Annotated in this window: 54 protein-coding genes (1 of these 54 only partly in view); 48 read left to right on the top strand and 6 right to left on the bottom strand. The window is 37.4% G+C overall.

Going from position 1 to position 57,671, the window contains the following annotated elements:
- From gpr to lepA, 5 genes are all read left to right on the top strand, one after another.
- Positions 1-676 carry the 3' portion of a GPR endopeptidase gene (gene gpr / locus ACIP9G_RS05150; RefSeq protein ID WP_340823549.1) on the top strand. 341 nt of this gene lie to the left of the window's left edge, so the window shows 676 of its 1,017 coding nt (coding positions 342-1,017); its start codon lies beyond the left edge, outside the window; its stop codon occupies positions 674-676.
- A gap of 51 nt (positions 677-727) precedes the next feature.
- A complete protein-coding gene (gene spoIIP / locus ACIP9G_RS05145; RefSeq protein ID WP_340823550.1) occupies positions 728-1,570 on the top strand; it encodes a stage II sporulation protein P in 843 nt (280 codons plus the stop codon).
- A gap of 602 nt (positions 1,571-2,172) precedes the next feature.
- Positions 2,173-4,056, top strand: a complete 1,884-nt coding sequence (locus ACIP9G_RS05140; RefSeq protein WP_340823552.1) for an acyltransferase family protein — start codon at positions 2,173-2,175, stop codon at positions 4,054-4,056.
- A gap of 348 nt (positions 4,057-4,404) precedes the next feature.
- Positions 4,405-5,262: an excalibur calcium-binding domain-containing protein gene (locus ACIP9G_RS05135; RefSeq protein ID WP_401017911.1), complete on the top strand. Its 858-nt coding sequence runs from the start codon at positions 4,405-4,407 to the stop codon at positions 5,260-5,262.
- Between the two features lie 417 nt (positions 5,263-5,679).
- A complete protein-coding gene (gene lepA, locus ACIP9G_RS05130) occupies positions 5,680-7,506 on the top strand; it encodes a translation elongation factor 4 (protein WP_340823553.1) in 1,827 nt (608 codons plus the stop codon).
- Between the two features lie 286 nt (positions 7,507-7,792).
- Here lepA and ACIP9G_RS05125 read toward each other — a convergent pair whose 3' ends face one another.
- The gene (locus ACIP9G_RS05125; RefSeq protein ID WP_401017908.1) at positions 7,793-7,948 is read right to left on the bottom strand and encodes a hypothetical protein; all 156 of its coding nucleotides are present in this window, start codon (positions 7,946-7,948) and stop codon (positions 7,793-7,795) included.
- Positions 7,949-8,205: 257 nt separating this feature from the next.
- Between ACIP9G_RS05125 and ACIP9G_RS05120 the strand changes: the two genes are divergently transcribed.
- The 10 genes from ACIP9G_RS05120 (at position 8,206) to ACIP9G_RS05075 (ending at position 15,327) form a co-directional block, all read left to right on the top strand.
- Positions 8,206-8,835, top strand: a complete 630-nt coding sequence (locus tag ACIP9G_RS05120; protein WP_401017906.1) for a hypothetical protein — start codon at positions 8,206-8,208, stop codon at positions 8,833-8,835.
- Positions 8,836-9,395: 560 nt separating this feature from the next.
- Positions 9,396-10,265: an alpha/beta fold hydrolase gene (locus tag ACIP9G_RS05115; RefSeq protein WP_401017904.1), complete on the top strand. Its 870-nt coding sequence runs from the start codon at positions 9,396-9,398 to the stop codon at positions 10,263-10,265.
- A 279-nt stretch (positions 10,266-10,544) separates the two neighbouring features.
- Positions 10,545-11,183 (top strand): DUF2306 domain-containing protein, encoded by a 639-nt coding sequence (locus ACIP9G_RS05110; RefSeq protein WP_401017901.1) that lies wholly within the window; start codon positions 10,545-10,547, stop codon positions 11,181-11,183.
- Positions 11,184-11,649: 466 nt separating this feature from the next.
- Positions 11,650-11,826 carry a hypothetical protein gene (locus ACIP9G_RS05105; protein WP_401017899.1) on the top strand — a complete coding sequence of 59 codons (177 nt, stop codon included), beginning with the start codon at positions 11,650-11,652 and terminating at the stop codon, positions 11,824-11,826.
- Positions 11,827-12,201: 375 nt separating this feature from the next.
- Positions 12,202-12,855, top strand: a complete 654-nt coding sequence (locus ACIP9G_RS05100; protein ID WP_401017896.1) for an SMI1/KNR4 family protein — start codon at positions 12,202-12,204, stop codon at positions 12,853-12,855.
- A 58-nt stretch (positions 12,856-12,913) separates the two neighbouring features.
- A complete protein-coding gene (locus ACIP9G_RS05095; protein WP_401017893.1) occupies positions 12,914-13,402 on the top strand; it encodes a tetratricopeptide repeat protein in 489 nt (162 codons plus the stop codon).
- Between the two features lie 43 nt (positions 13,403-13,445).
- A complete protein-coding gene (locus tag ACIP9G_RS05090; protein ID WP_340823564.1) occupies positions 13,446-13,655 on the top strand; it encodes a hypothetical protein in 210 nt (69 codons plus the stop codon).
- A 34-nt stretch (positions 13,656-13,689) separates the two neighbouring features.
- Entirely contained in the window at positions 13,690-14,028 is a 339-nt protein-coding gene (locus ACIP9G_RS05085; protein ID WP_340823565.1) for a cupin domain-containing protein, read from the top strand.
- 117 nt (positions 14,029-14,145) lie between these two features.
- Entirely contained in the window at positions 14,146-14,829 is a 684-nt protein-coding gene (locus tag ACIP9G_RS05080) for a VOC family protein (RefSeq protein WP_401017889.1), read from the top strand.
- Positions 14,830-14,916: 87 nt separating this feature from the next.
- Positions 14,917-15,327, top strand: a complete 411-nt coding sequence (locus ACIP9G_RS05075; protein WP_401017887.1) for a GNAT family N-acetyltransferase — start codon at positions 14,917-14,919, stop codon at positions 15,325-15,327.
- Positions 15,328-15,412: 85 nt separating this feature from the next.
- Here ACIP9G_RS05075 and ACIP9G_RS05070 read toward each other — a convergent pair whose 3' ends face one another.
- A complete protein-coding gene (locus ACIP9G_RS05070; RefSeq protein WP_401017884.1) occupies positions 15,413-16,408 on the bottom strand; it encodes a PLP-dependent cysteine synthase family protein in 996 nt (331 codons plus the stop codon).
- 280 nt (positions 16,409-16,688) lie between these two features.
- On the opposite strand from ACIP9G_RS05070, the gene ACIP9G_RS05065 reads away from it, so the two are divergent.
- The 4 genes from ACIP9G_RS05065 (at position 16,689) to ACIP9G_RS05050 (ending at position 19,633) form a co-directional block, all read left to right on the top strand.
- Positions 16,689-17,450, top strand: a complete 762-nt coding sequence (locus ACIP9G_RS05065) for a formate/nitrite transporter family protein (protein ID WP_401017881.1) — start codon at positions 16,689-16,691, stop codon at positions 17,448-17,450.
- Positions 17,451-17,484: 34 nt separating this feature from the next.
- Complete coding sequence (locus ACIP9G_RS05060) at positions 17,485-18,516, top strand: DUF1835 domain-containing protein (RefSeq protein WP_401017878.1); 1,032 nt, start codon at positions 17,485-17,487, stop codon at positions 18,514-18,516.
- Between the two features lie 131 nt (positions 18,517-18,647).
- Complete coding sequence (locus ACIP9G_RS05055; protein WP_401017875.1) at positions 18,648-19,139, top strand: hypothetical protein; 492 nt, start codon at positions 18,648-18,650, stop codon at positions 19,137-19,139.
- Positions 19,140-19,207: 68 nt separating this feature from the next.
- A complete protein-coding gene (locus ACIP9G_RS05050; protein WP_401017872.1) occupies positions 19,208-19,633 on the top strand; it encodes a GatB/YqeY domain-containing protein in 426 nt (141 codons plus the stop codon).
- A 134-nt stretch (positions 19,634-19,767) separates the two neighbouring features.
- Here ACIP9G_RS05050 and ACIP9G_RS05045 read toward each other — a convergent pair whose 3' ends face one another.
- Both ACIP9G_RS05045 and ACIP9G_RS05040 read right to left on the bottom strand, forming a co-directional pair.
- Positions 19,768-21,465, bottom strand: coding sequence for a methyl-accepting chemotaxis protein (locus ACIP9G_RS05045; RefSeq protein WP_401017870.1), 1,698 nt, complete (start codon positions 21,463-21,465; stop codon positions 19,768-19,770).
- Complete coding sequence (locus ACIP9G_RS05040; protein ID WP_401017868.1) at positions 21,449-23,092, bottom strand: pyridoxal phosphate-dependent decarboxylase family protein; 1,644 nt, start codon at positions 23,090-23,092, stop codon at positions 21,449-21,451. Before ACIP9G_RS05040 ends, ACIP9G_RS05045 begins: the two co-directional genes overlap by 17 nt.
- Positions 23,093-23,588: 496 nt before the next feature.
- On the opposite strand from ACIP9G_RS05040, the gene ACIP9G_RS05035 reads away from it, so the two are divergent.
- Positions 23,589-24,455: a DUF5643 domain-containing protein gene (locus ACIP9G_RS05035; protein ID WP_401017866.1), complete on the top strand. Its 867-nt coding sequence runs from the start codon at positions 23,589-23,591 to the stop codon at positions 24,453-24,455.
- Between the two features lie 329 nt (positions 24,456-24,784).
- Here ACIP9G_RS05035 and ACIP9G_RS05030 read toward each other — a convergent pair whose 3' ends face one another.
- Positions 24,785-26,467, bottom strand: a complete 1,683-nt coding sequence (locus ACIP9G_RS05030) for a sigma-54 interaction domain-containing protein (RefSeq protein ID WP_401017863.1) — start codon at positions 26,465-26,467, stop codon at positions 24,785-24,787.
- A 292-nt stretch (positions 26,468-26,759) separates the two neighbouring features.
- On the opposite strand from ACIP9G_RS05030, the gene hutU reads away from it, so the two are divergent.
- The 8 genes from hutU (at position 26,760) to hutH (ending at position 37,621) form a co-directional block, all read left to right on the top strand.
- A complete protein-coding gene (gene hutU, locus ACIP9G_RS05025; RefSeq protein WP_401017861.1) occupies positions 26,760-28,475 on the top strand; it encodes a urocanate hydratase in 1,716 nt (571 codons plus the stop codon).
- 78 nt (positions 28,476-28,553) lie between these two features.
- On the top strand, positions 28,554-29,906 hold the full coding sequence (locus ACIP9G_RS05020; protein ID WP_401017858.1) for a YjiH family protein: 1,353 nt from the start codon (positions 28,554-28,556) through the stop codon (positions 29,904-29,906).
- A gap of 12 nt (positions 29,907-29,918) precedes the next feature.
- Positions 29,919-31,184 carry an imidazolonepropionase gene (hutI, locus tag ACIP9G_RS05015; protein ID WP_401017855.1) on the top strand — a complete coding sequence of 422 codons (1,266 nt, stop codon included), beginning with the start codon at positions 29,919-29,921 and terminating at the stop codon, positions 31,182-31,184.
- 15 nt (positions 31,185-31,199) lie between these two features.
- The gene (locus ACIP9G_RS05010) at positions 31,200-32,363 is read left to right on the top strand and encodes a M20/M25/M40 family metallo-hydrolase (protein WP_401017853.1); all 1,164 of its coding nucleotides are present in this window, start codon (positions 31,200-31,202) and stop codon (positions 32,361-32,363) included.
- A 16-nt stretch (positions 32,364-32,379) separates the two neighbouring features.
- Positions 32,380-33,558, top strand: coding sequence for a M20 metallopeptidase family protein (locus ACIP9G_RS05005; protein WP_401017851.1), 1,179 nt, complete (start codon positions 32,380-32,382; stop codon positions 33,556-33,558).
- 12 nt (positions 33,559-33,570) lie between these two features.
- Entirely contained in the window at positions 33,571-34,740 is a 1,170-nt protein-coding gene (locus ACIP9G_RS05000) for a hypothetical protein (RefSeq protein ID WP_401017848.1), read from the top strand.
- A 20-nt stretch (positions 34,741-34,760) separates the two neighbouring features.
- Positions 34,761-36,077, top strand: a complete 1,317-nt coding sequence (locus tag ACIP9G_RS04995) for a Na+/H+ antiporter family protein (RefSeq protein ID WP_340823594.1) — start codon at positions 34,761-34,763, stop codon at positions 36,075-36,077.
- Positions 36,078-36,115: 38 nt separating this feature from the next.
- A complete protein-coding gene (gene hutH / locus ACIP9G_RS04990; RefSeq protein ID WP_401017845.1) occupies positions 36,116-37,621 on the top strand; it encodes a histidine ammonia-lyase in 1,506 nt (501 codons plus the stop codon).
- Positions 37,622-37,738: 117 nt separating this feature from the next.
- Here the strand turns inward: hutH and rpoN are convergent, their stop codons facing one another.
- The gene (gene rpoN / locus ACIP9G_RS04985) at positions 37,739-39,007 is read right to left on the bottom strand and encodes an RNA polymerase factor sigma-54 (RefSeq protein WP_401017843.1); all 1,269 of its coding nucleotides are present in this window, start codon (positions 39,005-39,007) and stop codon (positions 37,739-37,741) included.
- 238 nt (positions 39,008-39,245) lie between these two features.
- On the opposite strand from rpoN, the gene ACIP9G_RS04980 reads away from it, so the two are divergent.
- The 20 genes from ACIP9G_RS04980 (at position 39,246) to ACIP9G_RS04885 (ending at position 57,448) form a co-directional block, all read left to right on the top strand.
- Entirely contained in the window at positions 39,246-39,653 is a 408-nt protein-coding gene (locus tag ACIP9G_RS04980; protein ID WP_340823602.1) for a YhfM domain-containing protein, read from the top strand.
- A 249-nt stretch (positions 39,654-39,902) separates the two neighbouring features.
- Positions 39,903-41,048 carry a radical SAM family heme chaperone HemW gene (hemW, locus tag ACIP9G_RS04975; RefSeq protein ID WP_401017839.1) on the top strand — a complete coding sequence of 382 codons (1,146 nt, stop codon included), beginning with the start codon at positions 39,903-39,905 and terminating at the stop codon, positions 41,046-41,048.
- An 89-nt stretch (positions 41,049-41,137) separates the two neighbouring features.
- Positions 41,138-42,166, top strand: coding sequence for a heat-inducible transcriptional repressor HrcA (gene hrcA / locus ACIP9G_RS04970; RefSeq protein WP_340823604.1), 1,029 nt, complete (start codon positions 41,138-41,140; stop codon positions 42,164-42,166).
- A 17-nt stretch (positions 42,167-42,183) separates the two neighbouring features.
- Positions 42,184-42,750, top strand: coding sequence for a nucleotide exchange factor GrpE (gene grpE, locus ACIP9G_RS04965; protein WP_401017837.1), 567 nt, complete (start codon positions 42,184-42,186; stop codon positions 42,748-42,750).
- Between the two features lie 76 nt (positions 42,751-42,826).
- A complete protein-coding gene (dnaK, locus tag ACIP9G_RS04960; RefSeq protein WP_340823606.1) occupies positions 42,827-44,668 on the top strand; it encodes a molecular chaperone DnaK in 1,842 nt (613 codons plus the stop codon).
- Positions 44,669-44,911: 243 nt separating this feature from the next.
- Positions 44,912-46,030 carry a molecular chaperone DnaJ gene (dnaJ, locus tag ACIP9G_RS04955; RefSeq protein ID WP_340823607.1) on the top strand — a complete coding sequence of 373 codons (1,119 nt, stop codon included), beginning with the start codon at positions 44,912-44,914 and terminating at the stop codon, positions 46,028-46,030.
- A 21-nt stretch (positions 46,031-46,051) separates the two neighbouring features.
- A complete protein-coding gene (prmA, locus tag ACIP9G_RS04950) occupies positions 46,052-46,993 on the top strand; it encodes a 50S ribosomal protein L11 methyltransferase (protein WP_340823608.1) in 942 nt (313 codons plus the stop codon).
- 77 nt (positions 46,994-47,070) lie between these two features.
- Entirely contained in the window at positions 47,071-47,808 is a 738-nt protein-coding gene (locus ACIP9G_RS04945; protein ID WP_401017832.1) for a 16S rRNA (uracil(1498)-N(3))-methyltransferase, read from the top strand.
- A gap of 15 nt (positions 47,809-47,823) precedes the next feature.
- Entirely contained in the window at positions 47,824-49,158 is a 1,335-nt protein-coding gene (gene mtaB, locus ACIP9G_RS04940) for a tRNA (N(6)-L-threonylcarbamoyladenosine(37)-C(2))-methylthiotransferase MtaB (RefSeq protein WP_401017830.1), read from the top strand.
- Between the two features lie 195 nt (positions 49,159-49,353).
- Positions 49,354-50,025: a deoxyribose-phosphate aldolase gene (deoC, locus tag ACIP9G_RS04935; protein WP_401017827.1), complete on the top strand. Its 672-nt coding sequence runs from the start codon at positions 49,354-49,356 to the stop codon at positions 50,023-50,025.
- A gap of 208 nt (positions 50,026-50,233) precedes the next feature.
- Complete coding sequence (locus ACIP9G_RS04930; protein ID WP_340823613.1) at positions 50,234-50,461, top strand: spore coat associated protein CotJA; 228 nt, start codon at positions 50,234-50,236, stop codon at positions 50,459-50,461.
- Positions 50,454-50,717, top strand: a complete 264-nt coding sequence (locus tag ACIP9G_RS04925) for a spore coat protein CotJB (RefSeq protein ID WP_340823615.1) — start codon at positions 50,454-50,456, stop codon at positions 50,715-50,717. The genes ACIP9G_RS04930 and ACIP9G_RS04925 overlap by 8 nt, the downstream gene beginning before the upstream one ends.
- A gap of 27 nt (positions 50,718-50,744) precedes the next feature.
- Positions 50,745-51,314, top strand: coding sequence for a manganese catalase family protein (locus tag ACIP9G_RS04920; RefSeq protein WP_340823617.1), 570 nt, complete (start codon positions 50,745-50,747; stop codon positions 51,312-51,314).
- A 380-nt stretch (positions 51,315-51,694) separates the two neighbouring features.
- Entirely contained in the window at positions 51,695-51,868 is a 174-nt protein-coding gene (gene rpsU / locus ACIP9G_RS04915; RefSeq protein ID WP_004227078.1) for a 30S ribosomal protein S21, read from the top strand.
- A gap of 337 nt (positions 51,869-52,205) precedes the next feature.
- Positions 52,206-53,534 carry an NfeD family protein gene (locus tag ACIP9G_RS04910; protein WP_340823618.1) on the top strand — a complete coding sequence of 443 codons (1,329 nt, stop codon included), beginning with the start codon at positions 52,206-52,208 and terminating at the stop codon, positions 53,532-53,534.
- A gap of 4 nt (positions 53,535-53,538) precedes the next feature.
- Positions 53,539-54,543, top strand: a complete 1,005-nt coding sequence (gene floA / locus ACIP9G_RS04905) for a flotillin-like protein FloA (protein ID WP_340823620.1) — start codon at positions 53,539-53,541, stop codon at positions 54,541-54,543.
- A 27-nt stretch (positions 54,544-54,570) separates the two neighbouring features.
- Entirely contained in the window at positions 54,571-55,071 is a 501-nt protein-coding gene (locus ACIP9G_RS04900) for a hypothetical protein (RefSeq protein ID WP_401017824.1), read from the top strand.
- Between the two features lie 55 nt (positions 55,072-55,126).
- Positions 55,127-55,387, top strand: a complete 261-nt coding sequence (locus ACIP9G_RS04895; RefSeq protein WP_401010553.1) for a hypothetical protein — start codon at positions 55,127-55,129, stop codon at positions 55,385-55,387.
- The gene (locus tag ACIP9G_RS04890) at positions 55,377-56,489 is read left to right on the top strand and encodes a sporulation protein YqfD (RefSeq protein WP_340823623.1); all 1,113 of its coding nucleotides are present in this window, start codon (positions 55,377-55,379) and stop codon (positions 56,487-56,489) included. The genes ACIP9G_RS04895 and ACIP9G_RS04890 overlap by 11 nt, the downstream gene beginning before the upstream one ends.
- 2 nt (positions 56,490-56,491) lie before the next feature.
- On the top strand, positions 56,492-57,448 hold the full coding sequence (locus ACIP9G_RS04885; protein ID WP_172772085.1) for a PhoH family protein: 957 nt from the start codon (positions 56,492-56,494) through the stop codon (positions 57,446-57,448).
- The last annotated feature ends 223 nt before the right edge of the window (positions 57,449-57,671 follow it).

Here is a 57,671-nt window from a genome sequence, read left to right as displayed (position 1 = left end):
TCTTGGCAATAGAACAATTACGCCAGATGCCATTGGACCTTATGTTATTGATCACTTGCATAGTCTAGAGCAAATCGATGACAAATTTGTCATGTACGCACCTGGGGTAACAGGACAAACAGGATATGAAACAGGTGAATTTGTAGCAGCATTGGCAGAGCGCCTGCAACCAAAATTAATCATAGTAGTAGATGCACTTGCAACGAGAGCAAGTGATCGATTATGTAAAACCATTCAACTTACAGATACAGGTATTCATCCTGGCTCAGGTGTCGGCAATCAGCGCAAGGAAATTTCTTATGAGATGCTAGGTATCCCGGTTACTGCTATCGGAATTCCAACAGTCGTTGACGCGCCAGTTTTAATTGCTGATGCAGTAGAGGTGATGCTACGCTCTATCGCTGCACGTGTTGCGGAACGTGGAAAACCTTCATCTAAATTATCTTTATCTTCTTGGCGACCGGACATTAATAAAGAACTGGATATGTCCCTTGTGACACCGATTTTTGGTGAATGGGCAACTTGGACAAAAGAGGAGCGCCAACAGCTTTTTGAGGAGACATTTGCCGCTTCTCATGCACAGTTAATGGTGACACCAAAAGAAGCAGATTATTGGATAGATAAGTATGCAACAATCATTTCAACTATGCTTATGAATTGGGCAAACGATCTATAAAATCATCGTTCTAAAAGACACATCCCCTCCATACGATAAGGGGAGGAGGGTGTGACTTTGCTAAAAAAACTACAATGGTCAATTGGTCTATTATTGTTCTTTTTCGTATTACCAGTCATTGCTGGGCAACTTCCGTTCAACAAGCAAGCATCGACTCCGATCAAGCAACCAGAGGATAAACAAGTCGTGTTTGCCGCTACTAATTTGCCTGAACAAACAGCACTAGAGTTGACGAAAGAGCAGACGGAAGAACAGGATCCTTTTAAAGTATTATTGTTATTTACGCATTCACAAGAAGCCTACCAACCAATGGTGAAAGCGGTAAGCGGGAAAGCAGACGTTTATGATGAGAAGACAAATATTTATAATTTACAAGGTGCGATTGCCAAGCATTTTAGTATGAACGGTATACAGACAGATGTATTAGATGTTGATGTCATGAAGGTAATGAAATCTGAAGGCAAAACCTTTCCACAAGCTTACAACACGGTACGTCCATATTTAGCAAATCGTTTACAGGAACAATCTTATAATTTAGTGATTGATTTGCACCGAGATTCTGCCAAGCGTGATACGACAACTATTACACATAACAATGAAAGTTATGCACGTATTGCTATTGTTGTGGGGGCAGAACATAAAAATTACAGATGGAATACAGCTTATGCAGAAAGTCTCTCTGCTGCTATGAATGAAATTGTGCCAAAGGTTTCTAGAGGGGTTATATCGAAAAGTGGTGACAATGTAGACGGTCGTTACAATCAAGATTTAGCCAAAGAAATGATTTTAATTGAATTAGGTGGAATAGATAATACAGAAGAAGAATTAAATCGGACAATTGCGGTAATTGGAAAAGCAATTGCCAAAAGCTTTGTGACGGAATCCAAAAGTTAAAAGCTAGCGTCTTGTCATTCAATATTTTAGAAACATTCGAGATAGCTAGTTATTAATAAAATAATCATATCCATGCGATGCCTTCGTCGTTGTCACTGTTATGAAAATGAGTTGATGTAATCCATGTCGGGGAATGAATGGTAAGTGAGGGTGACTATTGAAAAAATTACCTAAAATTTTTTGTTTCAGAGGTCTTTCAATTGTTTTTACCTTGCATTATACTTTTCAAGTCAGCTCATACGCCTTATTGAATCGGGCAATTTTCGATGGTGTACATCAATGGAAAAAACCGCTTCAAAAGCATCTACCATTATGGGCAGATGCTTTTTTTATTTGGTTAATATTACGAATTTTAATGTAAAAGTAAAGTATTTTATACATACATTTGTAGTTTTTGGGGTATTTATACAAATCACAGAGGTAAAAAATTCTCAGTGAAAATTTTTTTGTTTTAGAAAATGGTTAACCTTTTTAGGTAGCTCATTCGTCTTTAATAATAGTAATGGAAATGAAGGAAAAGGAGCAGAGGCTAGGCAGTATACAAACTATTTTTAAAACTAAATAATGTTAAAAGGGTTTTACATTTTATTGGAGGAAACAGTATGTTAGGCAAGACATTAAATCATCGTTACATCCCGGGATTAGATGGGATTAGAGCATTAGCAGTACTAGCTGTAATTGCTTATCATTTTAACTTTCGATGGGCCAGTGGAGGATTCCTCGGAGTTGATATATTTTTTGTATTATCAGGTTACTTAATCACCTCAACGATTTTACCGATGCAAGGTGAGCAATTAACAATCAATTTGCGTAAATTTTGGATTGGACGCTTTCGACGCCTAGTTCCAGCTGCATATGTCATGATAATGACCACTTTCGTGTGGGTGATGTTATTTCATAAAGAGCTTTTAAATACGTTGCGAGGAGACGCCCTATCCTCCATTTTTTATTCTAGTAATTGGTGGTTTATTTATCACAAACTGTCCTATTTTGATAGTTTTGGGTCGCCTTCCCCTTTGAAAAATTTATGGTCTTTAGCAATTGAGGAACAATTTTATGTTATATGGCCAATTGTATTAATCATTGGTTTGTCTATATTTAAAAAACAAAGTAAATTTTCTAACATTATTTTCATCGGCGCAATTTGTTCAGCATTACTTATGGCTATCCTATTTCAGCCAGGAGCTGATCCAAGTCGTATTTATTATGGGACAGATACACGTTCATTTGAATTACTAATCGGTTGTTGGCTTGCCTTCGTTTGGCCGATGAAAAGACTTTCTACTAAAAAGCTTTCTGCCAAGCATGTTTATGAGCTCAATAGTATTGGTGTCATTACCTTTATTATTTTTATTGCCAGTATTTTGTATGTAGATGAATACCAAGCATTTTTATATCGAGGCGGCATGTTCCTATTTTGTATTAATGCTGCGCTATTAATTGCCTGTGTTTGTCACCCAGCTAGTTTCTTAGGGAAACTACTCTCATGGAAACCACTTTGCTGGATTGGTTCTAGATCATATGGAATTTATCTTTGGCATTACCCAATTATAGTGCTAACTACTCCTGTTCATGAAATAGGAAATCCAGTGTATTGGCGTGTCGCTTTACAGCTTGTGTTTATATTAATCGTCGCAGAATTATCGTATCGTTTTATTGAAATGCCGATTCGTAAACAAGGATTCCGAATGTATTTCCGAAAATATTGGGTTATCAATCCGAGCAAGTGGCAAAATTTTTCGATTGCAAGAAAAATAGCAACTGCTGTTATTCCGCTATTCATTTTAGTGTTTTTTACTGGTATTACAGGGGTAGTAGGGGAAGCACAACAGGATACAAAGGAGAATTACCCTACAAATATTAAAATAAATGGTGAAGAACAGCATTCTGCTAAAGATACGCAAGAAAAAAATAAGGTCGAGGAAGAAGTAGGAACGTCTGTGGAAAATAACGACGAAGCGTCTCAACCTGAAAAAGACGAGCCGAGTGTAAATCCTATGAAAGAACCGTATAAAGAACTATTAGCTATCGGGGATTCAGTTATGATTGATATTGCTACGCGTTTACATACGCTATACCCTAACATTACAATCGATGGGAAAATCGGGAGACAAGTCTCACAAGCAGTTAAATTAGTTCCTAGTTACACTCGTTTCAATCAACCAAATAAAGCAGTCATTATTCAACTAGGCACAAATGGTTATTTTACAAATGACCAGATTGATACTCTCCTTGGAGCATTTTCACAAGCGCAAATTTACTTAGTGAATACACGTGTACCACGTCCATGGGAAACAAAAGTGAATAATGCGTTAGCAAATAAAGCACATGAGTATAACAATATTACATTAATTGATTGGCATTCAACAGCGCTTAATCATCCCGAGTATTTTGCTCCGGACGGCGTACATCTAGAACCAAAAGGGGTAGAAGCTTTATCTAGCCTTATTCAGCAAGCAGTCGATGCTCATATGAATGATGTTTAATGTTAACTGCCAATTTAGCCTCCATATATCTACTTTAACGTTGAAGTAGATCAACTTTCGAGTAACGATAAGATACAAAGAGACCAGCAGCTAAAAATATAGTTGCTGGTCTCTCTTTTGTTTTAAATATAAAATAACAGGGATTTTTTGCATATATTTTATAATAACTAATTTAATACAGTTATACCATTTTAAAACCAGTTGTGTATAATGTTTAATAAGTGGAGATAAGAAGAACATACATATCTTGAAGTGTAAAAATGACACCTAGAAATTCCAACATATGATTGTTTACATAACGGGAGTTCTTCTAGTAAACATATAAAAATTAAAAAAGGAGATTTAAGAATGAAAATTAAAACACTAGTAATGATGATGACATTATTGTTAGCATTTACGTTCAACTTTAATATCGCTAATGCAAACAGTTTTAAAGAAGTAAAAATTACTAATTCTTCAACGAGTGTATACGAAAAACCAGATGCTAATTCAAAAGTAATAGGAACTGTAGAAAAAGGGATTTTTGTTACTTTAATTAATCAAAATCAAAATGCTTTTTCTCGCATAGCTTATTTAAATAGCGAAAATAAAATAATTGATGGGTATATTGCGGATTCTGAACTCAATGATGCACCATATACAATTAAAATAGCTAGTTCTAAAAGCGGTTTAGTTGTAAAAGAAACCCCTTCGTTAAAAGGAAAAACTGTTGCAACATTGCAAAATAAAATGGTTGTTAAAGATTTTGGTTCAGTAGGAGATGGCTGGTCATTTGTACAGTATGGAAATGTCATTGGTTTTGCAACAACGAATTTTATGAGTAATTCACAGCCAATTTCAAAATATGTTGTATCGAGCAGCCTTATCGTAAGAAATATTGCAAGCCCTTCTGGTATTCAAGTAGGAGAGCTATCTAAAAATGAAGTAGTAGCAGTCCATTCTACTATTGCTGGCTGGTCTTATGTAACAACTTCTGCTTATGAGGGCTATGTAGTTGATTCTTATTTAAGTTCAAAAAACCCGTCTGCAACGACTAATAGTAAACCAAGCGGTTCTTCAAATACTAATCATTCAAATGGTAGTAAAACAACCTATAAAAATTGTACTGAGCTTCGGAAAGATTACCCAAATGGTGTAGGCGCTGACCATCCTGCCTACCAATCCAAACATGACCGAGATAAAGACGGCTGGGCTTGTGAAAGATAGGTAGTGTTGAATAAAAAAGCCCTTTTCCTGATATATGTGAGCGAATAATTACAAAATAAAGGGTAGGTTTAGAAAGCATCTGCTAAAAAGCAGGTGCTTTTTTTATAGCGTCAACTCACTCAAAAATACATGTGTGCGAGAATGACATTTTTGCATAGACATCTAGTTTCTAAAACAAAACATTCATTACAATTACCAATTTTGTACACACACTCGCCATATTTTATATGTTCCTTATAGAGAGTCATTTTTAGCTTAATTGCCTCAATATGGTGCTTTTTTATGCATTGATTCGCAGAAAATAACAAACATAAATAAGAGTAACCATTGATTTAACAGCATTTATGCCGTTCTAATGTTGTGGTTTGTATATGGTTCATAGTATAATTCATTATAGTTTAATTAGGAGTGGAAGAGATGAACCGAGAAGCACGATTAAAAAGACAAGAGAATATTCGAAATTTCTCTATTATTGCACATATTGACCACGGGAAATCAACGCTTGCTGACCGAATTTTAGAGCAAACGAAATCATTGACATCCCGTGAAATGAAAGCACAGCTACTCGACTCAATGGATTTAGAGCGTGAGCGAGGCATAACAATTAAGTTAAATGCAGTCCAATTAAAATATGAAGCCAAAAATGGCGAAGTGTATACATTCCATTTAATCGACACACCGGGACATGTCGATTTCACTTATGAAGTATCACGTAGTTTAGCTGCTTGTGAGGGCGCTATTTTAGTTGTGGATGCAGCACAAGGCATCGAAGCACAAACACTGGCTAACGTTTATCTAGCACTTGATAACGACCTAGAAATTATGCCAGTCATCAATAAAATCGATTTACCAGCAGCTGACCCAGAACGTGTCCGCCAAGAAATCGAAGACGTAATCGGTTTAGATGCTTCTGATGCTGTATTAGCATCTGCAAAAGCTGGTATCGGAATTGAAGATATTTTAGAGCAAATTGTTGAAAAGGTTCCTGCACCAACTGGTGATCCAGATGCACCATTACAAGCACTTATTTTTGACTCTGTATACGATGCTTATAAAGGTGTTATCATTTCCATTCGAATTATGAATGGTACTGTTAAACAGGGCGATAAAATTCGTATGATGGCGACAGGTGCGGAATTTGATGTTATTGAAGTCGGCGTACATACTCCGAAAAGTGTACCACAAGAGGAGCTAACCGTTGGAGATGTTGGTTACTTAACAGCGTCTATTAAAAACGTTGGGGATACGCGAGTTGGGGATACTGTAACATTCGCTAATCGTCCAGCGACAGAGCCATTAGCAGGTTATCGCCGTTTAAATCCAATGGTGTACTGTGGATTGTATCCAATTGATACAGCTAAATATAATGACTTACGTGATGCATTAGAAAAATTAGAACTAAATGACTCTGCATTGCAATATGAGCCTGAAACATCGCAAGCGCTTGGCTTCGGTTTCCGTTGTGGTTTCTTAGGGCTATTGCATATGGAAATCATTCAGGAGCGTATTGAGCGTGAATTTAACATTGATTTAATTACAACAGCTCCATCTGTAATTTACGATGTGCATATGACAGATGGTACGTCCATTAAAGTCGATAATCCATCTTTCATGCCAGATCCACAAAAAATTGACCGTGTAGAAGAGCCATATGTAAAAGCGACAATTATGGTACCAAATGATTATGTTGGTGCGGTAATGGAGCTTTGCCAAATTAAACGTGGTAATTTCATGACGATGGATTATATTGATACTTCACGTGTCAGCATCATTTATGAAATGCCATTATCTGAAATTGTTTATGACTTTTTCGATTATTTAAAATCAAATACAAAAGGCTATGCATCATTTGACTATGAGCTTATCGGTTACCAACCTTCAAAACTAGTGAAGATGGATATCCTACTAAATGCTGAGCAAGTCGATGCACTTAGCTTTATCGTTCACCGCGACTTTGCTTATGAACGTGGAAAAATCATCGTAGAAAAACTAAAAGAATTAATTCCACGTCAACAATTCGAAGTTCCAATTCAAGCAGCAGTTGGACAAAAAATTGTAGCTCGTTCGACAATTAAAGCGATGCGTAAAAACGTTTTAGCAAAATGTTACGGTGGGGATATTTCCCGTAAACGTAAACTTCTTGATAAACAAAAAGAAGGTAAAAAACGTATGAAACAAGTCGGTTCAGTCGAAGTACCACAAGAAGCGTTCATGGCTGTACTGAAGATGGATGATTCGAAGTAACGTTGATATAACAATGTTTATAGAGGTTTTAAATAAATAATTTTATATCACTTGGGTGGAAGATGCCACCGATTTGCCAACGTTATTAAATTGTGCCACCAATTTGCGGGGGAATCAAAAAGAATTATATCGATAAACACTTTAATATATTTCTGAAGTAATAAAAACCAGGCGCTCATTGTTTTGTGAGTACCTGGTCTTTTTGTTTATTCATCTTAAGGTCTAAATTTTTTGCGAAGCGATTCAAGTGCATCTTTTTTCCAAAGCAGGACACTTTTACAAACCTTTATAACGAAGTGGATTTACTTTTTTTCGCATTTCTAACGTCTCCAGGTGGGCGAGTGGTTTCAGTATGTTCATCACGCTCATTAGGTTTTTTAATAGTTGATTGTTTTGTTGGCGCGTCTGTTGCAAATTCTGTGTCTTTTTTATCCCTTTTCATTTCAACACCTCCTAAAGATATTATTTAACTTATCCCAATAAAATATCCTTAATTATTTCAACTTCATACTTTCAACTATAGCGGAGCTGGTTTTTTTATTTGCAATGAAAAAGCAATATAGAAGAGTTAATTATTCTTCACTTTAAAATGTCAATAAATGGTCGATATATAAACAAGAGGTGATGTAATATGAAACTTACGAATGAAATTCTTCTAATTTCATGAAGCTGTCAAATGTATCAGCAAGTAAGCCTAAATTGGTTCAGCAAAATCTTATAGTACATAAAGATACATTAACAATTGGACAACAAGCTCGTAATTTGTTTAAAGGGCAGCAAGCTAAAACAAGTCTTATCGAAAGTTTAATGAAACAACGTGAGAATATTCAAAAGATGAAAAGTGACCTAAGTGAACGTACGTTAGAAAGTGGCGGCGACTTATCATCTATTAAAGAACAACTAAAAGATTTTGAAAAGCAAATAGCTGATATTGATGCGCAAATAGCTGAACAGCAAACGGATGAGCAAAAGAAAACGACAAACCAAAATGAACAGGATTTGAAAAACGAAAAGCCATCCAACTCAATGGAAAATCTTTTAGAAAAATCTGTTTCACTCGAACAAGTGAAAACACTAGAGTTGACAAAAAATTCATTAGGACGTGAGCAAAATCGCCTTTCCAGTGAATTAGAGATGGATGCAGACCGAGGTATTTTTATAAATAGTAAATATGAAAAACTTTCGGATTTAGAGGATCGTATTCAAACAGTTCAAGAACAAGTTGCTGAAGAAATCCAGAATACGAATGATAATGAACTAAATGATGAAAATTCTTTAGCTTCTATGCATGAAAACGAAGAGCTTCAGGAATCACAAACGGATAATTAATAATGAGCATGAATAAGCTCAATAAAGCTATGTTGAAGATGGACGAAGGAAGTAATTCAACAACTATATAGTTTTTTAGCGCCAATTTGGAATTAAAAATAGCCCAGGTACTCGAATAATGTTGAGCCTGGGTTTTTATTATTTAGTTCATAAAGAAATTGTTTTTCTCAAGAGCTATATTAAAGCTTCGTAGCTAAAATTGAAATGTTCAAACAAAAAAGGTTAATAGTAAATGTCAAAATTGTTAGTTTATATTAAATAATTGTAGGGAGACAAGTTATTGTGACCATACCAAAAAAAACAAATTCACTGAAATTGAGGATAATTATTATTTTGTTTTTAAAGATTTAGATAGAAATTTATTGTTAATTTGTAGTGAACAACTTAACCAAGTTCGGTAAGCTAGAGGGGATTGAAAAGGGAATATGCAAATGACTATTGTTTGAAAGCCTATAATTCTCAAATAGTAAAGGTGGTTTTGACAGCTTGAGTGCGGGAACTTCTCTTTCACGTTGGGCATATGCTGACACTATATGTCGATTTGAAAGGATGTCTAGTATATGTTTCCGTATCCAGGAAATTATCCATTTTCCTATCCTGATTATAGTTTAATGCCATGGAGGTATTATTCCTCCTCTTATTCAGATGAATGGAATTGCGCTCACGAAGCGAATGCAAGCACCTATTCACATGCACAACGGCTGATGTTCGTACTTGTCCATGGTTCTTGGGCTGATGCTCACTTTTGGGACGGTGTAGCCGCTATCCTTCGTAGTCGAGGACATGTCGTTTATACACCGGAATATGCAGGTCATGGCAATGACCCGAACAAGAATGTTACACATGCAATGATTACAAAGACTGTCGTTGATTTTATTAAGCAATTGAATATACGTAATTTTATTCTTGTCGGGCACAGCTTTGGTGGAACAGTTATCCAAAAGGTTGCAGAGCAGATACCGGATCGCATAAAGCGTCTCGTTTTCTGGGACGCGTTTGTACTGCAAGATGGCGAATCCGTTGCCGACGCATTTCCTCCACAAATGAGGCAAGGTTTCGAGCAGCTTAGAATCGCTTCTAACGACGATACAATCATGCTCCCATTTCCGTTGTTTCGGGATTCGTTCGTCAATACTGCCACTTTGCAAGAAGCCAAAAGGATGTATGCGGTCATCACCCCAGAACCTGCTAAGCCACTATTCGAGAAGCTGGATCTTAAAGCCTTCTACACACTCTCTATACCAAAAAGTTACGTTTATTTTTACCAAGACAATGCTTTACCACAAGGGGAGGGCTACGGCTGGCATCCGAATATGTCTAGACGGCTCGGACAGTTCCGCCTGATAGTAGGCGATGGTGATCACTTTACGGACACACGTACAAGACCTGCTATGTTAGCACAGAAGTTTTACGAGGCGGGGAGGGACTAAGTGCTATAAGGAAGTTGAATAAACGATGAAAAGACTACTCAGTGATGGGTGGTCTTTTCCTCAGATAAATTTTTAAACAACCGGCAAACCTTTATATATTAATCTTTTTTACATATAGTAACTAAATCCAACATAATGATACGTATAATATAAGCCCTCTTATATACATTTTATTACCACTTACTGTGTTAAAAACAACCAATCTAAAATTTAATGTTACATTATGGACTAAGAAACGAAATTTCTTTGATAAAATTTATAATTTTAGGGGACCGCAAAATGAATAAAAAAACTTGGCTTATTTTTTGTTGCTTAGCTATTGGTATAGCTAGTTATTCTATTGTTCAATATTTGATATTGGATGCACATAAAGCAGGATTTGTTAGTATGAAACTTATGTTTATTAATACATTAGATTCGCTTTGGTATACCATGCTTTATACCCATATTATATATAGTGTACTGGCATTAGTTATAGGTCCCTTTACATTATTCTCAAAGTTTAGAGAAAACAATATAAAGCGACATCGAATATTAGGGAAAATCTATATGATTGGCATATTTTTCGGGAGTGTTTCAGGTCTTTATTTAGCATTTTACGCTACTGGGGGATTCGTATCACAGCTCGGTTTTAGCACACTATCTATATTGTGGATGATTACTGGATATCAAGCAGTAGTTAAAATTAAAGAACAAAAAATTTATGATCATCAAAAATGGATGATACGAAATTATTCGTTAACTTTCGCTGCTGTAACATTGAGAATTTGGCTTTTAGTCTTTACTGTATTATTTGGATTTGAAAATTTTATAATTAGTTATCCTATCATTTCATGGTTATGTTGGGTGCCTAATCTCATTGTTGCACAGTGGATAATACAACGGAAGCTTCAAGTTAGTGCACAATATATTGAATAAGACAGGAAAGGCCACTTCATGTAGGGTGGTCTTCTTTGCTGTTTATTAGATTTTTAAACTATAAAATTAATTATGAAAAAAGATTTTGGTGAGCTGAATATTTACAAAAAAGATTAAATAAAAGCTAATAAAAGGATAATATTTTAATACATAATACTCAAATTTTCACCAAAAAATTTTCGGAATTTTATAAAAATGATGTGATTTAACTATTGAATGAGAATCGTTATCAATGATAAATTATTGGTAACTCGAGGTAGTTTAGCTATAGCTATTTAAATAAGTATGTTCACTATTAAATTTAAATACTAATAATATCAGGCTATATTGCTCGATTATAGGATTATGTCGCTTAGAGTTAACCAATGACAGTATTGTATCGTTACGAGAGTCTATTAAAAATCGAAAGTTAACCTAACTACAAGCTTTGAAGAAGGTAAGATTTTTGTAAAGGGGGCAAGTTGATATGAGATTAAGACCATATCATTATTTAGTGATAATCCCAGTCAGTATAAGCTGTATTGCATCATATTTAACTATATCTTCAAATACAAAAACGATTATTTATCTTATTGCGGCTTTGTTAGTAATTATTTCTATACCTTTGGGCTATAAAGATTACAAACAAGAGACTAAATATTAATAGGTATTTTTTAGGACTGTTGGCATAGAAAACAGTGGTTTCCTTTGTCAATCCAGTTTAATTTGATTTTTGGTGTTGTTTATCAAATTAAAAAAGTAAAAATACAACATAATGAGAAATGATCATGTAGATTATAAAATTAATTATTGGCGTCGAAAAAAAGTAAGAAGACTACATGTTCAAATCAATAAAAAAAATGACCAGGGACTAGCGCAATAAAAGTGAACTGGTCATTTTTTATTATTAACATAAATCGTAAACAAAATACAAAATAATGGTAAAAATAGTAACTGCCGAAATTACATATAGTGTATGATGATATAAGAATAGGAAAGTTGTACTGTCTTTGGATAATGGGGAAGGAGGGGATTGAACATGGATTATCGTATGTTCGAGCATCGAATTGCGAATATAGTGGAACGAATGAATGCAATAGGTGGAGATGTATCGCAAGTAATGGTTGGTGCTCCTGCGTCTTCACAACAAATAGCAGAATGTGAAAACCAATTAGGCTTCCAACTTCCAGAAAGTTTTAAAAAAGTACTATTAGAGTTTTCATCAACATGTAACTTGCGGTGGGTTTTCCCTGATGATTATCAACTAGATGATGAATTGGATGGAATCTTTAGCGGGATGCTTCACTGGGATTTAGGATTATTGAAAGAGCTGAATGATGATAAAAATGGATGGGTTACAGAAGTTTTTTCAAATCCAAATAATGAGTATGACAAAGTGTGGCATCATACATTAGCCTTTTATGAGGTAGGCAATGGAGATTATTTTGCATTTGACCTCGTTGATAATAGTCCTGATGCTTGTGTCGTTTATTTAAGCCATGATGATGGTGAAGGCCATGGCTATAAATTAGGGGACAACTTTATTGATTTTTTGGAGAAATGGTCAAGAGTTGCATTTGCAGGAGGGGAAGATTGGCAGTGGCTACCGTTCACATCAAATTCACAAAGTGGGATTTTACCAGAAAGTCAATCTGCAAAGATGTTCAGAAGTTTATTAAAGTTACCAATTTAATTTGAAATGCACTAACGACGACTAGAGAGTAGTAGATCTACTAAAGGAGCTAAGAACATTGTACGAAGAACAACTAGCAAGAGCCATTCAATTACGAACAGATAATAAGAAGTTAGAATCAAATCAATTACTTTTAAAACTGGTAAAGGAATATCCTGACGATGCATTGGTGAATTACCAATGTGCGTGGAGCTTTGATGTTTTAGGTGAAGAATTACAAGCCGTTCCCTACTATGAAAAGGCAATTACGCAAGGGTTATCTGGAACAGATTTAGAGGGAGCGTTCTTGGGACTTGGCAGTACTTATAGAACGTTAGGTGAATATGAAAAATCGAAAAATGTTTTTTTAGAGGGAATAGCATCCTTTCCAACGAATCAAGCATTACAAGTGTTTTATACAATGACTTTATATAATTTAAACGAACATTCAAAGGCGATGGAGCTCTTATTAAAATGCCTGGCAAATACTACAACAGACCCTGAAATACTTAGTTATAAAAATGCGATAAATTTCTATGCAAATCAATTAGATAAAGTATGGAAATAGCTTGTTAACAATTTAATCCTACTATAATGGAGGAGGTTTACAAATGACGAAGTTTTTTATGATGAACATTTGTAAAAAAACAGATGACTCAGAATGTGGGGAAACGAATGTAGAAAAAGTTTTCGAGAAAAAATCTGAGCTAAAAGCGTATTTGAAAAATGAAGGGTATTATAAGGAATCGAAGTATCAATATATTAAAATGCATAAAGAATCTATTTTTGTTGCTACAGTCGAAAAAATAAAAGTTAAATGAAAGTATGTCACGAAAAATGAAGGGGTAGTTGTAGTTGAAAATTAGTAAAGAACATGCAGAACATTATTATTGGGGAAATCAGTGTGATGGTTGGCATTTAGTTAAAAATAATGAATTGAGCGTTATTCATGAACGAATGCCTGCCAATACAGAGGAAGTTTGTCATTATCATCATGAAGCCCAACAATTCTTTTTTGTGCTTTCGGGTACGGCAACAATGGAAATAGACGGAAAACGGATTATATTGCAGGCAAATGAAGGAATTGAAGTGCCTCCTCTTCAGGCGCATCAAATGCGTAATGATTCGCAGGAAGATGTAGAATTTTTAGTAATCTCTCAACCGAATAGTAGAGGGGATCGTACACCCGTATAGGGGTATGAAGTTTTCAAGCCGTAATTGGTTTTCAAATTGTTCATTCTTTTGCATGAGGTTCATTAAGTATTTATTTAGTACAGTAAATGTATTAAATGCAAAGGGGATGTCTGGAAGATGATGATATCAAAAATGAAGCTATTCGCGCATGATTTACATAAATTGAAGGCATTTTACTGTGACATATTAGAATTTGAATTGTTAGAAGAAGCGGAGCATTATTTTGAAATAGCAGCCGGGGAAAGCGTCATCCAATTCGAAACAATGGATGCTTCTATAGCAAAGCAATATCATTTTGCGCTCAATATTCCAAGTAATTTGTTTCAGCAAGCGAAAAGATGGGCACAAGCTCGCGTCCAATTATTACGCTTAGATGAACAGGATGAAGTATATTTTAAAACGTTAGATGCGAACTCATGCTATTTTTATGATCCAGAAGGTAATGTATTAGAGTTTATCGCTAGACATGGGATAAATCCATGTGTTCATACCGATGCATTTTCAATTAAACATGTAGTAGATATTGCTGAAATTAATTTAACGACGAATGCGATTCATGCTGTGACAGATTGTTTAAAGAAATATGGTATCACGCCCTTAAAGGGTGAAGAAATTCGTACAGATGCGCTTACATTTATGGGGAATTATGAGGATGGTGTGCATCTATTAATCGGTCCTAGTGAACGCATTTGGTATTTCTCTACTAAAAAAGCAATTGTCAGTCCTATTGATATCATAGTCGATCATCATCTACGACTATACATGAGTGCTAAGGGCGATTTCGCTATATCACAACCTTAATAAATCCATCATTATCTTCTAGTTTTATATTGAATAAACATGATATTTATTGTATATTTATTCAAAATGATCTAGGGGGAAATAGTGATGGTGTATACAATATGTGAAACGAACCCTACGTTTGAAGAATATCAGGCATTACATCAAACTACCGGTTGGAATGCGAAGAGGCTGTATACGTACGAACAATTATTTCAAGCCATTTGTAATAGCTGGTATAGTGTGTCAATTTATGATGAGCAAACATTAATCGGCTATGGCAGAATTATTTCAGATGGTATTTATCAAACGTTTATTTGCGATGTAATGGTGCATCCCGAGTATCAACGAAATGGAATTGGTACAACTGTTATGGAAGCTCTATTAGCACATTGTAAAAATGAAAATATTAAATGGATTCAATTATCTTGTGCTAAGAGCAAACAACCTTTTTATCAAAAACTTGGATTTACAGAACGGGATGTTGATGCTCCTGGAATGATGTTATTTTTTAAGTAATATGTGGACAGGTGCTATAGAGAGCTTTCCTAGGCTTCTTAATAAAAATGAAGGATAGATGACGATTCCATCCTTCATTTTAGCATTAAAATAAATCGGTAGATAAATAGCGCAGTCCTGTGTCAGGAAAGAGTACGACTATACGCTTCCCTTTGTTTTCAGGTCGTTTAGCAAGAGTTGCTGCAACAAATAGTGCAGCACCAGAGGAGGTACCTACTAAAATGCCATCCGTCTTCGCAACGGTACGAGCGGCTTCATAGGCATCGGCTGTTTCTACTTCTAGCACTTCATCAATCCGATTAAGGTGAACATTTGATGGCACTCGTGCTTCTTCTGCATCAGAAAAGCGATGTACACCTGTAATTTCAATAATATCAGGATTGTCAACTGTAGCAATGGAGTTAATAGCAGGCTCTACGCCAATAATTTGAATGGCGGGATTTTTGGATTTTAAAAAAGCACTTACACCACTAATTGTGCCACCTGTACCAATTGCTGCAACGAAAATATCAATTTGTCCATCTGTATCCTCCCAAATTTCTGGTCCGGTTGTGCGTTCGTGAATATTTGGATTCACTTCATTGTTCAACTGATTTAGAAAGACTACATTTTCCTCCTGATCAACGACAGTTTCTCTAAAAACTTTACTTGTTTCAACAAAATCACCATTGGTTTCTTCAAAGGCCGCTACCATCTCTGGCACATCTGAAAATGGAACAACCTCAGTTCCATATGCCTTCACAACTTTTGTTCGCTCTTCACTTACACCATCTTGCATATAAATACGTAATTTATAGCCCTTCGCTGCTGCGATGGCTGCAAGCCCAATACCAGTATTTCCACTTGTCGTTTCGATAATGGTTTTGTCTTTTGTCAATAGACCCCGTGCTTCAGCATCCTCAATCATTGCTTTTGCAATACGATCTTTTACACTATTGGCAGGATTAAAATATTCTAGCTTCGCAATAATTTCTGCTTCAAGTTGTAGTTCTTTCGTGTACTGATTAAGCGCCAATAGCGGTGTATGACCTACTAATTCAGTAATAGATTGCTTAATTTTGTTGGTAATAATTTGACTCATTTAATCATCCCCTTTCTTTTACCTACTTAACAAATTAGTTTTATAGGAATTAGTGGCATCTTAGCATTATAAGAGCAAATGAGCAATGCATTTCCTGATAGAAAGAATGGTTTGACTAATAGAAAAAAATAATCAATTTAAAACGGAACCCTTTATTTTTGTTAAGGCAAAGAGGTAGTGCAACACTTAGCATATTTTTAAAAAATAGTCACATTGATAATTTGGGAGAACGCCGAAATGCGATATGATAAATATAGGTATTGTTTATTTGGAGGTGAGCATGATGAAAGAAACAATTGCTATCGTGTGCACGTCAGCTAACAATAAAATAACGATGATGAAGAAAAGACCTTTTAACTATTTATTGCAAGCGATTGCTGGTGGACTTTTTATTGGTTTTGGTATTTTGTTAATCGTTACAATTAGAGGATTATTTGATCCTGTGGGTGTACCGAGTATGAAAGTAGTACAGGGGTTAGCATTTGGTGTAGCACTTAGTATGGTCATGATGGCTGGTGCGAATTTATTTACGGGTGATAACTTCGTATTATCGGTAAGTACATTAGAGAAAAAATCTTCCCCACTTGAAATGGTCGGTATTTGGTTATTTAGCTACATTGGTAATTTTTTTGGCTCATTACTTGGTGCAATGTTATTCTTCTATGCAGGGCTTGCCGTTGGCGATATAGCTACTTATATCGAGAAAAGTGCAACGTCCAAGATGAATGCAAGCTTTGTTGAGCTGCTATGTCGTGGCATTTTATGTAATCTTCTTGTCTGCTTAGCTGTATGGTGTACTTATAAATTAAAAACAGAAATAGCAAAATTAGCGATGATTTTCTGTTGTATTTTCCCCTTTATTACATCGGGATTTGAGCACAGCATTGCCAATATGACACTTTTTAGCCTTGCGCTCTTTATTCCGCACGGTGATCTTGTATCGCTTGGTGGTGCGGTGGCAAATTTAGTTCCTGTCACAATTGGTAATATTATTGGCGGTGCAATCATCGGTATTGTCTATTGGGTGAACGCGAGAGAATAATCGCAAAAGATCGAGCCATAGAAAGGAGCAATGAATGTTGGAGGATGTTAGTCGTTTGAAAGAAGCAATAAAAAAGCTAAGTGAAGAGGAAGCAAAGTCAATGCTTTTCATATCTTTACTAAATGGCAAGTCGAATGAGGACATTAAACAGGTTATTCTGCACATGTCAGAAGATAAGGAAAAAGCAGTTAATGCACAAACGGTACATATCCTATTTGGTGATTCACCGGGTGGAAGTTTAAAAGCTGCATTCCGAGATACGGACTATCATAAGACAGAGGGTATTATTGTTTTCCCAGATAATTTGTCCATTGGGCCAATAAAGGATTTACATAACGCGTCGGGTATTGAAGCACGACTTGCTTGGTTTCAGAAACGATACAATACTGAAGATGATGGTCTTGAACATAATAGACAACGTATGCTAACTGCTGTTGAAAAGATAAACAATATTTTACCACATCAGACTATCGTTATTTGGACATGTCAAAATGCGCACGAACAAACAGGATTACGACTTGTGTTAGCCATGCTAGAAGGTAAATTGAATGCAGTACGTGTAATTGATACGTTCACTGCTTTTCATGAAAAAAATATATACCCATACTTAGTGGAGGATAACTATCCAAGAACAACTGGTGAATTAAATGGAGAAACGCTTCTTAATTTTTACGAGCAGTTTGGGATGGAGCCATTATCTAACGTCGAAAGACAAACTCTAAGTGATGAGGGTAGATATTTATTGTCTGACGATATCCATATCATTCGAACATGGGCATGTAATCAGCTATTAAACAGCAGTAATGAAAATCGAGATGATGATTTTATTATTGAATGCGCTAATCGTATGTATCATGAAGATGGCAAAGTGGAATATAAGAAGGCTGCACGATTAATTGGTGAAGTGATTGGACATATGCAGCAATATACTGGAGACGAATGGATTGAATATCGTCTAAAAAGTTTAATCAAGCAAGGCGTTTTTTCTTATAGAGGTGATTTAAAGGCAATGCGATTTTATGAAGTGAAATTACAAGATGATTTCTTGACATATCATATTTTTTGAAGTTTTGACTTCATTAAAAAGCATAGATAAAATAATGTAGAAAAGTTAGAATGACTTTCGCAAGTTAGCAGCACTTATCAGTGAATATAAAGATTGCATTAATAGATTAATTAAAAGAAAGGAAGTTGACAATGAATCCTGAAATCAATCAAAATGCGATTCTTCAAGCCATTTTGGAGCTTTCTACACAAGTACAAGGCGTGAAAACAGAGATTCTACAAAAAATCGATGCGCTAGAAACAAGACTAGATTCGCTAGAAACAAGGCTAGAGGCAGTTGAAACAAGACTAGATTCGGTTGAAACAAGGCTAGAGGCAGTTGAAACAAGACTAGATTCGGTTGAAACAAGGCTAGGGGCAGTTGAAACAAGATTAGATTCGGTTGAAACAAGACTAGAGGCAGTTGAAACAAGACTAGATTCGGTTGAAACAGGGCTACGGGCAGTTGAAACAAGACTAGAGAAGAAAATTGAATCAGTTGAGCAAAAATTACTAGAAAAAACAGAGGCAGTGGAAAAAAATCTTAGTGAAATAGTAGAAGAAGTGGATGCAAAGATGGAAGTGTTAATACTTGAAATATTAGAAACAAAGGCCGATGTGTTAAAGTTAAAGAAAGCAAAATAAATTGTGTCGGTTGCCACTATGTGCAATAATCATAGACAATTAGTGATTATATTTGAGGAGTGAGCTTGATGTTAAAAACAGAAGTATTTGAACAACTAAAAAAAGCAATGAAAGAAAAAGATGTCTTGGCAAAAGGTGTTTTAACACTTGTCAAATCAGCACTAGATTTAGCGGAGAAGGAAAAAGGGGAACCCTTAACACAAGCAGAGGAAATTGCTATTATTAACCGTGAAGTTAAGCAAACGAATCAAGCTTTAGAAGGTGCGCAAAATGCTAATCGTACGGATTTAATTGAAAAAGAGGAAGCAAAATTAGTGCTATTAAAATCATTCCTCCCTAAACAATTAACTGAAGAAGAAATTACTGAAAAATTAGTAGCAGCTGGTGTTACTAAAGGCATGAATATGGGTGACGCAATGAAAATTGCAAAACCATTGTTAAATGGTCAAGCAGAAGGTACCGTTATTTCTAAAGTTGTAAAAAGTTTAATTTAACATTGATAAAAGGATAGCCGACGTTATTAGCGTCAGCTATCCTTTATTAATTTCAATGGCGTTCTACCAAAGACTTTTTATGAAAGAAGAAAGAATTCAGAATTGTTTCAGTGCCTGTCACTCAAAGAGGGCACTCAAAGATTGAATTTTTGAATGATGTTTCGAAGTTGTTGAGCCATTTCAGCTAAATTATTTGAAGAAGCGGTAATTTCTTCGATGCTTGCTGATTGTTCTTCGGAAGCAGCTGCGACATTTTGAATGTTTCCAGATGCTTGCACGGCTACAACACCAACCTGCTCAACAGAATTAGCGATATTGCTAACTCCTTCATTCATGTTCGTAATGATGCTGTTAACCTCGTTCATTTCTTGCGTAAGTTCTGTAATATGTGAATAGATATCGCCAAAGGCTTCCCCTGAAGCGTTAAAAGTAGTAGAACTTTCAGCAAGGTTATTACTGCTAATCGCCATTGATTTCACTGCTTGAGCAGATTCTTCTTTGATTGTTTCAATGCGTGTTCGAATACTATTTGTTGCTGTAAGTGATTGATCTGCTAATTTACGGACCTCTTCAGCTACAACCGCAAAGCCTTTACCATGTTCACCAGCACGTGCTGCTTCAATAGATGCATTTAATGCAAGTAAATTGGTTTGGTCTGTAATTTCATTTATAAGTGAAACGATATCACCAATCTCATTCGTATAAGTGCTTAAGCGTTTTACAACATCTGCAGTATTATAAATGGCTTCAGATGTAATCGCCATTTTTTCTGTAGCACTTTGGATTGTGGTATTGCCCTTTTCGGCAATAGTAGATGCGCTAAATGCCTTCGTTGTTACATCATTGACACTATTTACAACATCGGACATCTTCGTCGAAATCATTGTAATATGATTTTCTACCTCTTCAATGGATGAAGTTTGTTTTTCTGAGCCTGCAGCTACTTCCTGCATTGAAGATGTAATTTGTTGAATAGATGCGCTCGTTTGCTCGGAGCTGGCGGTTAGTTCTTCTGACATGGCGGCTACTTGCTCTGCATTTTCCGCAATTTGCTGAATGAGTGTACGTAAATCAGCCGTCATATTTTGGATACCATCTGAAAGTTGGGCGATTTCATTCGTGCCTTTGATTGGCAGTGATTCAACAGCTAAATCTCCCTTTGCCACCTTATCAACATAACTTGTCATATTTTTGATTGGTTTAATGATACTTTTACTAATGAAATAAGCGACAACGACACCGAATAGCACAAAGATAATTGTCATGATGATGCTAACCCAAATAATTTGAGTTTGTAGCTTAGATATAAATGAAGCATCCATATCTAAGCCAAAAAGTATTTCCGTATTGTTAAATGGAATAAAAATCGATTTATGAATACCATATTCATCTTCATAAATTTCACTTACTTGAGTACGGCCAGTATCTAAAGCAGCATGCATTTTTGGATCGAACGTGTAGTCTTGCTGATAATTATCACTATTACTTAATGCAACAATATGCTCCTTGCCATTGGCACGTGAAAGGATATAGGCATTTTCAATATCAAACTTTTTTGTTGTACCATTTAATCGTTTTAATAATTTTTCATATTGGTCTTTAATGCCATTATCTGCTGCTTTTATATTATTTTTATCGATATCCTCGAAAATGTTACTAGAAATCACCTCTAACGATGTCTCAAATTGCTTGATAACAAAATTATCGATGATTTTAAAAGAAACTATAAACAACATGAAACTAAATATAATTGAAATAATAACAATTGGAATTGTTAAACTTGCAATATATTTATAGAGTAAAGAACTCTTAAATTTATTTAATATACTCAACTTGTAAATCCTCCAATACTACAACTTTTTGTTGTAGGAAATGAATCATATCACTAATATGTTCTGTCTCTGTGTACGGTGAGATAGAAAAGAATTTAGCTGCTGCCACAGGAACTTGTTGTTTTGTATCGCTCGCGCTAACAGTGCAGACACGTGTTGTGTCACCGAAAAATACTTCATCTCGACCTTCACCTAAAATCTCAAAGAAAGAAGCATTTAAGCCATTAATGTACTCAATTTGATCTTGTGTGTAATTTCCAGCTTGTTCAGATGCCCAATCAAAGCCTTTTGGATATAGTCTATAGGCTGTTACTGGTCCGATATTTGCTTCATTCACTACTTGTAGCATTGGTAATTTCTCAGCTAATTGTGTACGGAACGCTAAATTTACACGGACATAGTTAGCTAGTATTTGTTGATAACCTTCTTTACCAAAAGCTTGTAATGCAGCATAAATAGCAATTGAACTACCCATTCGAGAACACTCTAAAGTATAACCAGTATGATATGAGCCATAGCCTCTATTGCCTACATATGGCGTATCAAAATCGTCAATATCTAACAGTTGTAAACTTTTCCCGTCTTTTATTAAGAAAAGGCTTGTTAAATATGGTGTTTGACCAAGCTTTTGGAAATCAAAGCAAAGACTATCTGCAATTGCAAGATGTTGCATACGTTGGTGAATTTGTTCTAATCCTTGTAATACATCATCCTCGAACTGTAGTGAGTTTGCCTTAAAGTCATAATCATTGAAAAATGCGTAAAAACCGCCTAAAGCAGAGTCAGCATGGATATGTATTTGTTTTAAATCGTATTTTAGTTCAAGTGTTGTTGCAACTTCCTTAATTGCCTGCACATCATCAATAGCAAATTGATCTGTGGCACCTGTAGTCGCTACGATGTAAACTGGAATACCACCATTCTCGATTACTTCCGTCATGCGTTTTCTTAAATCTTCTATGTCCATCGATTGGTCTTTTCCTGCTTTTACACGTACTAAGTGATTGCTTCCAATACCAACTGCTTCAATTGATTTTAATAAGCTATAGTGGGCGTTTTCAGATGCAAAGCAATATAAATTATTTGGGACACCTTCCTCTTTGGCGTGAGGGAATTGTTTAGCAATGGCAAGACGTAAACCGCTAAAAACTGCTCCTTGTCCTCCCCATGTTGTATAACCGAAGCTTTCTGTGAAATCATAGCCAACTAATTTTGACATCATTGCGATTACTTTTACTTCACTTTCTGCTGCTGCAGGTCCATATACATCCCACAGATTGTTGCCATTAAGTAAGGCATTTGTAAACTGTCCCAATACACCAGGGATACTAGCCATTGGTAAAACGTTTGTGACAAAGTTGCGTGTATGATAAGGATGACCTTGCATTAATTGTGTTAAGTCTTGAACGACCTGATCAAGACCAACGCCTGATGTGGGAACTTGATTTTCTTGCATAAGATCTTTATAGAAAGTAGCTGAACGTTCTTGAATTGGTCCAAGCGTTGTTTTCTTTGGGTCTTTTAATTGATCTAATGAAGTTACAATTTGCTCTATTAGTGATAAAAAGTTTTCCCTTTGTAAGCTGTTGCCATCTTCACTTTGAAATAGTTGTTGAATTTTCTTCATTTTGCATCATCCTTTATTAGTTCATATTTCACCATTATTTAGATAATAATAGTACAATTTACTAAAGCCATAATAACATATTCTTATGGGAAATATATTCATATTTGACTAGGATATTAAATTTCTACTATTTTAAATTATTAGAAAATATTTTCATTATATTTGAAGAATGATTTGCTAACAGAAGATTACGTTGTTTTTTAACTTTTATTAATAGTTAGTCCATCGAAGGTCCTGGTAAAAAGATTTATTAATGTTTTCTTAATATAATTAAATGTAAAATAGATACTATTAACTATGAAAAAATAACATAATAAATTTCTGTATTTCTTATGAGTCTTTTTACTTATTTTTTATAATCAGAGATGTGTTTTAGACTATCTGAGAAACCCCTGATTTTTTGTAATGGGGGTTGTTGGTTATATAATGCATAACTCGTTATTACAATAAATAATAGGAGATAACGTCGATAGATTTTGAAATGGGAGGTGTTTAATTGCCAGTTGAGCCACATGTACATGAAGTCGACTATCTTGGAAAAAGTGGAAAACGAAAAAGATGGGTGATTATTGTAGTAAGTGTTTTAGTAGTTGCCGGTGTAATGTTGGCAAGTACTCGGTTCGTCTCCTCTATTTTTAATAAAAGTGATAAGTCGGATTTTTCGGCCTATAAAACACTTGTAGGTAAAACAACTAAAAATGATTTTGGGCAATTGACCTTAAATGAGGTGATGATTGATGATAATCAACTATTACTAAATGCAACATTTGAGCCAGCTAAAGGAATGAATTTCAACTATCAAGTATTTTTCTTTCCACAAGTACTAGTGAATGGGCAAGATTATATGGTTCGAAATGGGGGCCAGACCATTGCACAGTCGGCATCAACCTATACAATCTATAGCAGCGTGAAGATGCGTGATTTACCGAAAGATGAAATACTGCAACTTAAAATTCTTTATAACGATTGGAATTGGGAAAAACCAATCGAGGAGCCTTGGGCATTTGAAGTAGAAGCTTCCCAAAAGCAATTGCAAGAGGATCGAAAAGTAATCGCTGTTAATAAAACTATTAAGCTGAATGACGGTCAAGAAATAAAAGTAGGTAATGTTGTTTCTACACCGATTTCTACTACGGTATATTTTGAAACGAAGGAAATATTGAATGAAACCATTGACTTTAAAATTTTAACTGAGTCAGGAAAAACATGGCGTCCTGACTCTTCATATACATTGAATGAAGCGCATACAAAGTGGGGAGTTCGCTTTGATGCACAATATTTATCAGATAAAACATATAAGTTAATTCCTGTTACAACAGGGGATATTGAACTTGGGCCAGCTATCAAAATTCGTGGGAAATGAATTTTACATTTCCAGGCGATTCTCCAGTCTAACCGGCGATTTCCTGGTTTTCACAGGCGATTTCTCGTGTCTAACCGGCGATTCCCGGGTTTTTACAGGCGATTCTCCAGTCTAACCGGCGATTCCCGGGTTTTCACAGGCGATTTCTCGTGTCTAACCGGCGATACCTGGGCTTCTATCGGCGATTTCACGGAGGGCGGTGCCAGGCACGCAAACAATTTCGTTTGCCCGCAGAAAGCAACCGCCGTAGCGGACATCAGGCGCAGCAAAAAAGTGTTAGATTGCAATCAATCTAACACTTTTTCTCTTTGTCCCAGTCTCTTTTTATTTTAAATGAGCTCTTCTTTTTGAATCGCGAGTTTTTTCATATGGTACTGCAATGATTGTCGGGATATATTTAATTGCTTCGCGGCAGCTGATATATTTCCATCACACTGTTGCAGCACTTTTCGAATGTACTGCTCTTCATTTGTATGCATAAGTGCTTTAAAAGGGCGCTTTTTTGAAGGGGCTCCTTTTATGGATATTTTATTTTTTAAATATCGTGGCAGCATATCTTCTGTAATATCGCTGTCAGAGCTTGCTTGTATTACGAGGTTTTCTATTAAATGCTCCAGTTCACGTACATTGCCTGGCCAATCGTAGGCTACAAGTATCTGATAAAGTTCAGGTTTAATGGTGATATTGGCCTTCATATATTTCAGCACATTTTTATGTAAAAAATGCTGGATAAAGAAAAGTATATCCTCTGGTCTCTCACGCAGTGGAGGAATATATATACTTGAATGAGCAATGCGATAAAATAGGTCAAGTCGCATTCGCTCGCCAACAGTAAGAAGCTCAGGGTCTTCATTGGATGCGCTAAACACAGTACATTCAATAGGGATAAGTGTGTTACTGCCAACACGTCGAACAGCACGTTCTTGTAAGACACGCATTAATTTTGGTTGAAGCTCCATTGGTAGTGAATTGATTTCGTCTAGAAAAAGTGTCCCATCTTTTGCATATTCAAAAAGACCTTCTTGATTTGTAGCACCAGTAAATGCCCCTTTAACTGAGCCGAAAAGCGTGCTCTCCAACAGCGTAACAGGGATGGCGGCACAATTTATCGCAACGAAGGGCTTTGTTACGCGTGGGCTTAAATTATGCATACTTTGAGCAAATAATTCTTTACCTGTCCCAGTTTCACCGACAATTAACGTATCCGTATTATAATTTGCAATATTTTTAGCTTCGGATATCGTTTGAAGGAGCTCGTCACTGTTTCCTTTTATATCTTGGAATGTGTAAATCGTACCGTTATTACGTTTGACCTCTTCTGGTACCTCCATTGTTTCACGTTTGGAATCCAATGTTTGTTGTAATTGATTTCGTAAGCTTTTTTCCGTATGTGTAATTGAAAAAACACCAATTGTTTTATTATCCTTTTGAATAGGGAAAGAACTGTAGCCTACAAATTTAGGTTCATTTTCTGAATAGGCATGAGCTCTGTATTTCGTATAAATTGGTTTCGCTGTTTTTAAAATATGATTATGCTCTGATAGTCTACGATCTTGATAGTTGTATGCATCCCACAGCTTCTTGCCAAGCATGTCCTCTTTTTTATGCTCCTCCATTTTAGCAAGTGCCTCATTGTAATAAATAATGTCACCATCTTCATTGCTTACAATAATCCCTTCATCTAAATGCTCAATAATTTCCTCTAGGACAAAAACTTTATTTTGTAATGAATACTGGAAATCTATTAAGTTTTCTACTGAAACAATAAAAAATTGCTCTGGAAAATAAAAAGGCTCTATTGTAAAAGATAAAAGCTGTTCTTGTATTTGCAATTGTTGCGGCTGATGCAAGCTTGTCACATCAATGGCAGCAAAGATTTCTATTGGCATATCAACTTGAATATTTAACGAGATACTTTCATTGAAATGCCACCATTTCACCTTGAAAGAGTTGTCTAGTGCAATGATATTCGCGCCTAAAAATGCTGTATAACGCTGCAATTCCTTAATCATACAAAAACCTACTTTCTCTCGTTATTTTGCATGCAAAATTTATCTGCTTTGTCCTTAATCGTATCACAAATATTTTCTGAATAAAAACAATATACAGAAAATTAAAGAGGTGCAAAAATTATCTGCAGTTACTTTCCAATTCGTGACAATAACAAATGCCGAATATGTATGTACTTCATGTTGGAAACGCTATGAAGATCAATTTTTATTAAATTTTTTTGTGTGTTTTTAAAAGTTGGCACGCTATTTGCATTATTAAAGTGTGTAGTCACAAAAAAAGGAGGAATTATCAATGACAAAACCAGAAATTTTATATTCAGTAAAGGCTCAGCGAGGAAATACATTACGATGCAAAGGTTGGCGTCAAGAAGTTATTTTAAGAATGCTAGAAAATAATATGGAAAATGCTGAAAAACCTGAAGAACTCGTGATATACGGCGGGATTGGGAAGGCAGCTCGTAACTGGGAGTCCTATCATGCCATTGTAGATTCCTTAAAAAATTTAGAAGATGATGAAACACTTGTTGTGCAATCTGGCATGCCAGTTGCTGTTTTTAAAACTCATAAATATGCACCAACTGTTGTTATGGCGACGACAAATATTATGAAGGCAGATTGGCCAACATTTTATGATTTACAAGAAAAGAACTTAACAATGTATGCCAATTATACAGCGGCACCTTGGGAATATATCGGTACACAAGGTGTCATTCAGGGGACATTTGAAACGCTTTCGGCAATTGCGCGATTGCATTATAACGATTCACTTGTTGGGAAAATTTTATTGACTGCTGGTGCAGGCGGTATGGGTGGCAACCAGACACGTGCGATGACAATGCATGGTGGTGTAGCTATTTTATGTGATTCTAATATCGACATTATTAATCGCCGTATTGAGAAGGGCTTTATTGATATTGTTGTAGATTCACTAGAAGAGGCGATTGAACTAGCAAAAACAAAAGCGGCTGCTGGAGAAGCGCTTGGCATAGCGGTGGTAGGTAATGCAGCAGATATTTTCGAAAAAACATTAGAACTTGGCTTCCTACCACATATTGCAACATCTATGACACCTGCACATGACCCGATTGCCTATTTACCAGCTGGATACAGTGTTGAAGAGGCAGACGCGCTACGTGATAAAGATCGTCTAGCATACTTAGAAAAAGCACGCCATACGATGATTCGCGAGCTGAAAGCATTAATAGCATTACTTGATAAAGGCGTTCACTCGTTTGAATATGGCACAAGTATTCGTAAAGAATGTATTGATGCTGGATTTGATGAGAAAGAGGCGAAGCGTTTGCCTGGATTTGTAGCAGAATATATTCGTCCATTATTCTGCGAGGGACGTGGGCCATTCCGTTGGATTTGTATGTCCGGTGAAGCAGAGGATTTACGTAAAATAGACGATATGATTTTAGCAAAATTTAGTGATGATTTACTTGTTACGCGCTGGATAAAGTTAGCGAAGGAGCATATTCCGATAGAAGCTTTACCTGCTCGTATTTGTTATATGGGCTTTGGACAGCGTAAAAAGTTCGCATTGGAAGTTAACGATATGATACGCCGAGGGGAGTTAAGTGGACCTGTCGCCTTCTCTCGCGATAATTTAGATTCTGGTTCCATAGTCAATCCAACGTTTGAATCTGAAAATATGAAGGATGGTGGAGATTTAATTTCTGACTGGCCAGTTTTAAATGGCTTATTAAATGCAGTTGGGATGTGTGATTTAATCGCTCTTCAAGCTAATTATTCAATGGGAGAGGCCGTTCATACAGGTGTGACGATGATTGCTGATGGAACAGAGGAATCGGATATGCGCTTAGAAGTAGCGATGACAGTAGATTCTGGTATAGGGGTTGTACGTCATGCACAAGCGGGCTATGAAACAGCAAAAGATGTAGCGAATGGTAAAGGGAAATTAACCGATGAAAGCATTCAAATCCCGTTATGGTGGGAGCCAACAGCTACGTTTGGTCCGAAAGATTTAGTAAAAGAAAAAGTGTAATGTATTTGTGGAAAAGAGGCTGGTGCAATAACTAAAGAGAAACGCTGGCCTCTTTTTCATTAAAAAGGAGGAATGTACATGAAAAAAGCAGATATGACACCTGTGGATTTTGATAGTCTTCTAGTTGACGTCGCTCCTAATTATAAGAAATCAGCCATCTACAAATTTTTTGCTTTTAGCTTGTTCGGCATTTTCATGTTCTTTATCTCTATTACCTTAAATGGTAAGAAGACAATACCGCTCGATCATTTAGTAACCTTTATCCGGACGCAGTTTTCGTCAGTTATTGTTTACTATATTTTAGTCATTGTTGTTGCGGGTGCTGTTTACCCTTTTTATAAAAAAACGTGGAATCGCTCCGTTGTCGAAATGGTCATTTCTACATTGAAAATAATGGGTGCTATCGCTTCCGTTTTAGTTGTTTTCAAAATTGGTCCGAGCTGGCTGTTAGCTGCAGATATGGGACCTTATTGGTACAACTCACTACTTACGCCAATCGGTGTTTTAGTTCCAATTGGTGCCATATTTTTAGCTATGTTGGTCGGTTATGGCTTGCTGGAGTTTATCGGTATTTTAGTGCAGCCGATTATGCGACCAATTTGGAAAACACCTGGTCGCTCCGCCATTGATGCAGTTGCCTCCTTTGTCGGGAGCTATTCCATCGGTTTATTAATTACTAACCGCATTTATAAGGAAGGAAAGTATACAACAAAAGAAGCGGTCATTATAGCTACAGGATTTTCGACAGTTTCAGTTACCTTTATGATTGTTGTTGCAAAGACACTTGGATTAATGGATATTTGGAATCTTTATTTTTGGGTGACCTTCCTCGTGACCTTTTTAGTAACAGCCATTAGTGTTCGGATTTGGCCAATTCGTAATATGAGTACGGACTATTACAACCAGATGAATGGGGATGTGGAGAAAATTGTAAAGGAGAAGCGTTTGCAGTGTGCATGGAGAGAGGCGTTACAGACGGCTGAAAATGCGCCGAATCTGTGGCAAAGTATGAAGGACAATGTGAAAGATGGCTTAGTGATGGCAATGGGGATACTACCAACAATTATGTCAATCGGCTTAATCGGTCTATGGCTTGTCAATAACACGCCTATATTTGATTATGCAGCTTATTTGTTTGTACCTATTACTTACTTACTACAAATAGCCGAGCCATTAATTGTGGCAAAAGCGGCCGTCATTAATTTAATCGATATGTTTTTACCTTCACTTGTTGCTGTTGATAGTGCAATAGAGACGCGATTCATTGTTGGAACGTTATCGATATCTGCTATTCTCTTCTTCTCTGCATTAATTCCTTGTATTCTATCAACGGAAATTCCCATTTCTTTAGGCAAAATGATTGCGGTATGGTTTGTACGAACAGTTTTAACGCTCATGATCGTCACGCCTATCGCCTATTTACTATTGTAAAGGAGTGGTCGTGTGTTAAAAAGACCAGACATGATAATTCAAAATGCAGCACAAATATTGCCTTGTACAGGTGACAACATGCAAGACTTTCAAGTTTTAACCGATCAAGCAGTTGTTATAGATGGTCAAAAAATCATCGATATTTGTAGCCATCAACAGCTTGTACAACGATATGTAGTTGATAACAATAACAGTATTGACGCAAGTGGGAAAGTAGTCGCTCCTGGCTATATTGATGCGCACACACATCTCGTATTTCATGGTAGTCGAGTAGAGGAGTACGCTGCAAAACTCACTGGTAATATTGCAGATAATTTAAAAAAGCTTGCTATAACGACAGGACCAAATCGAACAATCGAACTTACGCGAGATACTTCTGAGGAAGAGCTTTTGGAACAAGCGAAAAAACGAATAATGACGATGCTTAAACACGGGACAACAACAGTAGAGAGTAAAAGTGGCTACGGTTTAACACTAGAAAGTGAGCTGAAAATTTTACGTGTAGGTCGACGTTTAAACGACCAGACAGCCATTGATGTGGTTAATACATTTCTAGGTGCGCACGGTATTCCAGATCATTTAACAAAGGAACAGTATGTGAATGAAATTGTTGATGTTATGATTCCGCAAGTAGCTCAACATAATTTAGCAGAGTTCTGTGATGTTTGGTGTGATGAAGGCTATTTTACTGAACTTGAATCGGAGCGTATTTTACAAGCGGGCTTAGCACATGGATTATTACCAAAAATTCATGCAGATGCCTATTCGTATATCGGTGGTTCAGATTTAGCTGCACGTATGAAAATGATTTCCATTGACCATCTCAATTACACACCCGAGACCGTAATGGCCCAACTAGCGAAAGCCGAAGTCGTCGGTGTATTAATGCCTGCATTAGATTTTGCCGTTGCCCATCACAAACCATTTGCTGCTCGGAAAATGCTCGATAATGGTATGCATATTGCGCTAGCAACAGATATGTGCCCTGCTTGTTATACAACTTCTATGTCCTTTGTTATAAATCTAGCATGTAGACTTTATCAATTTTCAGTAGAGGAAGCCATTAAGGCAGCGACAAAAATGGCCGCAAAGGCTCTAAATCTTACAGATAGAGGGACGTTAGAAATTGGAAAAATGGCAGATATTCAAATATGGGATGTGCCAAATTATAAGCATGTAGCATATGAACTTGGGACGAATATTGTAGATACGGTTATAAAAAGAGGGCAAGTTGTCATCAGTAAAGGGTCATGGGCAATGGAAAGTACATTCAGTTAGAAGGGAGAACTAGTAATGACAATTGAATTTGCATCGAAGGCGGCGTCACATGTAGATGAGGATAAGTTAGTGCAATTGTTTTTAGAAATGGCTCAAATTAATGGTCCTAGTAGCAAGGAAAGTCTAGTAGCAGCGTATTTAAAGAAAGAATTACCGAAGCTTGGCTTTCAATTAACATTTGATGAAGCACATGAACATTTTAATGGTGAAGTTGGAAATCTAATTGCTTGGCATCCAGGAACAGATGATACCATTCCACCTTTATTCTTTTCTACGCATATGGACACGGTGTTACCAACAGAACACCTCAAGCCTATCATCAAGGATGGGATTATTTATTCAGATGGTACGACGATTTTAGGGGCGGATGATCGAGCGGCACTTGCTTCTTATATCGAAGCGATGCGTGCCATTAATGAAAGTAGTGTCCCACATGGACCGATTGAATTCATTTTAACTGTAAATGAACAGGCAGGTTTAGTAGGTGCAAAATATATGGATTATAACAAGATAAAAAGTAAAAAGGGTTATATTTTTGATAGTAGCGGGGATGTTGGCCAAATCATTTTACAAGGTCCATACAGTAGTAGAATTTGGTTCACTGTGAAAGGTAATGCTGCCCATATTGCGTTAAATGCGGATGCAGGGAATAATGCATTTATCATTGCCTCCGAAGGGCTTTTATCAATGGAGCTAGGAGAAATTGATAGTGAAACATTAGCAAATATAGGAATTATAAGTGGTGGAGAGCTTACGTCGATAATACCAGGTTCAGTAACACTTGGTGGCGAAGTAAGAAGCTTTTCAAAAGAGAAATTGGATGCACAATTAAAACAGATGCAAATGGCGATGGAAACAGCAGCACAGAAACATCAAGGCACTGTCGAGGTGCGCATTGAAGAAAAGTATCTTGGATTTAATATTTCTGAGGAAGATGATCTCGTTAAAACTGTAAAAAAAGCGGCTAATAATATTCGTGTTTCATCCTATTTAACGAAAACATTGGGCGGCGCAGATACGAATGTATTAAATGAACATGGATTGACGTGTATTACGCTCGGGAATGGATTTCAGAATATTCACTCTTTTAGAGAGAATATTAGTATTGAAAACTTAGTCAATACTGGTAGATTAACAGCGGCATTAATTGAGCAGTGGTATGAGCGCCATAAAAATTAAAGGAGGAGAGTGTTACATGACAAGCACTTTAAATGTAGCGAAAGAAATAGAGCAAGTGGTACCGCAAATTTTACAGTGGAGAAGATATTTACATGAAAATCCTGAACTGTCGTATGAAGAATATGCTACCGCAGATTTTGTTTACAATCAGTTAATTTCATTTGGAAATTTAGTCGTAACGAGGCCGACAAAGACAAGTGTGTTAGCTGTTTTAAAGGGGAATTTACCAGGAAATTGTTTAGCGTTAAGAGCAGATATGGATGCTTTACCGATTCAAGAAGAAACAGATTTACCATTCGCTTCTAAAGTTGCAGGTGTTATGCATGCTTGTGGACATGATGGACATACCGCTATGTTACTAGGCACTGCTAAAATTTTATCTACGTTGAAGCAATCATTAAAAGGAGAAATTCGATTCATCTTTCAGCATGCAGAGGAATTATTTCCAGGTGGCGCGAAAGAAATGGTGGCAGCTGGTGTAGTAGATGGTGCAGATCACGTTATAGGATTGCATTTATTTTCAACACTTCCTACAGGTAAAATAGGCATTTGTGCAGGACCTTTTACAGCCAATTCAGATACATTTGACTTAGAAATAATCGGAAAGGGAGGGCACTCTTCTCAACCTCAAGATTCTATTAATCCGATTTTAATAGGGTCGCAAATTACAAATGTATTACATCAAATTATTCCGCAAAAAATTGATGCGCAAGAGCGAGCGGTACTCGCGGTAACGGAGTTTCATGCGGGCAGTGCCAAAAATATTATTCCAGATCGGTTAGTAATAGGTGGGAGTGTGCGAACATTCTCACAGCAAGTGAGAGAAGGCATTGCCCAACAAATAGAAATGCTAGTTCAACATACCGTTGCTGCACATGGTGCTGATTATAACTTAACATATCATAACGGTTATTCATCAGTCATAAACGATGAACAACTAACTGCCGTAGTGGAAGAGGTTATACAACAGCATTTTACTCCAGAGACTATTTTACACATTGGCCCGTTTATGGGTGGAGAAGATTTCTCGGCCTTTTTAACAAAAGTGCCTGGTGTATTTATCGCGATTGGAGCAGCTTTTGACGATGACACATTAAATTATCCTCATCATCATCCTAGATTTGCAGTTAATGAAGATTCATTAGCAATTGGCTTAAAACTTTTTGTTCATACAGCTTTAACATTGAATAGTTAAAGGGGAGATAGAATGGTTCAAGAACCTGTAATTGCAGCGATGATTATTTTAGGGCTCATTGCGCTAGGAGAAATCATTTCCGTTATTAGTAAAGCTAGAGTACCGATGCTTTTTGTGGCAATGATGGGCTATTTGATTTTATTGTGGCTTGGAATTTTTCCAAAAGATTTGCTTGAAAACTCGACATTTTTAACAGTTGGCGCATTATTAGGAACGGCTCCTATTTTAGTTCATATGGGAACTTTAATTCCTTTACGTATGATTCGCTCGCAATGGAGGGCTGTATTAATTGCAATTATGGGCATGTTTTTTGCTTCGCTCTTTATTTTAACGATTGTGACCGTTTTTTTTGATTATCAAACAGCGGTTGCAGGTACAGGACCTTTAAATGGAGGCATTATTGCAGTTTTAATTACTTCAGAGGGCATAAAAGAATTGGGTTTAGCTAGTTTATTGACCATCCCTGCATTAATTATGGCTTTGCAGTCTTTAATTGGTATTCCGCTAGCTAATCTATTGTTACGCAAACATGCTACTACGATTAACGAGCAAATGAAAAGCGGTGTATTCGAAGCCTCTGGCAATGTTGCGTTTGATCAAGAAAATGATGAGAAATTATTAATACCGAAAAAATATCAAACTCCTTTAGTACTACTATTTATGTTGTTTATTGGTGGTGCGATTGCAGTTGTATTAGCTAAATATACTGGTATTCCGTATAGCTTATGGGCGTTGGCAATTGGTATTATTGGTCGCTTAGTGAAATTTTATCCTGAACGTGTTATGGAGAAATCAAATAGTTTTACTGTAGGGATGGCGGGCATTATTTTTATCATTATCGGCATGATGAATGATATTACTTTTGAGATGTTTATTGATAAGTTACCTGCTGTCTTAACGATTCTTTTCGTAGGGGTACTTGGCATTTTGTTAGGGGGATTATTAGGATCTAAGCTATTGAAGGTGAATCCTTTTCTCGGGATTCCTGTCGCATTAACGTCTACATTCGGCTTTCCAGGTGATTACATTGTATGTGAGGAAGTAAGTAGGAGCATTGGCAAAACAGAAGAGGAACAGAAAAGAATATTCAATGAAATTATTACGCCAATGCTTGTTGGAGGGTTTACGACAGTGACCTTGGGAAGCGTTATTATAGCAAGTATTTTGATTAAAACAATATAAAACAGACAGTGGGGATGTAAATGTTAGATAATCCTGTTTTAATCTCAGTCATTGTGTTGTCCGTTTTAAGTTTATGTGGCATTCATGTGCTTTTTGCATTAATAATTGCGGCAATTGTTGCAGGGCTTGTTGCGAATTTATCGCTTTCTGAAACAATATCTATCTTTATTAGTGGTATGGGCGGTCAGTCTGAGACGGCTTTAAGTTATATATTGTTAGGAATTTTTGCTGCATTAATCGCGCATTCCGGCTTAGCAAACATTCTTATACAAAAATTATTGTCACTTGAAAAACCGAATAAATACATTTTAATATTTGCGTTGGCAATCATTGCGTGTTTATCAGGTACACTGATTCCCGTACATATTGCCTTTATTCCAATATTGATACCGCCACTTTTATTTTTCTTTAATCAATTAAAAATGGATCGTCGTGCATTGGCATCTGCCCTAACGTTTGGCTTGAAAATGCCCTATTTATGGATTCCTGTTGGTTATGGATTAATATTTCAAGGGATTATTGCCAATGAGATGACAGCTAATGGGATGGCCATTGTTCAAAGTCAAATACCGAAAGCGATGGCCATTCCAGCCATTGGCATGTTCGTTGGATTAGCGATTGCTGTCTTTATTTCTTATCGAAAGCCTCGAGAATACCAACAGCTTGAAGAAGATATTAAAGATTATGAGCAAGCAAAGAAAGAAAATAAAAAGGCTACTTTGGATGCTAAAGGATGGATAGCGATCGTCGCAATTTTTGTGGCACTTGGCATTCAATTATCATTAAGCTCCCTAGTTTTAGGCGCATTATCAGGCATTATCATTATGTTTGTTGGCCGTGTAGTATTTATTAAGGATAGTGAAGAAGTGGTTCAAAATGGCGTGAAACTAATGGGGGTTATTGCCTTTATTATGCTTATTGCCTCAGGCTATGCAACGATTTTAAAAGAAACAAATGCCATTACGGAGCTTGTGGAAGCAATGACTGGTATGACAGGGCAAAGTAAACTTATTATGGCTATCCTCTTATTATTTATCGGTTTACTTGTAACGATGGGAATTGGAACTTCTTTTGGGACTATTCCAATTTTAGCTGTAGTGTTCGTGCCGTTGTGCGCGACAGTCGGGTTTAGTGCGCTTGCAACCGCTGCACTTATTGGAACAGCAGGTGCTTTAGGGGATGCGGGTTCTCCAGCGTCTGATAGTACATTAGGTCCGACATCAGGGTTAAATGCAGATGGACAGCATAATCATATTTGGGATACATGTGTACCGACATTCCTACATTATAATATCCCTTTATTTATATTTGGCATTATCGCAGCAATGGTTTTATAGAAGGAAGATCCGTAACAATAAAAGGGGTGGAGTTATAAATGGAAGTTATTCAGTTGGATGGACATACATTAACGACAACACAAATTGATCAAATAGCGAGGGGGGATGTTCAAGTTGCCATTGCACCGAATGCTTTAGAAAGAGTGCAAGCAAGCCGTGCTAGAATTGAAAAAAGATTAACGGATGGACATACTATTTATGGAGTAAATACAGGCTTTGGGAAACTAAGCGATGTCCAAATTGCCGAAGCGGATAATGAATTATTGCAATTGAATTTGCTACGCGCTGACGCGGTTGGTGTAGGGGTGCCATTGGAAACGACAATTGTTCGTTCGATGATGGTTTTACGTGCCAATGCTTTAGCAAAAGGATACTCCGGCATTCGGCAAGAAACCCTCCAATTATTAGTGGCTTTAATTAATCATAATGTTCATTCGATTGTGCCATCCCAAGGCTCTGTTGGAGCGAGTGGTGATTTAGCGCCTTTGTCACATATCGCATTAGTGTTAATTGGTGAAGGCAAAGCAGAATTAAATGGACACGTTATGTCAGGACAGGAAGCATTGACAAAAGTAGGGCTAACCGCTGTCCGCCTGCAAGCGAAAGAAGGGCTTGCGTTAATAAATGGGACACAGGCGATGACGGGCATAGGGGTCATGACGATTAATGAAGCTGAACGTCTTGGCTATGTAGCGGATATGGCAGCATGTCTAACAATGGAAGCATTACAGGGTATTATTTCCGCATTTGATGCTGATTTATTGGCGGTGCGTCCTCATGCTGAAATCGCTATGGTTGGTGATCGAATTCGAAAGTGGCTAAATGGCAGTCAAAGGATAACGACACAAGGCGCAGTTCGTATGCAAGATGCTTATTCGATACGTTGTGTGCCACAAGTTCACGGTGCATCTTGGCAATGTTTTGATTATGTCCAGCAACGTTTGCAGACGGAAATCAATGCAACGACAGATAACCCGATTGTGTTAGAAAATGGTGAGGTGTTATCTGGAGGACATTTCCATGGTCAGCCGATTGCACTTGCAATGGACTTTTTAAAAGTAGGCGTAGCGGAGTGGGCGAATATTTCTGAGCGAAGGACGGAGCGTTTAGTAAATCCTCAATTAAGTGGGCTATCACCATTTTTAGCAACAGATCCAGGACTTGAATGTGGTTTGATGGTTGTACAATATGTTGCGGCATCCCTCGTTTCTGAGAACAAAGTACTTGCGCATCCTTCGAGTGTCGATTCCATTCCTACCTCTGGGAATCAGGAGGATCATGTCAGTATGGGCACAACTGCGGCAAGGCAAGCGCGACAAATTGTGCATAATAGTGCACGGGTGCTTGCCATTGAATTAATTGCCGCTTCTCAAGCTATTTATTTAGAACAAGCAGAGCAACAATTAGCACCAATAACACGTAAATATTTAGATATTGTACGGTCATTCTGTCCACCTTTAAAAGGGGATAAAGCGATTGGTGAAGAAACAGAGGCACTGGCAAACTATTTATTGAATAGTAATGATATTTTAACGATTGGGTAGAAATTGTTTGAATTGTTTGGGTGCCTGGCACTCTGTATGAGTATGGGAACATTTTTCGTTCTTGTACTCTCTTTTTCGTTTCAAAAGGACTTCGAACGTTAAGTATTGAGTAATCTATTATAATTCCTTACGTTTACTCGCCGCTTGTATTCCTAGTTCCTCGCGATACTTGCTAATAGTGCGTCGCGCAATATGAATTTGGTGGGAGCTCGCTAAAATTTCAGCAATCTTTTGATCGGATAATGGCTTTTGTTTATTTTCTGCTGTAATTATATTTTTAATCATTTCCAAAATCGACGTTTGAGAATGTTGTGCTTGCGTATTGTCTATTTTAGAAGAAAATAAATCTTTCCAAAGATAGGTTCCAACAGGCGTTTGTATGTGTTTATTGCGAATGGCTCGGCTTACGGTTGAAACATGCATGTCAATTTGTGTAGCAACATCTTGTAAGGTAAGCGGTTTCAAAGAAGGTAGGCCATGAACGAAAAATGCTTGCTGGTGCTGTAGAACTACAGACATTATTGCAATAATTGTTTGTCGCCGTTGCTGTAAGCTATGTATAAGCCAGTTATATTGCTTAAAATGTTGTTTTACATATTTTTGCTCAGAGTTAGGTAAAAAAGAAGCGATGTTTTTATAGCTATCATTGAGTTGAACGGTCGGTAGTGAGCTATCATTTAAACTAAATTGTAATGTCCCGTCTTCTCTAAAAACGATAATGTCAGGTATTACATACAACGTATCATTCTCTTGGCTTATCGAACATGGTATCGGTGTTAGTTGTTGTAGCCGATTAATGCAATCTGATAACTGATCCTTCGAAAGCTGTAGTATTTTTTGTAACGCTGAAAATTTGCGTTCTGCTAATAGAGCGAGACCATTTTCAATAAGTTGTTGCAAATCATTGTCCTTCTCGCCAATTTGTAACAAAAGACATTCTTGCAAATTACGTGCACCCACTCCAGGAGGTCCAATTTGCTGTAATAGTTGAATTGCACGATCATGCTGTTGTGCTGAAATCTGCCCAAGCTGTGCGGGCGAATATCCTTTATGGTCTAAATGTTTAATGACTGTATGGGCAAGTTGTAAATCTTCACCTACGAAAGTTAGTGTAGCTAATTGTAATAATTCCTCGCGATCATTTGGTTCAGCTATTTTTGTATAAAATTCGTTTGGCATTGTTGTAGAAGCTCTGTAAGTAGTGCCAAAATCTTTTTCCTGAAAAGTAGGTGCTTGTAGGTCGATTAGCGGATTTTCTAATTGTTGTTCATATAAAAATTCTTCTAGCTCATGGGTATTATATTGTAGTAATTCAATAGATTGCTGTAATTGAGGTGTCATCATCATTTTCTGTTGCTGTTGTAGTTTTAAAATTGGCTCCATCATGAATCCTCCTGTCTATCACTTTTTATTAGCATATCATAAAACTAAGTGAATTTTCAGATAAATATCAACTTTATACTAGTTTTTGCTGTTTACCTTTTATGAAAAGATTTACATAGAAGATTAATTTTCATTACACTTTTGTTGTTATTACGAAAAAAAGCAATAGTTCGAATCTTATTAAAAAGGATTTGTTTCGTCTAAGTTTAATAGTAAAATAATGGCATAAGGGGAGTGGTATATGAAAAAAATTATTTTATTTGTTTTATTATTGTTATTCATTCTGGTTGCTTGCCAATCAAATGATAAAAGTAGATTTTCAGAGGTAAATATTTCAAAGGTCAGTATCTCTAAATCAAGTGGGTTTGGTAAAGTGAATGCTAATTTTTTTACTGTATATAAAGACAAAGAAAGTCTCGATATATTTAACAATGCCATCTCAACCGCTGTTAAGAGAGAAGGAATAGCGGATATGGCTGAGCCTGAGTTTGATTTAAAAGTCAGTTATACAGACGGAAATAAGCAAGGTTATCATCTATGGCTAGGGGAAAAAGGACAAAAAAGTACCATAATGAAGGTGAATGATACACACATTACTTATGCCATCTCAGAAGAAATAACAGATCAGTTAATTAATCTTCTTAAATAATATTTTACTCCAAAGCTTTGCCAGGAGGTCTTTTCTTTTATTCAAAAGGTCTTTAAAGCTACCATTAATAGCTTCTTTCTATAGTAACAATTCAATGTTCATGTTTTTAATATTATTGAAGGTTTATTATCATTTTGTACTAACTAGTTTTTACTGTCGTTCATGTATCTGGATGGATTCATGGCGTTCTCCATAACGTTTGTTTATAATGGGGAAATGGAAAAACTCAACTAGAAAGAAGGGATAGCTATGGCACGGGGTGTTTACATTCATATTCCTTTTTGTCATCAAATCTGCAACTATTGCGATTTCAACAAGTTTTACTTTAAAAATCAACCTGTAGATGAATATATAGAAACACTTGGCAAGGAGATGGCGCTTGCTACTGAAAAATTTCCGCATAGTTTTAAACAAATTGAAACTATTTTTCTTGGAGGTGGCACACCTACTGCTCTATCTCCAGAACAATTGACGAGATTGCTCAAACTGATTCGCACGTATATTCCGATGGACAGTGTGACAGAATTTACATCAGAGGCGAATCCAGATGAATTATCAGAGGCAAAGATGCATGCTCTGTTTGATGGTGGCGTCAATCGTTTAAGTATGGGAGTGCAATCATTCAACCAAGAATTATTAAAAAAAATTGGCCGCACACATAGCAATGCACATGTCTATGACACCATTGCACTTGCAAAAAAGGTTGGTTTTAAAAATTTAAGTATCGATTTAATGTATGGCTTACCAGGTCAAACAATGGAGCAATGGAAGGATTCACTTGAAAAAGCGTTTGCGCTTGACCTACCGCATTTTTCAGCGTACTCCCTTATAGTGGAACCAAAAACGATTTTTTATAACCAGTATGCAAAAGGGAAACTGAGCTTACCGACGGAAGATTTAGAAGCGGATATGTATGAGGTGCTTATGCAAGAAATGCAATCGCATGGCCTTTTGCAATATGAAATTAGCAATTTTGCCAAAATTGATTTTGCTTCTACCCATAATAAAATATATTGGGAAAATGATGAATATGCTGGTTTTGGTGCAGGCGCACATGGCTATATAAATGGTAAACGTTATTCAAATCATGGCCCTTTAAAAAAATATATGGATGCTGTTAGTGCAGGGGATTTGCCGATTATGCAGGATCACGTCGTGACGGAAACAGAACAGCGAGAAGAGCAAATGTTTTTAGGACTGCGTAAAACGGAAGGGATTGCACACGCTATATATGAAGAAAGATTTAAGGAGCCGATGATGAGCCGCTATGGTCAAGTCATTGATAAACTAGTTTCAGAAGGTCTTTTAGAGCATGATGCAGTGGGCATTCGTCTTACGCGCAAGGGGCGTTTTGTCGGAAATGAAGTTTTTCAACAATTTTTACTAGAAGATTGAGCGATATCGTTGACAGAAAATGTGGGATTTGATAACTTATTAATAGTATTAGCACTCCTCTTAGTTGAGTGCTAACAGAGGTGATAATCATGCTAACAAATCGGCAATTACAGATATTGCAAGTAATCGTAGATGATTTTATTATGTCTGCACAGCCGGTAGGTTCTCGCCAAATCTCAAAAAAACATGAGATTACATTTAGTCCAGCCACTATTAGAAACGAAATGGCGGATTTAGAGGAATTAGGTTTTTTAGAAAAAACACATACTTCCTCTGGTCGAGTGCCTTCGGAAAAGGGGTATAGATTTTATGTAGATCATTTGTTGAATCCACAGGGCATTAATTCTCGGGATATTCAGCAGATTCAATCGATATTCAATGAACGTCTAGTAGAAGTAGAGCACATTATCCGAAAGTCAGCCAATATTTTATCTGAGCTGACATCGTATACATCGATTCTTTTAGGACCAGATGTCCAAAGGCATCGAGTAAAGCGATTTTCTATTGTGCCACTCTCAAGTGATGCTGCAGTAGCGATTATCGTAACGAATAACGGTCATGTTGAGAATCGCATGTTTAGTTTACCACCTAATTTTACCGCTGCTGAACTAGAAAAAATGGTTAACATCTTAAATGAACGCTTAGTTGGTGTTTCATTAGATGAAATCCATAAAAAGTTGGAAATTGAAATACTCGCCATTTTACAACAACATGTGCGATCTGCGGATGATTTTATCCATTCGCTCGTTTCAGCTACAATGCAAAATTCGGAAAGTAAAATTTTCTACGGTGGCAAGACAAATATGTTCAACCAGCCGGAATTCCACGATTTAAATAAGGTCCGAATGATTCTGGACTTAATGGAAACGACTAGCCAAGTGCAGTCGCTCTTCCATCCGAACGAATCGGGTATTCATATTCGTATTGGCTCGGAAAATAAGCAGTTAGAAATGGAAAACTGTAGTGTCATAACAACGACTTATTCAATAGGTGAAGATCAACAAGGAGCCATTGCAATTATTGGTCCAACACGCATGGATTACAAGCGTGTGGTTGCTTTGCTTGAAGTAATGCGTTTGGATTTATCCCAAGCCTTTACGAAGAATCGTAGTGATTGATAATGAGGAGGATTTAAGTGACTGAAACAACTGAAAACAAAGACCTTGTACAAGAAAATGTACAAGCTGAAAACGAGTCAACTGTAGAGCAAACAGAAACGCAAGAAGTAGAACTAACAGTGGAAGAGCAGTATGAAGCAAAGCTGGCAGAGTTGCAAGCGAAGCTAGATGACGAGGAAAATCGTCACCTACGTTTGCGTGCAGACTTTGATAATTTACGCCGTCGTTCACAGCTTGATCGTGAGGCTGCCGAAAAATATCGTGCACAAAACCTATTAACGGATTTACTGCCGGTATTAGATAATTTTGAACGTGCTTTGCAAATTGAACCAACTTCTGATGAAGCAACATCAATTGTAAAGGGCATCGAAATGGTCTACCGTTCACTATTGGAAGCAACTGAAAAAGAAGGCTTGCAAGTTATTAAAGCAGAAGGGGAGCAGTTTGATCCAAACGTCCACCAAGCTGTCATGCAAGAACAAGATAGTGAAAAAGAACAAGGTGTAGTATTACGTGAGTTGCAAAAAGGCTATATTTTAAAGGATCGCGTATTACGCCCAACGATGGTATCTGTAAACGAATAGTCAAAGCATCATTAATAAAAAATATTTTAGTTAATTAACGCAGCTTTGCGTTTTAATAATAGGAGGAAATTTTACTATGAGCAAAATTATCGGTATTGACTTAGGAACAACAAACTCTTGTGTATCTGTACTTGAAGGCGGAGAACCAAAAGTTATCCCAAATCCAGAAGGAAACCGCACTACTCCATCTGTAGTAGCATTCAAAAATGGTGAAAAACAAGTTGGTGAAGTAGCAAAACGCCAATCAGTGACGAATCCAAACACAATTATTTCAATCAAATCAAAAATGGGTACAGCAGAAAAAGTGAAAGTGGAAGATAAAGAATACACACCACAAGAAGTTTCAGCAATGATTCTTCAATACTTAAAAGGCTATGCAGAAGATTACTTAGGTGAAAAAGTAACAAAAGCAGTAATTACTGTGCCTGCTTACTTTAACGATGCGCAACGTCAAGCGACAAAAGACGCTGGTAAAATCGCTGGTCTTGAAGTAGAGCGTATTATCAATGAACCAACAGCTGCTGCACTTGCTTATGGTTTAGACAAACAAGATGTAGACCAAAAAGTATTAGTATTTGACCTTGGTGGTGGTACATTTGACGTATCGATCCTTGAGTTAGGTGACGGTGTATTCGAAGTATTAGCGACTGCTGGTGATAACAAACTTGGTGGTGACGATTTCGATGACGCTGTTATTGAATATTTAGTAGCTGAATTCAAAAAAGAAAACGGCATTGACCTTTCTAAAGATAAAATGGCTATGCAACGTCTAAAAGATGCTGCTGAAAAAGCGAAAAAAGATTTATCAGGTGTAACTTCTACACAAATTTCTTTACCATTCATTACAGCTGGTGAAGCAGGTCCATTACACTTAGAAATCTCTTTAACTCGTGCGAAATTCGATGAAATTACATTACCATTAGTAAACCGTACAGTAGGTCCAGTACGTCAAGCATTATCTGATGCAGGCCTATCAACTTCAGAAATTGACCAAGTTATTTTAGTTGGTGGATCTACTCGTATTCCAGCAGTACAAGAAGCTGTACGTAAAGAAACTGGTAAAGAGCCTCACCGTGGCGTTAACCCTGACGAAGTAGTAGCGATGGGTGCGGCAGTTCAAGGTGGCGTATTAACTGGTGATGTGAAAGACGTAGTACTTCTTGACGTAACACCTCTTTCTTTAGGTATTGAAACAATGGGTGGCGTGTTCACAAAATTAATCGATCGTAACACAACAATTCCAACATCTAAATCACAAGTATTCTCAACTGCGGCTGATAACCAACCAGCAGTAGATATTCACGTATTGCAAGGTGAACGTTCTATGGCAGCGGATAATAAAACATTAGGTCGCTTCCAATTAGCGGATATCCCACCAGCACCACGTGGTATTCCACAAATCGAAGTAACATTTGATATCGACAAAAATGGTATCGTTTCGGTTAAAGCGAAAGATTTAGGTACAAATAAAGAACAAACAATTGTTATTCAATCTGATTCTGGTTTATCAGACGATGAAATTGAACGCATGGTAAAAGACGCTGAAGCGAATGCAGAAGCGGATGCAAAACGTAAAGAAGAAGCTGATGTTCGCAACGAAGCTGATCAATTAGTATTCCAAGTTGATAAAACAATCGCTGACTTAGGTGAGCAAATTACAGAAGATGAGAAGAAATCTGTAGAGGATGCTCGTGATGAGCTTAAAAAAGCGCTTGAAGCTGGCGAATTAGAAGGTATTAAATCAGCGAAAGAAAAATTAGAAGGCGTATTACAGCCTCTAGTAATGAAAGTATACGAACAAGCTGCAGCTGCAGCACAAGCGGCTCAAGGTGGCGAAGCAGGTCCTGATGCTGGAGCAGATAAAAAAGACGACGGTATCGTAGACGCTGACTTCGAAGAAGTAAAAGACGACAAATAAGAAATTTTCAACAGCACAGTAAAGTGAAGAAGCCAAAGACCGCTTGCGGCTTTGGCTTTTCTCTTTCTATATAATTGTTTACTGATGTTCTAGTAGTTGAACCCGAAAGTGTCATCGACATGTCAATTCGACAATAGGGCATAGATGCATTGATAGAAAAGTGAAAATTATGGCGAAAATAGAGGCAGTTTTTTAGACTGCATGTTACAATAGATTTTATGCAAAAAGAGCGGAGTGTGAATCATGGAGAAACGCGATTATTACGAGGTGCTTGGTTTAACGAAATCGGCTTCTAAAGATGACATTAAAAAGGCATACCGTAAATTATCAAAACAATACCATCCTGATCTAAATAAAGAGCCAGGTGCGGATGAAAAATTCAAAGAAATTGCTGAAGCTTATGAAGTATTAAGTGACGATCAGAAAAAAGCCCGCTACGACCAATTTGGACATGAAGATCCAAATGCAGGCTTTGGTGGTGGCTTTGGAGGCGGTGGCTTTGGCGGCTTCGAGGATATTTTCAGTTCATTCTTTGGCGGTGGTGGACGCCGACAAGACCCAAATGCACCACGTAAAGGTGACGATCTGCAATACCGCATGAATATTAAATTTGAGGAAGCAATTTTCGGGAAAGAAACAGAAATTGAAATTCCTAAAGACGAAACATGTGATACATGCCATGGCTCAGGTGCTAAACCAGGAACATCTCCTGAGACATGTTCGACATGTAAAGGTGCAGGACAAATTAATCAGGCTGTCGATACACCATTTGGCCGCATGATGAATCGTCGTACTTGTACGACATGTCACGGAACAGGTAAAATTATTAAAGAAAAATGTTCAACTTGTCGCGGTGAAGGTAAAGTTCAAAAACGTAAAAAAATTAAAGTATCAATTCCAGCAGGTGTGGATGATGGTCAACAAATTCGTGTAACAGGTCAAGGTGAACCTGGTATTAACGGTGGTCCAGCAGGTGACTTATACATCATGTTCCGCGTTCAAGGGCACAATGAATTCGAGCGCGATGGCGATGATATTTACTACGAATTAAAATTAACATTCCCTCAAGCAGCATTAGGCGATGAAATTGAAGTACCGACTGTACATGGTAAAGTGAAATTACGTATTCCAGCGGGTACACAATCAGGTGCACAATTCCGCTTGAAAGATAAAGGCGTAAAAAATGTGCATGGTTATGGAACAGGTAACCAATATGTAACAGTTAGGGTTATTACGCCTGAAAAGCTAACAGAAAAACAAAAACAATTACTACGTGAATTTGCAGAAATTAGTGGCGATATTCCAGAAGAACAAGGAAGCTCACTATTTGATAAAATCAAGAAAAAATTCCAAGGTGAATAATTAGAGGAGCTGAAGAGCTACGTGAAGTGGTCAGAATTATCCATTCATACAAAAAATGAAGCGGTGGAAGCAATTTCAAATATTTTGCATGAAGCAGGGGCTAGCGGTGTTGTTATTGAGGATTCAGCTGAATTTGCGAAGCCACGTGAAGATCAGTATGGTGAAATTTACGCGCTAAATGAAGAAGATTTCCCAAAAGAGGGTGTTATCGTTAAAGCTTACTTATCAGAGTCTAGCTTTTTAAATGAAACAGTCGAAGAAATCAAGGCGGCGATTACGAATTTAACGAATTTCAACATTGATATCGGAGAAAATGTTGTTTCGATTGTAGAAGTGAACGAGGAAGATTGGGCGACAGCGTGGAAGCAATACTATCACCCTGTTAAAATTTCGGAACGTTTTACAATTGTACCGACATGGGAAGACTATACACCAGTTTCAACGGATGAATTAATCATTGAGTTAGATCCTGGTATGGCATTTGGTACAGGAACACACCCAACTACGGTTATGTGCTTACAAGGTCTCGAGAAAGTCGTGAAAGAAGGCGACACGGTTGTCGACATTGGCACAGGCTCTGGGGTTCTTTCAATTGGTGCAGCAATGCTTGGTGCAAAAAGTGTGCATGCGCTTGATTTGGATGAAGTAGCTGTACGTTCTGCCAAAGAAAATGTTGCGTTAAACAAAGTAAGCGATAAAGTTGAAGTTTTCCATGGTAACTTATTAGATACTGTGAAAGAGCCAGCTGATGTTGTAGTCGCGAACATTTTAGCAGAGATAATTATGTCCTTTACTGACGATGCATTTACAATTGTCAAACCAGGTGGATTATATGTCACTTCAGGCATCATTGGGGCGAAACGAGATGATGTGAAAGCAGCACTTGAAGCTTCAGGTTTTGTTATAGAAGAAGTATTATTAATGGAAGATTGGGTAGCGATTATCGCTCGTCGACCACAATAAATTGACCAAGGAAGCGCCAAATCGTGAGCAGAGTGCTTACGGTTTGGCGTTTTCTTTATAAGAAAGGAGTGTGAGCTATGCAACGTTATTTCATCGACACAACTATTGATTCAGCCCGCATTTCAGGTGAAGATGCGCGCCATATTATGCGTGTTATGCGTATGAAAGAAGGTGCGGAAATCATCGTCGTGGCACAAGATTCTGCTTATATTTGCACAATTGCTGCATTTGAAGATGATGATGTTCTTGTGAAAGCGACTGGACGAACAATTCCCTCTCCAGAGCTCCCTATTCGTGTAACAGTTGCTTGTGGGTTGCCTAAAGGTGATAAACTAGAACTCATTACACAAAAAGCAACAGAGCTTGGCATGTACGCCTTATTACCATTTGAAGCGGAGCGATCCATTGTAAAATGGGATGTTAAAAAAGGTGCGAAAAAGCAGGAGCGCTTGCAAAAAATTGCAAAAGAGGCAGCGGAGCAATCACATCGCACACACATTCCAGAAATATATGAACCAATAAAATTTTCTCAGCTTGTATCGCGTATGGGTGATTTTGACGCTGTATTTATTGCAGATGAAGAGGATGCAAAGGCAGAAAAACGCACAAGGTTTGCGGATAAGCTAAAAAACGTGTATGATAAGGAGTCGAAATCAATCCTTATTATCTTCGGTCCAGAAGGTGGAATTGCGCGTAAAGAAGCAGATACACTGAAGCAAGCTGGCGCGCAAACGATGTCTCTTGGTCCAAGAATTTTACGTGCAGAAACAGCGCCACTTTATGCGCTATCTGCAATATCATATGAATTTGAATGAAAGAGGTGTTTAGCCTTGTCAAAAGTGGCTTTTCACACACTTGGCTGTAAAGTAAATCACTATGAAACAGAGGCTATTTGGCAACTGTTTAAAGAAGACGGGTATGACCGTACGGAATTTGATCATCAAGCGGACGTTTATGTTATTAATACATGTACAGTAACAAATACGGGCGATAAAAAATCGCGACAAGTTATTCGTCGAGCTGTGCGTCAAAATCCAGATGCTGTTATTTGTGTTACAGGCTGTTATGCTCAAACGTCGCCAGCTGAAATTATGGTGATTCCTGGTGTTGATATTGTTGTAGGAACACAGGATCGTACAAAATTACTTGGCTATATCGAGCAATATCGTAACGAGCGTCAACCAATTAATGCTGTACGTAACATTATGAAAAACCGTGTATATGAAGAATTAGATGTGCCGGCATTTACAGACAGAACACGCGCATCATTAAAAATTCAAGAAGGCTGTAATAACTTCTGTACGTTTTGTATTATTCCTTGGGCGCGTGGGTTAATGCGCTCGCGTGATCCACAGGAAGTACTAAACCAAGCGCAACAATTAGTTGATGCTGGTTACCTTGAAATAGTCCTAACGGGTATTCATACAGGTGGCTATGGACAAGACTTAAAAGATTATAACCTTGCCCAGTTGTTACGTGATTTAGAGGCGAATGTAAAAGGTTTAAAACGTTTACGTATTTCTTCTATTGAAGCTAGCCAATTGACAGATGAGGTGATAGATGTTTTACGCGAGTCAAACATTGTTGTTAATCATCTACACATTCCGATTCAATCAGGTTCGGATACCGTATTAAAACGTATGCGCCGTAAATACACGATGGAATTTTTCGGAGAACGCTTAACAAAATTACATGAAGCATTGCCGAACTTAGCTGTTACTTCTGACGTTATCGTTGGTTTCCCAGGTGAGACCGAGGAAGAATTTATGGAAACGTATAACTTTATTCGTGACCATAAATTTTCAGAATTACATGTGTTCCCATTCTCTCCTCGTACAGGTACACCAGCAGCTCGAATGGAAGACCAAATCGATGAGGACATTAAAAATGAGCGCGTTCACCGCCTAATCGCTTTAAATGACCAACTTGCTAAGGAATATGCTTCTCGTTTTGAAAATGAAGTGTTAGAAGTAATTCCAGAAGAATTTGTTCACGATGGTAGTGAGGAAGAAGGCTTATTAACGGGTTATACAGACAACTACTTAAAAGTAGTTTTTGAAGGCCCAGAAAACCTTATTGGCCAACTTGTAAAGGTAAAAATTACACAAGCAGGCTACCCTCATTCTAAAGGACAGTTCGTACGCTTACTTGAAACTGTAAAATAATTGCTAAAGGATTGTCTATCTGTTGTTGATGGACAATCCTTTTTTATTGATAATATTAACCTGAACGGGCATGATAAAAATTATGACAAGTTAAAAACCATTGGGTAATGACTTAAGAAATTAGACGGAAACGTAAAAACATGTTATTATTCCAGAGAGGTACGGACAACTTATGTTAGAAGGAGCGCTTGTTAAATGAAAACAAATTATGCAAGTATGATTGATCACACATTATTAAAGGCTGAGGCTACAAAAGAACAAATTGAAAAGTTATGTGCAGAGGCCAAAGAATTTGGTTTTGCATCTGTTTGCGTAAACCCAACTTGGGTGAAATATTGCAGCGAGCTATTACAAAACTCAGACGTGTTAGTTTGTACGGTTATTGGCTTCCCATTAGGCGCTAATACACCAGCAGTAAAAGCATTTGAGGCAAAAGATGCGATTGCGAATGGTGCACAAGAAGTGGATATGGTCATCAATATTGGCGCTTTAAAAGATCAAAACTTCGAACAAGTACAAGCGGATATTTCAGCAGTAGTAGAAGCGGCAAAAGGTAGTGCAATTGTTAAAGTAATTATTGAAGCTTGCCTACTAACTGAGGAAGAAAAAGTAAAAGCATGTGAACTTTCAGTAGCAGCTGGCGCAGATTACGTGAAAACGTCAACAGGTTTCTCTACTGGTGGAGCTACAGCAGAGGACATCGCTTTAATGCGCAAAACAGTAGGACCAGAGCTAGGTGTAAAAGCTTCTGGTGGTGTTCGTAGCTTGGAAGATATGCAAAAAATGGTTGAAGCAGGTGCCACTCGCATTGGTGCAAGCTCGGGCGTAGCCATTATGAAGGGCTTAATTGCAGACTCTAATTACTAATTCTCACGAATAACTTAATATTGCTCAATAGGAAAAATAGTGTACTGGATAATTTCTAGTATGCTATTTTTTTGTTTACAACTATTAAATCGTGTGTAAAAAACAACTACATAGTAAACGCCGTTATGCTAATTTTTTCATCAGAATAATTATTTTTCCGACCTCATATACTCGAATGATGGAATTGCCTTTAGGAAGGGAGGATTTAATGTTTACGCAATATAAGTATTGGCGACCTTTTATCAGTCCTTTTGATCCTTGTAAACCGATAGAGGTCAAAAGCTTTGCAACACCTCCACAATTGTATATAGGCTTTCAACCACCTGGTCTACCACAATTTCAGACAGCGAGGGAAGCGTTAAAGTTTGGTACACTATGGCCCGATTTTTTTAGTCCCTATCCAAATCCAGAGAGAGGTGGGGTGAAAGGTGAGTAAACAAATGCCACCAGAATTTTATCAGCTTCTCGAGGAAATTCAAGCTATTGATTTTGTTATAGTTGAATTAAATCTTTATTTAGATACTCATCCACATGATTATGCTGCAATTACACAATTTAATGAGAATACCGAAAAAAGTATGCGATTAAAAATAGATTTTGAACAAAAATTTGGCCCGCTTATGAATTTTGGAAGAAGCTATTCAAATTATCCGTTTAATTGGATCGATACGCCATGGCCCTGGCAAGTATAAATACATTTGGAGTAGGGGGAAGGATGTTTGTGGTATTATGAAAAAAAGCTCCAATATCCAGTTAAAGTTAGTACTTGTAACCCAATGCTAGCAAAGTATTTAGTAGAGCAATATGGTGGTGCTGATGGAGAGCTCGCTGCAGCACTTCGCTATATGAACCAACGTTATACAATACCAGATAAAGTAGTTGGCCTGTTAACGGATATAGCAACGGAAGAATTTTCTCATCTCGAAATGATTGCAACAATGATTTATAAGCTAACGAAAGATGCAACCCCTCAGCAAATTAAAGAAGCAGGACTTGCTGATCACTATGTTAACCATGATAAAGCGCTGTTTTATCAAAATGCATCGGGTGTACCATTTACTGCATCCTATATACAGGCAAAAGGGGATCCAATTGCTGATTTATACGAGGATATTGCGGCGGAAGAAAAAGCACGTGCCACATACCAATGGATTATTGACTTATCGGATGACCCAGATTTAAATGATAGTTTGATTTTTTTGAGAGAACGAGAAATTATTCATTCACAACGTTTTAGAGAGGCTGTAGAAATTTTAATAGAGGATGGCAATACAAAGAAGATATTTTAACCAATATACTGCTTATTAATCGTTATCGAAGTTTGACCTTTTTTTGTTCAAACTGTATGAAAGTTTTTGTGATGACGGTGAGATATCGATATGTCCCTCTCTCTAACGAAATTACAAAAAAATTTTAGGTACAAAATCTCCGTTTACGGTAGATTATTCTGCGCCAGCTCTATTCTTCATACACAATAACTATTCTTATTGTTATCTGAAGAACCGATTAAAATACGGTTAAAATGGATTTAAAAAATTCTCTTCGTGATTTCGAATACTTTCTATTGACCGTTTTAAGACAATACGGTATAATTTTTTAGTACACAACAGTTGGTTATTAGCCTAATTGTATTGTGTATTGACGTGTGTTCGGAGGGAGGGAAAGAGAGATGTCAAAAACTGTCGTTCGCAAAAACGAATCGCTTGAAGATGCTCTTCGCCGCTTCAAACGTACTGTATCAAAAAGTGGTACAATTCAAGAAGTTAGAAAGCGCGAGTTCTACGAAAAACCTAGCGTTAAACGTAAAAAGAAATCAGAAGCTGCACGTAAACGTAAGTGGTAATTTAATTTCCCATTAAAAATCCCTACGTTCAAAACACGCAATTGTATGATTCACTGAGCAGACAATGATATACCTGGAATTAGTTGCAATTGCGATTAATTCCAGGTATTTTGCATGATGCTCTTTTTGCGGTACATATTCGAAAAAGCCGAATGAAATCACTACAGATTTCATTCGGCTTTTTTTATTTACAAAGAAAAACAATAACTTTGATAATCGACTGAAGGGAAAAAACAAACATCATACTGTATAATAAAAATAAACTCTATTTTGTGAAACTTTTTACAAGGTCAGTCGTATATAGAGTAGAGAAGCATGTTAGAAGGGAGGGAAAAAGATGCGGAAAAGGAGAATCCTTAGCTATATCATCGTCATTTGGATGACTGTTATGGTAGCGTTTCCATTGACTACAGCATTCGCAAGTAGCAAGGTTTACCACGTACCGATTCACGATGAAGTTGAACGTGGACTACACGCATTTTTAGAACGAGCTTTTAAAGAGGCAGAAGAAAACTATGCAGAAGCGATTGTACTGGATATACATACGCCCGGCGGTTTTGTCAATGCAGCAAGTGATATCGCCATGCTTATGGATGCCACTACGATACGCACTATTGCTTTTATTAACAAAGATGCCCATTCAGCCGGTGCTTTTTTAGCCTTACATGCAGATGAAATTTATATGGTCCCTAATGGAACAATTGGGGCAGCAGCAGTAATCGATTCTGCTGGCAATGCAGCAGATAATAAAGCTCATAGCGCGTGGCTGGCTCAAATGCAGGCTGCTGCCGAAACATCTGATCGTGACCCGAAATATGCATTAGCAATGGCAGATTCGACAATTGATTTGCCAGAATTTCGAGCTGGAGGCAATAATCTATTAACGTTATCTGCTTCAGAGGCTGAAAAGGTAAAATATTCTGAAGGTACGGTTGCTAATTTTCAAGAACTTTTGGAAAAGACAGGTTTAAAGGGCAGTGATATTGTACCAATTGAGCCAACCTTTGCAGAAAAAATTGCTCGTTTTATTACGAATCCACTTATCGTGCCGATTTTATTGTCTGTTGCAAGTTTAGGGCTAGTGTTGGAGTTGTATTCGCCTGGCTTCGGTGTTCCAGGTATAATGGGGTTATCAGCCCTGGGATTATTTTTCTTCGGTCATATGGTGGCAGGCTTTGCAGGCTATGAAACATTGTTAATTTTCATTGCAGGTTTAGCTTTAGTCATTGCAGAATTTTTTGTCCCCGGAGGCATTGTTGGTATTTTAGGTGGCGTGCTTATATTACTTAGCTTGCTGCTGGCAGGTGCAAACATGATGCAAATGGTCATGGCGATTTTTATTGCGCTTGTAGTAGCCATAATAGGAATGGTGATCCTGATGAAATTTTTCGGAAAAAAAATGCATGTTTTAAACAAGTTAGTGCTAATGGATGCTACTACAACGGAAGAGGGCTATGTGTCTAACGTTAATCGCACTGAGTTGTTAGGGAAAGTGGGAATAACGCTAACACCACTTCGCCCAGCTGGCACAATTCGATTTGTGAGTGAACGAATTGACGTTGTGTCAGAAGGTGGCTACGTTGATGTAGGTAAGAATGTAGAAGTAATTAAAGTAGAAGGCTCACGCATTGTCGTGAGACAAACAGAAAAAGAGATGGAGGAATAACAACATGGGATTTGATTTAGCTTTAATTGGTCCAATAGTCGGGCTAGTCCTATTATTTATTGTCGTCGCTGTATTCTTTACTTTTGTACCAGTGGCGTTGTGGATTTCCGCACTTGCTGCAGGTGTCCGCGTTAGTATTTTCACATTAATCGGGATGCGCTTACGTCGTGTAATTCCATCACGTATCGTCAATCCGTTAATCAAAGCACATAAAGCAGGCTTACCAGTGACGATTAACCAATTAGAAAGTCACTATTTAGCAGGTGGTAATGTAGACCGTGTCGTAAATGCGCTGATTGCTGCTCACCGTGCTAATATTGAACTAACGTTTGAACGTTGTGCTGCAATTGACCTTGCAGGGCGTGATGTATTAGAAGCGGTACAAATGTCTGTTAACCCAAAAGTAATTGAAACACCATTTATTGCAGGTGTTGCAATGAACGGGATTGAAGTAAAAGCGAAGGCACGTATAACTGTACGTGCAAACATCGAACGTTTAGTCGGTGGTGCAGGTGAGGAAACAGTTATTGCCCGTGTAGGTGAAGGTATCGTTTCGACAATCGGTAGTGCATCAAGCCATACAACAGTCCTTGAAAATCCAGATATGATTTCTCAAACTGTATTATCTAAAGGCTTAGACTCTGGTACAGCATTCGAAATCTTATCCATTGACATTGCGGATGTGGATATCGGTAAAAATATCGGTGCAGAATTACAAATTGAACAAGCGCAAGCAGATAAAAACATTGCCCAAGCGAAAGCGGAAGAACGTCGTGCAATGGCTGTAGCAAATGAGCAAGAAATGATTGCCCGCGTTCAAGAAATGAAGGCGAAAGTAGTAGAAGCAGAAGCAGAAGTACCACAAGCGATGGCAGAAGCTTTACGTTCTGGTAACCTTGGTATTATGGACTATATGAATTACCGTAATATACAAGCAGATACGGCTATGCGTGACTCCATTTCAAAAGTAAGTACAGATAAATCAGACCCAAATGAACCGAAAGTATAAATAACGGAAAGGAGCGAGTGCTAACAAATGGAACAACTTATTATAATTGCAATTATTGCCATAGTCAGCTCTCTTTTCGGAAAATCTAAAAATAAAAAAGAACAAAAACCAATGCCCCCTTTCAATAAAACTGCTCCATCGCAACCTTCCACTCAAATGGAAGTAGATGAGCCAAAGCATCGTCGTCCAACTGCTAAAAAGCAAAGCTTTGAAGACTTTGCCCGTGGTTTTATAGGGGAACTAAAAGCGGAATTTACGACAGAAGACGACACAGTAAAACGTCTGGAACCAGTGCGAGAAAAAGTGAAGGAACATATGCCTAGCTATGTTGCCCCACCGCTTATTCCAACTGAGCAATCGAGTCGTAAAACCGATCGTCCTAGTCTTGGGCGTATGGCTGCTGGGAAAAAAGACATCTCAGTTGCAACCACAAATAATGGATTTCAGCTACCGAATTCTCAAAAAGCATTGGTGCAAGCAGTGGTGATGGCCGAAATTTTAGGCCCACCAAAAGCAAAACGAAAATAACTAGCATGTCCTCCTTTTTTGGCGCATATATTGCCGAAGAAGGAGGCATTTTTTTATGAAAAAATTATTTCAATTAACGCCACTACTTGAATTAACACAGTATGAAACATTAAAAATTATAGGCCCTTATCGCTTTTTACATGCTGACGCTACATCGTGCTCGTTTATTTATGCTGATTATCATATTATCGTGCGTGGAAAATCGGTTGCAATAAATGCAATAAAGGAAGAAATGCTCCATCTTTCAGTAGAGGATTTACAAGAATTACATGTAAAAATGACTAAAGATATGGGTGTGAGCAAGAATGTGGAATAATCGACCAATTATAATACGTATAAAGCGCCATGAAAATGTTCATCCTTTTATTCAAGCATTACATGCGCAACAAGTACCTTTAAAGCGTGTTGTCTTTCGAGATCAAGAAGTTACATTTGAAACGAATATGGGTTATTTGCCAAAAATTCGCCGTATACGTAGTCGGTATCGGCTAAAAATGACTGTTCATTATGCAGATGAGCTTCAAGTTTTTCGGGCACAACTTTGGACACTACTCGGACTGTTTGTCATGGTTTTAATACCATTGCTTTGTGCGCAAGTAATTTGGCGCGTTGATATTGAAGCGGCTACACCAGAGTTACAGCAACAAATCGAGAAAACGTTTCAAGAAACTTTTCAGCTAGAAACACCGATGACTAAAAAAGTATTACCTTCTGATGCTGTAATTCGGCAGAGTCTGTTAGAAAAACATCGCGATCTAGCGTGGGTGCATATCGAAAAACACGGTGGTCGTATTACGCTAAGACCACAGGAATCTCCAAAAACTAAAGAATTGACAACCGAAAAACTTGCAACACATTTAATTGCTACTAAAAGCGGTGTCATCACAAACTTTAACATTCAACATGGTGAACGGAAAATTTCTGTCAATGATACAGCTTATGAAGGTGACGTCCTCGTAAGTGGTGTAATTGACAGTGGTGACGATCATGTCTTTGTTGGGGCAAAAGGAGAGGTTTTTGCGGACTACTGGCTTGAATGCACATTTAAAATTCCAACAAAGCTAACAATTGAATCTATGCAACAAAAGCAGTGGCGAGTAGTAGTAAAGGGTATTCATAAAGAAGCGGTTGATTATGTACAAAAGAAAGACTTACCAAATTGGCTAGATCCTTATGTTTCGATAGTGGAAGAACAGCAAACAAAAACGGTGGAAATTAAATTAGACGAATCAAAAATAGATACTTTGTTAATGCCACTACTACATGAAAAAATGCTTCAATCACTCCCTGCAAAAACAGTTATTAAAAAAGAAAACCTTTTACAGGCGAAGTGGGGGAATGGTACAGTTGAAGGGAAAGTTCTATTTTTAGTCAACGAAAACATTGCAAGTCCAATACAAGGGCCACAAGGAGAATGATTATGTCAGAACATTTAACTGTATTACAAGTGGATAATCCAAATGAAGCGGTGATGCTGCTAGGTATTTCCGATGCTAATATGAAATTAATTGAAGAGGCTCTTCATGTCCATATCATTACACGCGGTGAGCAAATCCAGCTTACAGGTGAAGAAGAGGCAAAAGAACAGGCAACATATCTTCTACACGCATTATTAAAAGTTATTCGCAAAGGAATTAATATTGATCAGCGTGATGTAGCAACGGCAATTGAAATGACACAAAAAGGAACAATTGAATATTTTGCAGAACTTTATGATGAAGAAATTGCACGCACGACAAAAGGGAAACCGATACGTGCAAAAACAATAGGTCAACGAGAATACATACAAGCGATTCGTCACAAAGACGTTGTTTTTGGTATTGGTCCAGCCGGTACCGGAAAAACGTATTTAGCGGTAGTAATGGCTACGCAAGCACTTAAAAATGGGCATGTAAAGCGTATTATTTTAACACGTCCTGCAGTGGAGGCAGGAGAGTCTCTAGGCTTCCTTCCAGGTGATTTAAAGGAAAAGGTTGATCCATATTTACGACCGCTCTACGATGCGTTAAACGATATTTATGGCACGGAACAAACGCAACGTCTAATTGAGCGAGGAACGATTGAAATCGCGCCTTTAGCCTATATGCGTGGACGTACATTAGATGATGCCTTTGTCATTTTAGATGAGGCACAAAATACAACACATATGCAAATGAAAATGTTTTTAACACGTCTAGGCTTTGGTTCAAAAATGGTTATTACGGGAGATAAAACGCAAATTGACCTTCCGAAAAATACAGAATCTGGATTAATAGTTGCTGAACGCACATTAAAATATGTCAATTCAATACATTTCCAAATTCTAGAACAAGGCGATGTAGTCCGCCATCCAGTCGTAGCAAAAATCATTAAAGCTTATGAGGATCAACAGCTTTAAAATAACCGCCTAAGGCGGTTATTTTAAAGTCTGTACCGAAAGCGAAGCGACAGCTACAACGGAAGTTGATTGCAGCGGAGGATGGGCGACTCCTGCGGGAACAGCACAAAATGTAAGCCGCAACAGGCGGCGCGACAGCGACGGTTGTGGCTTACGATGTGCCCGCGGAAAGCGCCCACCCGCAGTGGAAATCAACTGCCATAGTCATCTTTATATATAGGGT

Source organism: Lysinibacillus sp. NPDC093197 (assembly GCF_044754025.1).
Classification (GTDB): Bacteria; Bacillota; Bacilli; order Bacillales_A; family Planococcaceae; genus Lysinibacillus.
Note: the sequence above shows the minus strand (reverse complement) of the source record. Positions and strands in the feature narration are given on the sequence as shown.

Excerpts from the sequence above, each read along its gene's own strand:
- ACIP9G_RS05140 (WP_340823552.1), top strand. The coding sequence starts at position 2,173 with ATGTTAGGCAAGACATTAAATCATCGTTACATCCCGGGATTAGATGGG.
- ACIP9G_RS05135 (WP_401017911.1), top strand. The coding sequence starts at position 4,405 with ATGAAAATTAAAACACTAGTAATGATGATGACATTATTGTTAGCATTT.
- lepA (WP_340823553.1), top strand. The coding sequence starts at position 5,680 with ATGAACCGAGAAGCACGATTAAAAAGACAAGAGAATATTCGAAATTTC.
- ACIP9G_RS05125 (WP_401017908.1), bottom strand. The coding sequence starts at position 7,948 with ATGAAAAGGGATAAAAAAGACACAGAATTTGCAACAGACGCGCCAACA.
- ACIP9G_RS05115 (WP_401017904.1), top strand. The coding sequence starts at position 9,396 with ATGTTTCCGTATCCAGGAAATTATCCATTTTCCTATCCTGATTATAGT.
- ACIP9G_RS05110 (WP_401017901.1), top strand. The coding sequence starts at position 10,545 with ATGAATAAAAAAACTTGGCTTATTTTTTGTTGCTTAGCTATTGGTATA.
- ACIP9G_RS05105 (WP_401017899.1), top strand. The coding sequence starts at position 11,650 with ATGAGATTAAGACCATATCATTATTTAGTGATAATCCCAGTCAGTATA.
- ACIP9G_RS05100 (WP_401017896.1), top strand. The coding sequence starts at position 12,202 with ATGGATTATCGTATGTTCGAGCATCGAATTGCGAATATAGTGGAACGA.
- ACIP9G_RS05090 (WP_340823564.1), top strand. The coding sequence starts at position 13,446 with ATGACGAAGTTTTTTATGATGAACATTTGTAAAAAAACAGATGACTCA.
- ACIP9G_RS05080 (WP_401017889.1), top strand. The coding sequence starts at position 14,146 with ATGATGATATCAAAAATGAAGCTATTCGCGCATGATTTACATAAATTG.
- ACIP9G_RS05075 (WP_401017887.1), top strand. The coding sequence starts at position 14,917 with ATGGTGTATACAATATGTGAAACGAACCCTACGTTTGAAGAATATCAG.
- ACIP9G_RS05070 (WP_401017884.1), bottom strand. The coding sequence starts at position 16,408 with ATGAGTCAAATTATTACCAACAAAATTAAGCAATCTATTACTGAATTA.
- ACIP9G_RS05065 (WP_401017881.1), top strand. The coding sequence starts at position 16,689 with ATGATGAAAGAAACAATTGCTATCGTGTGCACGTCAGCTAACAATAAA.
- ACIP9G_RS05060 (WP_401017878.1), top strand. The coding sequence starts at position 17,485 with ATGTTGGAGGATGTTAGTCGTTTGAAAGAAGCAATAAAAAAGCTAAGT.
- ACIP9G_RS05055 (WP_401017875.1), top strand. The coding sequence starts at position 18,648 with ATGAATCCTGAAATCAATCAAAATGCGATTCTTCAAGCCATTTTGGAG.
- ACIP9G_RS05050 (WP_401017872.1), top strand. The coding sequence starts at position 19,208 with ATGTTAAAAACAGAAGTATTTGAACAACTAAAAAAAGCAATGAAAGAA.
- ACIP9G_RS05040 (WP_401017868.1), bottom strand. The coding sequence starts at position 23,092 with ATGAAGAAAATTCAACAACTATTTCAAAGTGAAGATGGCAACAGCTTA.
- ACIP9G_RS05030 (WP_401017863.1), bottom strand. The coding sequence starts at position 26,467 with ATGATTAAGGAATTGCAGCGTTATACAGCATTTTTAGGCGCGAATATC.
- hutU (WP_401017861.1), top strand. The coding sequence starts at position 26,760 with ATGACAAAACCAGAAATTTTATATTCAGTAAAGGCTCAGCGAGGAAAT.
- ACIP9G_RS05020 (WP_401017858.1), top strand. The coding sequence starts at position 28,554 with ATGAAAAAAGCAGATATGACACCTGTGGATTTTGATAGTCTTCTAGTT.
- ACIP9G_RS05010 (WP_401017853.1), top strand. The coding sequence starts at position 31,200 with ATGACAATTGAATTTGCATCGAAGGCGGCGTCACATGTAGATGAGGAT.
- ACIP9G_RS05005 (WP_401017851.1), top strand. The coding sequence starts at position 32,380 with ATGACAAGCACTTTAAATGTAGCGAAAGAAATAGAGCAAGTGGTACCG.
- ACIP9G_RS05000 (WP_401017848.1), top strand. The coding sequence starts at position 33,571 with ATGGTTCAAGAACCTGTAATTGCAGCGATGATTATTTTAGGGCTCATT.
- ACIP9G_RS04995 (WP_340823594.1), top strand. The coding sequence starts at position 34,761 with ATGTTAGATAATCCTGTTTTAATCTCAGTCATTGTGTTGTCCGTTTTA.
- hutH (WP_401017845.1), top strand. The coding sequence starts at position 36,116 with ATGGAAGTTATTCAGTTGGATGGACATACATTAACGACAACACAAATT.
- rpoN (WP_401017843.1), bottom strand. The coding sequence starts at position 39,007 with ATGATGGAGCCAATTTTAAAACTACAACAGCAACAGAAAATGATGATG.
- ACIP9G_RS04980 (WP_340823602.1), top strand. The coding sequence starts at position 39,246 with ATGAAAAAAATTATTTTATTTGTTTTATTATTGTTATTCATTCTGGTT.
- hemW (WP_401017839.1), top strand. The coding sequence starts at position 39,903 with ATGGCACGGGGTGTTTACATTCATATTCCTTTTTGTCATCAAATCTGC.
- hrcA (WP_340823604.1), top strand. The coding sequence starts at position 41,138 with ATGCTAACAAATCGGCAATTACAGATATTGCAAGTAATCGTAGATGAT.
- dnaK (WP_340823606.1), top strand. The coding sequence starts at position 42,827 with ATGAGCAAAATTATCGGTATTGACTTAGGAACAACAAACTCTTGTGTA.
- dnaJ (WP_340823607.1), top strand. The coding sequence starts at position 44,912 with ATGGAGAAACGCGATTATTACGAGGTGCTTGGTTTAACGAAATCGGCT.
- ACIP9G_RS04945 (WP_401017832.1), top strand. The coding sequence starts at position 47,071 with ATGCAACGTTATTTCATCGACACAACTATTGATTCAGCCCGCATTTCA.
- deoC (WP_401017827.1), top strand. The coding sequence starts at position 49,354 with ATGAAAACAAATTATGCAAGTATGATTGATCACACATTATTAAAGGCT.
- ACIP9G_RS04930 (WP_340823613.1), top strand. The coding sequence starts at position 50,234 with ATGTTTACGCAATATAAGTATTGGCGACCTTTTATCAGTCCTTTTGAT.
- rpsU (WP_004227078.1), top strand. The coding sequence starts at position 51,695 with ATGTCAAAAACTGTCGTTCGCAAAAACGAATCGCTTGAAGATGCTCTT.
- ACIP9G_RS04910 (WP_340823618.1), top strand. The coding sequence starts at position 52,206 with ATGCGGAAAAGGAGAATCCTTAGCTATATCATCGTCATTTGGATGACT.
- floA (WP_340823620.1), top strand. The coding sequence starts at position 53,539 with ATGGGATTTGATTTAGCTTTAATTGGTCCAATAGTCGGGCTAGTCCTA.
- ACIP9G_RS04900 (WP_401017824.1), top strand. The coding sequence starts at position 54,571 with ATGGAACAACTTATTATAATTGCAATTATTGCCATAGTCAGCTCTCTT.
- ACIP9G_RS04895 (WP_401010553.1), top strand. The coding sequence starts at position 55,127 with ATGAAAAAATTATTTCAATTAACGCCACTACTTGAATTAACACAGTAT.
- ACIP9G_RS04890 (WP_340823623.1), top strand. The coding sequence starts at position 55,377 with ATGTGGAATAATCGACCAATTATAATACGTATAAAGCGCCATGAAAAT.
- ACIP9G_RS04885 (WP_172772085.1), top strand. The coding sequence starts at position 56,492 with ATGTCAGAACATTTAACTGTATTACAAGTGGATAATCCAAATGAAGCG.